Genomic DNA, 56167 nt, shown 5'->3' with positions numbered 1-56167 from the left:
TGCCGCCGGGTGGCGGGAAGATCAACTTGATGCGCTGATCGAGGTACGGTCCGTCGACACCGAAGTCGGCGAGTTCCTCGCCGCCGAGTTCGATCCGAATGAAGTGTGGGGACAGCACCTCGGTACTCACGACGGTTGCCGTTGCCACGACTGTTTCCGGACTGCTCATGGGTTCTCCTTCGATGGTGGGTTGGTGGCCGACCGGGTGTCTCACTCCCGGTGCGGGCGGCCATCGGGCAGGACCAGGGGGGTGCCGGTGACCGGATCCTCGATGACCCGGCAGGGCAGCGAGAACACCGCCTCGACCAGCTCGGCGGTGACCACCTGATGCGGGGTTCCCTCGGCGACGATGGCGCCGTCGCGCATCGCGATGAGGTGGGAGGCGTAGCGGGCGGCGTGGTTGAGGTCGTGCAGGACGGCGACGATGGTGCGGCCCTGTGCGTTGAGATCCCGCAGAAGTTCGAGCAGATCGATTTGGTGGGCGATATCGAGGAAGGTGGTGGGTTCGTCGAGCAGCACGATGGGGGTCTGCTGGGCGAGCGCCATGGCAACCCACACCCGTTGCCGCTGGCCCCCGGAGAGTTCGTCGACGAGTCGTCCCGACAATTCGGTCACCGATGTGGCGGCCATGGCCTCATTCACGGCTGCCTCGTCCTGTCGGGTCCACTGGCGGATCAGCCTCTGGTGTGGGAAACGTCCTCGCGCGACGAGGTCGGCGACGCGGATTCCGTCCGGCGCGATGGACGTCTGTGGCAGCAGGCCGATGCGCCGGGCGGCTTCTTTCGCCGGGTAGGAGCTGATCGCTCTGCCGTCGAGCAGGACACTTCCGCTACTGGGCGTCAGCAGCCGGGACAACGCCCGCAGCAGGGTGGACTTGCCGCATGCGTTCGGGCCGACGATAACGGTGAACGACTGGTCGCGGATCGCCACCGACAAGCGTTCCGAGATGACGTTCTTGTCGTAGCCGATCGTCGCGGCGTCGACACTCAAACGTGAGGTCACAGGTGATTCCCTTCCAATCGGAGCGGATCAGGTGCGGCGGCGCGCCTCGCGGACGATGAGCCAGACCAGGAACGCGCCACCGCCGACGACGGTGACGACCCCGACGGGCATGCCGACGGGCAGCAGGTGCTGCGCCGTCACATCGGCGGTCGCGAGCATGAACGCCCCCATGAAGGCGGCCGGTGCAAGCGTGACGCCCGGGGTGCGGGCGATCCGCCGCGCCAACTGTGGGGCGGCGAGCGAAACGAACAGGATCGGTCCGGCCGCCGCCGTCACCACGGAAGTCAGCCCGACGCCGAGAACGACCGCCGCCAAACGCACCGATTCCGCCCGGGTGCCGGTAGCGCGGGCAGCATCGTCCCCGAGTTCGAGTTGCCGCAAGGAAGGTCCGAGCGCGAACAACGCCGCGAGCAGAACCGCGATGCTGAGGCTGCCCCACCCGGTCTGCTCCCAGTCGGTGCCACTCATCGAGCCGGTCCCCCAGACGGCCGCGCGAACAGCCACCTCCAGGCGAGCGTTGAGCATCAGCCAGGTGTTGACCGAAGCCAACATCGCCGAGACGGCAATGCCGACGACGATCAGCCGAAAGCCCTGCACGCCGCGTCGCCAGGCCAACAGGTAGACCACGATGGCGGTAGCGATGCCGCCGACGAAGGCGCCGCCCACCAACTGCAGGTAAGAGCCCTGAATCACCATGATCACGATGAGCGCCCCGGTGTAGGCGCCGGTGGAGAAGCCGATGATGTCGGGTGCTGCCAGCGGGTTGCGGGTCAGCGACTGGAACACCGCTCCAGACGCACCCAGCGCCGCACCGAACACCACTGCGGCGAGCGCGCGCGGCAGCCGCCACTCCTGCACGACCGTCCGCGCGAAACCGGCCGCGGGGTCGCCGGTCAGTGCCGACCAGACCTCCCCCAGACTCAGCGGGAAGTCACCGAGCATCAGTGCCCAGAGCGTGACGGCGACCGCCAGCACCGCCAGCGCCGTACACACCAGGACGCTGCGCGCACCCCAGCGCAGCGCCACACCGCCACGCCGAAATACCAGCGCCCGGTAGCCGAAGTCCGTCATAGCCCGCTCGCCTTCGCCCGTCGCACCAGCAGGATCAGGACGGGGCCGCCGACGAACGCCGAGACGATGCCGACCGGCAACTCTCCGGGGCGCACCACTATCCGGCCGATGATGTCCGAGCCGAGCACCAGCGCCGGCGCCAGGACGAGCGTGTAAGCCAGAATCCAGCGTTGATCGGGCCCGGTGAACCAGCGCGCGATGTGCGGCACGATCAAGCCGACGAACACGACCGGGCCGGAAATGGCCGTCGCCCCGCCTGCCAGCAACGTCACCGCGACGACGACCAGGACGCGGGTGCGCATCACCTGCGCACCCAACGACCGGGCGAGGTCGTCACCCAGCGCAATCGCATTGAGCGGCCCCACGGCGAGCACCGCCAGCAGCGCGCCGACGCCGAAGAACGGCATCACCGGCAACAGGACGTCCCAGCCCCGGTCGACGATGCTGCCCGCATACCAGCTCCGCATCTGGTCGAAGGTTTCCTGGTCGGCCAGCACCATGCCCGAGACGACGCCCGACAGCACTGCCGACAGTGCGACACCGGCGAGCGTCAACTGCACCGGGTCGACACCGCCACCTCCGGCCGAGCCGATGAGGTACACCAGCACCGTCACCACGAGTGCGCCCGCGAAAGCGAACCAGACGTAGCCACTGATCGACGTCACGCCGAACAGCGCGATTCCGAGGGCGACGAAGAACTCAGCCCCCGCGGCCACACCCAGAATGCCCGGATCGGCCAACGGGTTGCGGGTCAACGCCTGGATCAGTGCCCCCGCGGCGCCCAGAGCCAAGCCGACGCTGAACCCGACGGCCGTGCGCGGAATGCGCAGGTCCCAGATGACGTAGGCGTCACCCTTGCCGGTGCTGTGCAGCAGCGCGTCGATCACCGTGGTCAGTGGAATGACTTTCGAGCCGACGGCAACGCTCAGCAGGAGCACACCGAGCAGTAAGGCGCACGCGAGAACCAGTCCCGCGATGCGCCGTGCCGCCGGCGGCGTCTCGCTATTGGCCACTCTGGTTGAGCGCCGACTTCTCGAGCTGGGGCAGCACTTGACCCAGCCACCACTTGACGCTCGCAGGGGTTGGCTCCTGCACGGCGCCCCACTGTGGGCCGTAGAGGTAGACCAGCGTGCCGTTCTTGGCGGCAGGGAGTTCCGGCACCCGCGGGTCCTTCTTGAGCGAGGCCAGGAATTTGCCGTCGGGGTCCGCGTACTGGTGGGTAACGATGAAGACCACGTCGGCGTTGAGCTTGTCGATGTTCTCCATCGAGTACTTCGGCGCCTTCGCGGCGACGCTGCCATCCTTGCCGCTCGGCTGGCCCTCGCCGAGCCTCAGGCCGAGGCCGGTGATGGGGTCGTTGGCGTACTCGGTGAGCCAGAGCTGCTGGTCTTCGCGGCTCAGCACACCGAGCTGGAACGTCTTGCCCTGGAGCCCGGGCAGTTTGTCGGCCGCAGCCTTCAGAGTGGCCGCGTAGTCCGCTTCCGCGTCGCTGAGGATCTTGGGGTCGTGACCAGTGAGGGCAACGACATCGGCCAAGCTCTCCCGCCAGGTGTTCGCACCGCCCTCGTCCTGGGTGTACCGCCCGACGTAGGTGGGCGCGATCTGCGACAACTGCTTGTACTCTTTCGCGTCGCTGCCCCAGACATTGGTGAGAATCAGGTCGGGCTTCTGTGCCGCGACGGCTTCCACCGAGGTCGAGTAGTCAGCGGTGAAGAGTTTCGCGTCGAACTCGCCCTCATAGGTCAGCCACGGCATGTCGTCGAGGTCGGACGGGGCACCGCCCGTCACGACATTCTTCTCCCCCACCAGTGCGAGGTGGCCCAGAAACTCAGGGACAAGAACCACTATGCGTTGCGGCTTCTTCTCGACCGTCACCTTGCCGTAGGCGGTGTCGACGGTGACGGGAAAGGCAACGCCTTGGTTGGTGCTGCCGGGGTCCGCGGTGGCCGTCGAGGTGGCCGTCGAGCTGGAGCAGCCCGCCAGCGCGAGAGTCAGAGCGAGGAGGAGTGCGACCAGCGACGTCGGTCGCAGCGGCTTGGACATCAGGTATCACCTTTCGAGCGCGGCCGGGCCACCGTCGGGGCCCCACAGCACCTTAAGTTAGGCTTACCTAAGAGATGGCCAAGCAGACTCCCATCTGGTTGTCACCGAGCGAACGGAGTTGGCGACATCATGCTGGTGACCACGCCGTCGCCCATTCCGCGCAGCCGCAAGTACGAGCCGGATGATCTCGATGAGCCGCTGGTGATGTGGGTGCACACCGGGACCATGCAGCTCAGCACTGACGACGGCCGCCAGTTCCGGCTCGACGCCGGTTCGGGAGTATGGCTACCACCACACACACCGCACGACTTCTGGACGGACCCGGGAGCATTGGTCCTGCCGCTGTGGGGGCTTGACGCGCCACAGGGTTCCCCGGACGAGGTCGCAGGGTTCGAGGTTCCGCGGGAAGCAGCTGGGACGTTGATCGACCTCTACCCACGCCATGCCTTCGGGTACCTGCCCGGGATGACCGGCTCGCCGTTGCCACCCGAGCTGGCGAGCCAGGCTCTCGTCCCGTCAGCTCGACCGCCGATGCCGCGAGTCGGCCCAGCCCTCCGAGTGGCGACGCAACTCAGTAGTCGGCCGGGCCTCGACAAGAGTCTGGAGGAATGGGCTGCCTGGGCGTCGTGCAGCCCCAACACGCTCCGGCGGGGTTTCCTCGCCCAGACCGGAATGACCTTCGCCCGTTGGCGGCAGCTGTCCCGATTGGCACACGCAGCCGAACTCCTGGCCGCCGGGGCGCCGACCGGCTTGGCAGCGGCGGCCGTGGGTTTCGCATCACGGTGGGGATTCACCGGAGCCTTCCGCGCCCAGTACGGGCTGACGCCGCGCGAATACTCTGCTCAGCGGCCTGAGACGGTGCCCGGAGTCGGGGAGCCGGACCCGATGTTCGAGCCGACCGGCGAGGTCTGCCAGGAGAACCTGATGCTGTGGGTGCGCGCCGGCGAGCTCCGCGCAGTCTTCGACGACGAGACCTGGGTGGGCTGCGAGGGTGACGTGATCTGGCTGCCGGCGGGAGCCCTCATCGTCCGCGCACCCGAGTCGGCGGTGCCGCTCAGCGTTCTGTGTACCGAGTGTGTGCAGTTGGAGCGGCCGCGGAAGGCACGGTTCTCCCGTGCCTGGACCGACTGGCTGCTATGGGCGTCGGTGAGCACGAACACGCTGGCGCGGCCGGCCCGACATCACGGATTCCGTCCTCGACTCGAACGACCCATGCATGCCCACGTCATCGACGCCTTCGAGGCGCAGGTGGCGGTCGAGCGGGCCCGCCGTGTCCCGATGCCCGATCATGCCGCGGCGCGGGCGGCGGCGACCGCCTTCCTGCGCTCGGTGGGCAGCGCGTCCGAAGTCGAAAGTCACGAGGTGCCGGACGACGTGCGTGAAGTCTTCCGTCGCGACACCGGAATGACCTTCACCGACTGGCGTCACGCCGCTCGCATGCGGATCGCCCGAGGACTCCTGCAAGACGGCCACCCGTCAGGCGGCGTCGCCAGACGGGTCGGCTACACCAGGTCGTCGAACTTCTCCCGCGCCTTCAGCCGCTTCCACGGCATCGGCCCCCGGGAGTTCCAGCTCCTCGAAGGCCCCGAAGACCATCTGCTCGTCGGGTAGCCGGCGGAACCGGGAACTCAGCGCTTCCGGCCGGTCCCCATCATCCCGCGGGCGATCTGACCGCCCACGGTGATCACCTTGTTCCAGAAGGTCGGCGAGCTGAGCACCTTCTCCACCGCGCTCTTGGGGACCTGACGGCTGCTCGTGCCGCGCGACTGCGCCGCGGCGTCCTTCTCACGCTGCTTGGCCTCGGCTGCCGCTGCCTTCTCCTGCTCAGCCCGCTGCGCCTCGGCCGCCGCGGCGGCGGAACCCTGTTGCAGCTTGCGAGTGAGCATCTCGTAGGCGGAATCGCGATTCACCGCCTGCCCGTACTTGCCCATCATTCCCGACTGGGCGACGCCACCGGCCATCATCTGCGCATCCATCGGATCCATGGACGCCTCCGGCGCCCGCATCCGGGTCCAAGCCACCGGAGTGGGGGCGCCGTTCGGGTTCAGCACGGTGACGATCGCCTCGCCGATGCCCAAGCTCTGCAGCACCTCGGCCAGGTCGTAGCCCGAGTTCGGGTAGGTGGCCACCGTCGCCTTCAGCGCCTTGGCGTCGTTGGGGGTGTGCGCCCGCAGCTGGTGCTGCACCCGCGAACCGAGTTGAGCCAGCACGTCCTCGGGGACGTCCTTCGGGGTCTGGGTGACGAAGAAGATGCCGACGCCCTTGGAGCGGATCAGCCGCACCGTCTGGGCGATCGCCTGCAGGAACGCCTTGGACGCGTCCGCGAACAGCAGGTGCGCCTCGTCGAAGAAGAACACCAGCTTGGGCTTGTCCACATCGCCGACCTCGGGCAGGTCGTGGAACAGATCGGCCAGCAGCCACATCAGGAAGGTGGAGAAGATCGCCGGACGGTCGTTCAGATTCGGCAGTTCCAGCAGCGAGATCACGCCCTGGCCGTCCGGGGTGGTGCGCAGCAGGTCGCGGCTGTCGAACTCGGGCTCGCCGAAGAACTCCTCGCCGCCCTGGGTCTGCAGGGTGACCAGCGAGCGCAGGATCACCCCCGCGGTGGCCGACGACACCCCGCCCAGGTTCTTCAGGTCGGCCTTACCCTCCTCGGAGGTCAGGTAGGCCAGCACCGAACGGAGATCCTCCAGGTCGAGCAGCGGCAGGCCCTGGGTGTCGCAGAAGTGGAAGACCAGCCCGAGCGTCGACTCCTGGGTCTCGTTCAAGCCCAGCACCTTGCTGAGCAGGATCGGTCCGAAGGAACTGATCGTGGCCCGCAGCGGCACACCGGTGCCCTGCCCGCCGAGCGCGTAGAACTCGACCGGGCAGCCGTGCGGCTGCCAGTCCTGGCCGATCGCGGCCGTCCGGGCCAGCAGCTTGTCCGACGACTTCCCGGCCAGCGCGAGCCCGGACAGGTCACCCTTGATGTCGGCGGCGAACACCGGGACACCGGCCCGGGCGATCTGCTCGGCCATCAGCTGCAAGGTCTTGGTCTTGCCGGTGCCGGTGGCGCCGGCCACCAGGCCGTGCCGGTTCAGCATGGACAGCGAGATCCGCACCTTCGCGTCCGGAACCGGGTTTCCATCCACCAGGACGCCGAGTTCGATCGCAGGAGTGTCGAAGGTGTAGCCCTTGGCAATCGCGGCTACGTCAGGTGAGGTCGACATGACGTCACTGTAGGGGACGTCTGACGGGCACGACCCTGACGAGGTCGTCGAGGCCGGCAAAGTCGTCCGGGTTGGTCGTATAGAGGGGCAGATCGGCTGCAGCTGCGACGGAGGCGATCATCAGATCGGCGACCCGTCGCCTCGGCGTCCGGCCCACCGCGCGGACCGCGGCACTGATCCGGCCGAACATCCGGGCCTCCTCCGTATCGAACGGAATCGGGTCGAATTCATTCTCTGCCCGCTGCAAAACATCGGCGCGACGCGCACGTTCGGCACGGGCGCCGGCATCGTCGCCCTCAACCAGATGGACGCCCGCGGACAGCTCGGCGAGCGTGACGGCACTGATCGCCGCCTCGTCGGGCAATTCGCTCGGGTCGATATGCCGACGCAGCACCAGGATGTTGGTGTCGAGCAGCCCCCGCGATGCCTCACCTGGCATACGGATCGTCCAGGCCTTGGTCAATCGCGTCCTGATCGGAGCGGAACCGATCAAGATCGATGATGGGAGCCGTCCGGGACAACTCAGCGAAGCTAGCCCGCGAAACGAACCGTCGACGGCGGCGCAGGGGCACCAGTTCGCCGATCTCACGGCCATCGCGGGTCACGGTGAACGCCTGACCATGCTCGACAGCGTCCATGATCTCGCGGGACCTCAGCCGCAAATCCCGCTGGCTGACCTCGGGATGGATACTCATGAACGTCATGATAGCAAGGTGTGCTACAGGGTGCCGCATCTCCTGAAACGTCCACGGTCGAGCCGAGCCGGATAGACTGCGGCGGTGATCTTCAAGCGTGTCGGCGAGGGACGTCCCTATCCTGCGCACGGCTACGTGCAGCGGCAGTGGGCGGCGATCGCCCCGCAGCAGATCCGACTCGACCAGTTGGTGACCACCAAGCGGACGCTCGACCTGGAGCAGTTGCTCGAGGAGGATTCGACCTTCTACGGCGACCTGTTCGCCCACGTCATCCACTGGCAGGGCGAGTACTACCTGGAGGACGGTCTGCACCGCGCCCTGCGCGCCGCCTTGCAGCAGCGGCAGACCATGCACGCTCGGGTTCTGGAACTCAAATAACCTCAAGTACCCTTGGCGGGAGACCGAGCAAGGAGTTGATGGCGCGTGCGGCAGATTGCCGGGATGATCAGGACCCCGTTGACCATGCTCGTGCTCCTCGCCGTCGTGGTGGGCGGCGGCATCTGGGGTTACCAGAACGCGACCGCCCAGATTCCGCCTCGGCCGGCCGACCCGTGCGTGATGACCAACGTCGGCACGACGCTGACCCCCGACCGGGTTGTCCTGCGGGTGCTGAACGCGGGCCTGCAGGGCGGGCTGGCCAAGCGGGTCAGCGTGGCAATGCGCTCGTACGGCTTCAACATCTTGAAGGTGAACAACACCGATCAACGACTGGCCGACACGGTGATCGTGGGCAACGCCGCCGACGCTCCCGAGGTCCGTCTGGTCGCCGGGTTCTTCAAGAAGGTCACCACCCGTGGCGACGGTCGCGTCGACCATGTGGTCGACATCCTTCTCGGCGATGACTACGCCGGACGTGTCACCAAGCCGAAACTCTCGGTGCCGGTGACCAGCCCGGTCTGCCTGGCCGTCGTCCCCGGAACGAGCGCCAGCCCCTCGCCGGTGCCGTCCCCGACCAAGTCCTAGGACGAATCGGGCTGGGTGTCGCGCCAGCGGGAGAGCCGGCCGCCGCGTCCGACCTGTTTGAACCGGGTCTCCACCTGGTATCTGAATCGGGACGGCACCACGACCAGCAATTCGTCGCCGGCCCGGATCACATCGCGCGATCCGGGAGCGAACGGTTTCCCGTCCCGGATGATCAACGACACCACCGTGCTCGGCGGCAGCCGCAACTCGAACACCGTCACCCCATGCAGCTGCGAGCCGGGCGGCACTTTGATCTGCATGAAGTCGGCCTGGATCTTGTCCAGCGGGGCCACCTCGACCTCGATGTCGACGGCGTCGTCGCCGGTCGTCACACCGAGTTTGCGGGCCACCCATTCCAGGGTCGGCGCCTGCAGCGTGGTGTAGACCACGACGAACACGAAGACCAGGTCGAACAGCTCGCGGGCCTGTGTCAGGGGGGACGCCAGCGGCACCGTCGCCATGATGATCGGCACCGCGCCCCGCAGCCCGGCCCAGGACAGGAACGCCTGTTCTCGCCAGGGCATCCGGAACCACACCGAACAGACCGCCACCGACAGCGGCCGGGCGATCACGGTCAGGAACAGGCCAGCGATCACCCCGACGGTCAAGACCTGGGGTGAGAACCGCTCCGGGTGGGCCAGCAGGCCGAGCATCACGAACAGGCCGATCTGGGCGACCCAGCCGACCCCCTCGGCGAACGATTTGGTGGCGTTGCGGTGCGGCAGATCGGAGTTGCCCAGGACCATCGCGCAGATGTAGACGGCGGCAAACCCGGACACGTGCAGGGAGGCGCCGGCGCCGTCCGCCAGTAGGGCCCAGCCCATCGCCCCCAACGGGTAGAGACCGGACGCCGGCAGCGCGATCTTCTTCAAGACCCGCGCCCCGACCCAGCCGATGACCAAACCGACGACCAGGCCGCCGAGCAGTTCGAACGCGACCATCCCGAGGATCTCGACCGGACTCTCGGTGCTCTCACCGAGCGCCCACGCCGTGGCGGCGGTGACCAGCAGCACCACCGGCGCGTCGTTCAGGCCGGACTCGGCTTCGAGGACGGCGCGGAACCGACCCGGGATCGGCACCCGGCGCAGCACCGAGAACACCGCGGCCGAATCGGTGGGTGCGGTGATCGCGCCGAGCAGCAGTGCGGTGGCCAGGTCGAGCCCGAGGACGAAGTGGCTGAAGAGGGTCATCGCGACGATGGACGTCCCGACCCCGACCGTCGCCAGCAGGCCGGCCAGGGTGAGCACCGACCGGATCTCGCGCCATTTGGTGGTGAATCCGCCCTCGGCGAGGATCAGCACCAGGGCCGCGAAGCCCAGATCGTGCGCCATCTGGGCATCGTCGAAATCGACCCAGATACCGACGCCGACACCGAGGAAGAGGAAGAGCAAGAGCGACGGCAGGCCCAGCCAACTCGACAGACGGGCCGCACCGAGCGCGGCGAGCAGCACTGCGGCCCCGGCCAACAGCACCACGTCGAGGCTCAAGGGTCCACCCTTTCGTCAGGGCTACTCTATTGAGCTTCAGCCGTCGACTCGGCCGTTGTCCGGGGCCGCATTCTGAAGTTGCGCCCGCGGTGGGAAATCGGCTAAGCGAAGATCTCCCTGGCTCGTGCCGCCTCGGCGACAGCGTCCAGGTCGCCGCCGATCTGAGCGGTGACGGCGGCGGCGACCGCCCCTTCGACCAGCGGTCCGGGGCAGAACCGGACGTCGTCGCCGTCGACCATCTCCAGGACGGCGTCCACGGTCATGTCGGCCGAGCCCAGGTCGGTCAGCAACGCCACCTGATGCCCGGCCGAGGTCAGTTCCTCGACCGCTGTATAGATGGCGTCGAACGAGGTGCCGATGCCGCCGTCGTCGGTGCCGCCGGCGGCCCGGAACTCGACCTGCTTCGCCATCTGCTGGGCCAACTCGACGACGCCCTCGGCGAGCTTGGCGGAATGCGAGACGATCACGAATGCGATGCTCATCGTCGTGCTCTCAGTTCGCCGCTTCGGCAGCGTCGGCAGCGGCGCCCAACAGGTAGGCCGTGGAGGTTGCGCCCGGATCTTGATGGCCGATGGAGCGCTCACCCAGGTAGGACGCCCGGCCTTTCGTCGCCTGCATCGGGATGGTCTGCTCCGCGCCGGCGGCGGCACCGTCGGCGGCCGCGCGCAACGCCTCGGCCGGACTCTTGCCCGCCTCGGCGGCGGCCTGGGCGGCGGCGATGGCCGGCGTCCAGGCGTCCACCATGGTCTTCTCACCGGTGGTCGCCTTGCCGCGCGCCACGATGCCTTCCAAAGCGGCGGCGTAGACGCTCGCCACCGCGGCAGCGTCCAGATCGCCCTCGGCGGCCTTGGCGGCGCGCATGAATGCGGTGCCGTAGAGCGGGCCGGCGGCCCCGCCGACCTTCGACATCAGGGTCTGGGCGACCAGCTTGAACACCCCCGCCACGTCCTCCGGCGGGTTCTCATCGAGGCGCTGCACCACGAAGCCGAAGCCGCGGGCCATGTTCTCGCCATGGTCACCGTCGCCGATCGCCCGGTCGAGGTCGATCAGCTCCATCCGGCGTTCGGTCAGCAGGGCGGACGCCCGGCGCATCCAGTCCTTGGCCCACGCCACATCCAGTTGCGTCATTCAGACACCCTTCCTGAGTGCGACGGTGTTGACCGGTGCGTCCCACAGTGCGGTGAGTTCGGCGTCGAGTTTCAGCACCGTGACGGAACATCCTTGCATCTCCAGCGAGGTGATGTAGTTGCCCACCAGCGAGCGGGTGACGCTCAGCCCGGCCGCCTCCAGGCGCTCGCGGGCATGCCGGTAGACGATGTACAGCTCCGACTCGGGGGTGCCGCCCATGCCGTTGACGAACAGCAGCACCTGGTCGCCGTCCAGGTGCAGGTCGGCCAGGATCGGATCGATCAACTGATCGGTGATCGCATCGGCGGGCGCCATCGGAATCCGGTGCCGTCCGGGCTCGCCGTGGATGCCGATGCCGATCTCGATCTCGTCCTCGCCCAGGTCGAAGGACGGCTTGCCGGCGTGCGGAACGGTGCAGGCGGTCAGCGCGACACCCATCGACCGCACCTGACCGATCACTTTCTCGGCGACCGCGGTGACGGCGTCCAGGTCGTCGCCGCGCTCGGCGGCGGCACCGGCGATCTTCTCCACCAGGACGGTGCCGGCGACGCCGCGACGTCCGGCCGTCCAGGTGGAGTCCTCGACGGCGACGTCGTCGTTGACCACCACGGCCTTGACGGCGATGTCCTCCAGCTCGGCCAACTCGGCGGCGGTCTCGAAGTTGAGCACGTCGCCGGTGTAGTTCTTCACAATGTGCAGCACGCCGGCGCCGCCGTCGACCGCCTTGGTGGCCTCCAGGATCGGGTCGGGCGTCGGCGAGGTGAACACCGCGCCGGGCACCGCGGCGTCCAGCATGCCCAGGCCGACGAAGCCGGCGTGCAGCGGTTCGTGGCCCGAACCGCCGCCGGAGACCAGGCCGACCTTGCCCTTGACCGGGGCGTCCGCGCGGACCACGTAGTCGGGGTCGAGATGGACGGTGACCAGCTCGGCGTTGGCCGCGGCAAATCCTTTGAGCGTCTCGGCGACGACATCCGCCGGATCGTTGATGAGCTTCTTCATTGAGCACTCCTTGTTCGTGGAGCCCGCGGACCCCCGGCCGCGGCGCAGCGTCGCACCGACGCAGTCACCACTCTGCCCGTTGTCGGCACACCACGAAAGGGAAACCGCTACTTGCCCCAGATCGCCTTGTAGGCCTCCTGGTAGCCGGACGGATCCCAGAAGTTGTCGGCCGAGGTGTTCTCCTTGGTCGAGACGTGGATCTGCGGGACGTAGCCCGACGCATTCTCGCCGGCGAACGCCCGGTTCAGCTCGTCCACGATCTGCCAGCCCTCGGAGCGCAGCGGGGACGGCACGGTCGCGGCCTGGAAGTCGCCGTTGCGGATCCGGGTCAGCGCGGCGGCGTCGCCGTCACCCGCGCCCACATTGAGCGGGGCGGTGGCCGAGGTCCGTCCGGACTGCCGGAAGGCGGCCGTCGCGTTCTCGAAGTAGACGTCGTTGATCGCCACCGAATGGGTCCACTTGTCGCCCTGGCTGCTGAGCAGCGCGCTGGTCTCGGTGGGCATCCGGTTGGCGACGTCGGCGAGCGGGATGTTCGCATACTTGAGCACGTTGATCGACGAGCAGGTCTGCAGCTCCTTCTGGATCATCTGGCTCTTGCCCTCGGCGAACGGGATGGACGAGTCGGTGAAGATCACCACGCCGGCGTTGCCGTTGGAGCGCGCGATGATGTACTGCGCGCTGATCTTGGCGACGTCCTCGACCTTGGTGGTGACGTTCGAGAACAGCTTCGGCTCATCGCTGGGGCCGGGCGTGGCCAGCGCCTGCCAGCCGACCAGCGGGATCTTGGCGGCGTTGGCCTGGCGGACCTGGTCGGCGGTGGTCTTCGGGTCGAAGCCGCCGAGCACGATGCCGTCGGGGTTAAGGGTGAGAGCCTGGTTGAAGGCGCTCAGGATGCCGGACGGGGTGCCCTGGCCGTCGATCGTCTTCAGCGTCCAGCCGATCGCCGCGCTGGCGTCGGTCAGCCCGGCGGCGACACCAGCGACGCCGGGGTTCTGCATCGACTGCGCGACGTAGACGATGGTCTTGCCCGTGGTCGCCTTCGGCCCGGTGGTCGGGCCGTCCCAGGCCTGGTCTTTCGCGGACGCCTTGTCGACGGCGGCGGTGGCGGTGGCGACGACGTCCGGGCAACCCGAGGGTGCGGTGGCGGTGCTCTCGGCGGAGGCACGGGCCGCGTCCGAGCCGCGCTCGCACCCGGTCAGGGCAAGCGCCGCACCGAGGGCGAACGCGCAGCCGGCGACCAGCGGACGGCGGAATGGTGAAGCCATGGTGAGCCTTTCGTGCAGGTGAGCGAATCTGGTCAGGAGGCGGGCGGGACGTCGTCGGAGTCCACCGCGGGTTCGATGTCGGGTGCCGCCGAGGTGTGCGGGCCGACGGTGTCGGCGACCGGTCCGGCGTCCACGGCCTTGTTGGCGGCGATGCCGGCCAGGATCTTGCGACGGGCGCTCCAGCCGGCCAGGCCGACCGCGATCAGCAGCGTGATGCCGTTGAACAGCGGGTTGACCCAGAAGTTGGCGCCCAGCTGACCGATGCCGGCCAGGCCGATCGCCAAGGTGACCACGGCGACGATGGTGCCGCCGGCGTTGGGGCGTCCGGGCTTGATCACGGTCGAGCCGAGCAGCGCGGCGACGAACGCGGGCAGCATGTACTCCGAGCCGACCGACGGGTTGCCGATCTGCTGCTGCGAGGCGAGCAGGACGCCGGCCACGCCGACCAGGAACGAGCAGGACGCGAACGCGTACACCGAGTAGCGCTGGGTGGGCAGGCCGATCAGGTCGGCGGCGCGCTGGTTGGAGCCGAGGACGTAGAAGTAGCGGCCGAGCGGCAGCCGCTCCAGGACGATCCACAGGATCACCGCGATCACGGTGACGTACCAGGCGGCGACCGGAATGCCGATGAACTTGGAGTCGTAGAGGTCGGTGAACCCGTACGGCAGGCCTTCGCCGGTCGGCACCACACGTGCGCCGTTGGTGATGGCGCCAGTGATCGCGTAGAGCACCGAACCGGTGCCCAGGGTGGCGACGAAGGAGTCGATCCGGCCGAGTTCGACCAGCAGCCCGTTGACGACACCGACGACGGTGAGCAGCACCAGCACGATCAGGGCGGCGAGAATCCAGTCCACGCCGTTGACCACCATGGTCATCATCAGCACGTGCGCCAGGCCGAGCGCGTAGCCGATCGAGACGTCGAATTTGCCGGTGGCGATCGGAATCATGGCGCCCAGCGCCAGAATCGCCGGAATCGAGTTGGCCCCCAGGATCGCGTTCAGGTTGGTCCGGGTGAGGAAGGTGCCGGGCATCAGGATGGCGAACACGACGAACAACAGGATCGCCAGGATGAGCAGGCCGTAGGTGCCGATGAACGAGCCTCCGCCGCGGCGGCGTTTGGCCGGGCGAGCGGGCGCGGCTGGTGCTGCTGTGGTCATTGCGGTGGACTCCCTCGTCACTTGTTGGTCAACAGGTTGGCGCCGGAACTGGCGGCGGTGAGTGTGCCGACGGTGAGCTGGTCGCCGGCCAGTTCTTCGGTCATTCGGCCCTGAACGAAGACCAGCGCGCGGTGGGCGACGCTGGCCACCTCCTCGAAGTCGGTACTGACCATGACGACCGCCAGACCTTCGTTCAGGGCGTCTTCGAGCAGTCGGTAGATGTCGGCCTTGGCTCCGACGTCGACGCCGGCGGTGGGCTCTTCCAGCACGATCACTCGGCGGTTGGCCGAGAGCCAGCGGCCGACCATCACCTTCTGCTGGTTGCCGCCGGAGAGGGTGGCGATCGGCGCTTCGGGGTTGTTCGGCAGGACGCCGTAGGTCTCGGTGAGCTGCTCGCCGAGATCGGCGTCCTGCTTCGGGCTGTTCCAGGACAGGATCGACATGCCGCGCGGCCGCAGGTTGGCCAGGAAGTTCTCCCGGACGCTCATCTCGGGCGCCATCCCCTCCTCCATCCGGTTGGAGGTGACGAAGCCGACGCCGCGATCGACGGCCGCGGCCGGGGACGCCGGCGCGTAGGGTTCACCGTCCAGAGTCAGCGTGCCGCCGTGCATCGGGAAGGCGCCGCCGATGGCGCGTCCGAGCTGGACGTGGCCGGCGCCGGTCAGGCCGACCATGCTGACCACCTCACCGGCATGCACCTGGAAGCTGACCGGTCCGGCGGGGCCGGCCAGTACCCGTTCACCGGCCAGCACCACCGGACGGGTGCGGGCGTCGAAGCGGGACTGGTAGCTCTTCGGCTTGCTGCCGACGATGTCGACGATCAGGTCCTGCGGCGTCTTGTCCAAGATGGCGCCCGCGTGGATCAGCCGTCCGTCGCGGAACACCGTCACCGAGTCGGAGATGGCGAACACCTCGTCGAGCCGGTGCGAGACGTAGATCATTCCGCAGCCGCGGTCGCGCAGGTTCTTCAGCACCTCGAACAGCCGCTCCGAGTCGGCGGCGGGCAGCGAGGCGGTCGGCTCGTCGAGGACCAGGATCGGCGCGTCGGCCGACAGCGCGCGGGCGATGGCGACCAGCGAACGGTCGGCCCGGGTGAGGTCGGCGATCAGCGTCTCGGGGTCGACGTCCAACTCCACCAGGGCCAGTGCTGCCTCGGCGCGGCGACGCACCTCGCGCCAGTTGATCAGCCCGCCGCTGCGCGCGTAGGTGGTGCCGAGTGCAACGTTCTCGGCGACGCTCATCGCCTCGACCAGACCGAGATCTTGGTGGATGAACGCCATCGCACGGGTGGCCTCGGGCGAACCGAGCGGATGCCCCTGCACCCGGACGTCGCCCGCGGTCGGCGGATACAGACCGGAGAGCACCTTGATCAGCGTCGACTTGCCCGCACCGTTCTGACCCAGCAGGGCGTGGATGCTGTGCGGTTGCAGGGTGAAGTCGACTCCCTTGAGCGCCTGTGTGGCGCCGAACTGCTTGACGAGGCCCTTGATCTCGATCAGGGGAGCTTCAGTCATTGGATCCTCGACTCTGAGTGAAAACCAACATTCTGGACAGTGACCAAGATTCTGGACCACCTGAGGGCGCGAAGCAACCCCCGATGGGAGGGCGGCGATCAGAAGGCGCGGCCGGCGAGGGGGTTGCGGAAGAGGTCGGCGAGCCGGGCCAGCTCGGCCACGATGTCGGCGGTGGGCAGCTCGAGAGCACGCTCCCGGGTCAGCGTGCAGCTCACCGCCAGGCCGGCGATCTGGTCAGGCGTGCCGGGGACGGCCACCGCGTAGCAGACCTGGCCGAGGTTGGTCTCCTCTTCGTCGATCGCATAGCCCCGCTCGCGGGCGGCGTCCAGGTCGCGGAGCAGATCGGGCAGCGACTGGATGCTGCGCTCGGTGTAGCGGGGCAGCAGCTTGCCGCGGAACCGGTCCTCGACGGCCTCGGCCGGCAAGGTCGCCAGCATCGCCTTGCCGCTTGCCGTGATGGAGGCCGGAAAGCGATCTCCGAGGGTTCCGGTGGTTCGTCGGGGACGGCCGGTGGCCTCGTAGCGGGCCAGGTAGATGACCTCGGTGCCGTCGAGCAGCCCGAGCCGGGCGGCCTCCCGCGACAGGATTGGCAGCCGGCGCACCTCGGCGTAGAACTCCTCGAGATGGTCCACCGAGGCCAGATAGTCGGCCGCCAGAGCCACGAAGCGGCGTCCGAGCCGGTAGCGTCCGTCGTACCGCCGGGCCATGCCCTCGTCTTCCAGCACCGAACACAGCAACGCGGTCGTCGATTTGGCGATGCCGGTGCGGCTGGCGATGTCGGTCACGGTGAGCCCGCCCTGGCCAGCGCCCGCCAAGAGGTCCACAATGGTCATCGCCCGGGTGAGAGCCGGTACCGCACTGCGATCCATCGCAACCCTTCTTGATCATTCTGCTGGATCAGCGCCAGAGTAATGGACTACTGTGATGCTGCCAATACCCAATGAAGCCACTACCCAATGAGGGGAGCACGATGGGGCGACCGTTCCGAATTGGGGTTTCCCGCGATTTCCTCGACGGCGACCGCAATGTCTGGGGCGACATCGGCCTGGACCGGCTCGATCGTCCGGACGTCCGCTGGGAGTATCTGCCGGACGACGTCCCGACCTTCCTGCCCGAGCATCTGGCGCCCTACGACGGCGTCCTGTTCGCCGCCCCGTCGGTGACCGAGGCGTCGTTCGCGGACGGCGTGCCGCGTCCGCTGGTGCTGGCCCGGTTCGGCGTCGGCTACGACACCGTCGACCTGGCCGCCTGCACCCGCAACGCGGTCGCGGCCACCATCACCCCGGACGGCGCCCGGAAGCCGGTGGCCACCGCCACGCTGACCATGCTGCTGGCCGTGCTGCACAACCTGGTCGCCAAGGACGTCCTGGTCCGCGAGCACCGCTGGTCGGAGCGGACGAATCTGATGGGCGCCGGCCTGAACGGCCTGACCATCGGCATGTTCGGGGTGGGCAACACCGGCGGCGAGTTCCTTCGGCTGCTGGCCCCGTTCGACGTCACGCTGATCGGCCATGACCCGTTCTGCCCGCCCGAGCGGGCCGCCGCCCTCGGCGTCCGGCTGGTCGACCGGGACGAGCTGGCCGCCGCCTCGGACGCGGTGATCATCATGGCCGCGCTCACCCCGGACACCTTCCACGCCGTCGATGCCGGCTTCCTGGACGCGATGAAGCCGAGCGCGGTGCTGATCAACGTGGCCCGTGGGCCGATCCTCGACGAGGCGGCACTGATCGATGCGCTCCGTTCCGGGTCGATCCGGGCCGCGGGACTGGACGTGTTCGAGAGCGAGCCGCCGACCTCGGGCATCGAGCAGTTGCCGAACGTCACCCTGGCGCCGCACTCGATCGCCTGGACGTCGGAGATGAGCCTGGGCAATGGCAACAGTTGCGTGGACGCCCTGCTGGCCGTGGCCGCGGGTCAGGCGCCACGATTCGTGGTGAACCGTGATGTGCTGGACAGCCCGGAGTTCCGGGCACGACTGGAGGAGTGGGCATGAAGATCTGTGTGCTGGGACTGGGCAATATGGGCCTGCCGGTGGCGGTCAACCTGGCCCGTGCGGGCCATGACGTGACCGGCGCCAACATCGTCGAGGTGCCGGCCGCGTCCGAGGCGGGTGTCGCGGTGTCGACGGACGCGACGGTCGCACTCCGCGATCGCGAGGTGGTCTTCTGCCTGCTGCCCGACCTGCCCTACTTGGAGCCGATGCTGCCCGCCCTGATCGAGGGCGGGACGACGGACCTGGTGGTGATGAGCACCATCTCGCCGACCAAGGTCCGCGAGCTGGCGGAACAGCTGCGGGGTCAGGTCGACGTGATGGACGCCTGCATGTCCGGCGGCGTCGCCAAGGCCGAGGACGGCACCATGTCGATCATGTGCGGCTCGTCACCGGAGATGTTCGAGCGGCTGCGCCCGCTGCTGGACATCATCGGCGGCACGGTCGAGTTGATGGGCGAGGTCGGTGCCGGCGCGGTCGCCAAGGCCTGCAACCAGATGGTGGTCGCCGGCACCCTGGTCGCGCTCGCCGAGGCAACCATCGTCGCCAAGGACAACGGGTTGGACGCCGGCCACGTCCTGGACGTGCTGGGCGCCGGCCTGGCGGCGTCCGAACTGCTGAATCAGAAGCGCGACAAGCTGGCCGCCGAGGACTTCTCACCCAGCGGCCCGGCGAAATTCCTGGTCAAGGACCTCACCTTCGCCACCGACAGCGCCGCCGGACGCGAGCTGCCCTCGCTGAAGGTCTCGCTGGACCTGTTCACCGGACTGACCGACGCCGGGCTCGGCGACCAGGACAACAGCGTGGTGATGGAGTACCTGCGCCGCATCAGCTGAACACCGTTCAGAGGAACTGCATTGCTACTGCCGAACGACAGTTGATTCCCTACAATGGTCACCATCCACTGATCGGCGAACCCGTCCTCATTGCTTCGCCGGCCCACCCGATCGGGGGTTTAGTCGTGGTCCGTATCCTCCGTTTTCGAGCAGGGGTCACGGAGATCTAGTTGGTTGGCGAGTTGCCGTGCTGACGCGCGGATGCTCGAGCCACCCCTGGTCTCGACCGAGAACCCGGTCGAGCACCTCGCCAGCCAAGAGGACCATGCGGAACGGGTCCACCGCGCTCACACGTAGGCAATTCATTGATACGCACCAGTACACGTTTTCAGAATCCTCGTTGAAAAAGTCCCGCTCACCCTTTCGATCAATCAAACCGTAGGCAAACCCATAGTCCGAACACTTCCAGAATCGGCAACGATAGGCTGACTAACCTCTCTGCAGCTCGACGTGGACTCTCTTCGATAAGAATGCGGCAATAGACGCCGCAGCCACACTCTCCGTTCGAGTTAGCACTCACCACCCTGGATGCGGTGTTCAATAAGGCCACGCATGCTCGACGATACCTGCGGAGAGTAGAGATACTCGTAGAAATTGGCTAGCGAGAAACACTTTCGACTCCAAATTTGCTCAACTCACAAATCCTCGCTCTTCTACCTCTTCCCACCCATACGACTTGGCCAAGGACCGATCTCGAATATATCGAATCAAAACCACGATCCCAAATACCGCAAGAACCGCCAAAATCCACGCAGGCCAGCCCCAAATGGTTTGAAGCCAGCTTATAAAGATGATCACGCCGAGTGAGGTCACCACGATGATCGAACCTATGTAGAACAGTATTATTCGTCGTAAGACACCTCCTGTCTTCGGCGCACTCCGTAGCATTTCCGTACGAAACTTCGGAAGCCCCTCAGTCTCATTCTCGAGCAACACGCCTGCAAGAAAACACGCGTCGAGAAGCTTGTGATAAACCATGATGTCCAAATTCCACAGGAAGTATATACCTGATGAACCAGCGAACGCTACGATCGACATTAGTATTTCCCGAGGGAACGAGATGTACACTTCTTGAGTTGCTATAAATCCGAGCCCGGCGAACGTAGCAAGCAACCATGTCGACGCCAGTGTTCGATAGCGGCTCTCGAGGTCGTTAAAATGTCGCTCCTGAACCCCCAGCTCCACGAGAACCTCCCACGCCTCTGCGCGTCTGCGTTCCGAGGCCACATCCTCCGGATTATCGGACTGCTGACCAACCTGACTCAACCTTCTACTCCTCACTGTGCGCTAGAAAGCGTGTCGCTCCGGCACATCTCTATAAACTCCGTCAAATCCTCGATCACAGACCTTCTCCAGACAGGCGGGATGGGATCGATTCCCAGTTGACGCCGAGCCATCTGGGACAAGACCCAGAGAATCGAACGAATACCCATTTTCAAAGAACACCCCGAGTCAAGATATCGAGATCTGCTAAACACGCCAGATGATCAGAGGGATTCTCGAGTAGCCGTGAACCGAGGACTCGGATCCCCTGAGATACAAGAAGATCGTCAGATGAAAAACCCTCGTGCGTGACGCGGCCCTCCACAATACTGACAAAAGGATGCTCCGAAGGCGTCGCTAACCGTCTCCTTGCTGTATTGAAATCACCGCACAAGACACTCGGCATTTGAGCATACTGCCTCAACCCGTCGCGAACCGTTTGCCACACACGGTCAAACTTCCGATCACCAGGATCGCCATCCATCTTCTGAAACGGATAAAGATGAAGGTTACCGATGTAGAGAACTCCTGCGGGCGTCCGACAATCTACCCACATTAGGCCCTTGTCGTGAGCGATCTCGACCCGCTCACCTAGTCGCACAGTGTGTCCGGAGCCGGAGAATTTCGTCATGCTCAGAATACCGTGTGGAAATCTCGTCAAGACCGCTAATCCAGACACCCCCGACCGATAGCTAGCACGATGCAGCGGAAACACGGTGGCGTGACCAAACCGAAGCGTCACCTGAAGCTCTCCGATCAACGATCCACCCAAAGGAACCTCTTGCAGCACAAGTGCGTCGCAATTTAGGTCCTTGATGAGACCGCTTAGATCATATGGGAGCCCGTCGCTGATCGAAATAGCTTCGCGAATATTCCAACTCAGGATCCTGAACTTCATTTGAGCGTCGATCTCAATGCCTGGCGAAATAGACTGATATCTAGTGGCGTCGGCGGCGTCATCGGCGCAACTCCGAGGCGAACTGGATCCGCTCCCCGCATCACGGCCACATAGGGCTGTAGCGCGGTTGCGGGAGTTGTGACTATCAACGTCAGGGCCGAGGGCGATACAGGTTCAGATGTATGATAGGTGCCGACCGGAACCGTATAGGTTGCACCTGCCTCGTACACCGCTCTCTGAACTTCGGTGACTTCAACATTGTCTGCGATAGGCTCACGAACCGTACCCGAGGCTAACTGTTTCACAGAAAACAAGCCGTGAGCCGCTGAAGAACTCGTCGAGGAAACCCGATATTCCACGCACGCCATTGCACCCTCCAAGACGTAGCTCGTTAGTCCCCATAGGTGAGTATGCGGCTCTTCTGAAAAGCTATTTCCCGCGGGCCAATGATGCAGCCTCAATTCTCGGCCATTTCTAGTCGCCAACCTCGATTGCACAAATCCGAGAATGTGCCGATGCATCAACTCTTGCCGCGTTAGATCCTCGACGGGTACGTGCCTGAGCGCCTCGATGGCCTCATCGAAAGTGCGAGCTTCTATTGAGTCCAGCATAAAGCTCGCTAGCTCTTCAACAGTGTCCACGGGTTCCTCTTTCTACTGATCGCAGCAATGCTGAGGATACTTCCAGCTGCTCTATAAGTCGAGTCCGACGCGCCTACGAGTCGTGGCAAGCCAGCGGAACGACTAGATGATCAATTCGCAGGGTGTTGGTGACCCTCTGGCGGGGGATTTTGTTGGCGGTCCGCCAGATCGCGACGGTCGGCGCGAGGATGCGTTGCGCGGCACGAGCAGCGACCCCGGCCTCGCGCGGCCGCCGCAGGCTTCGAGGTCGAGTTGGCCCTTGGGTGTGATTGAGTGACTCGATGATCTATCGCAACCGTTTGAAGAACTGTTGCCTCGCGGCTCCCCCTCTCGCACTTGCGGGCCGGGCGGAGCAAATCGATCCCAGGACCCATTCAGCCGGTCTCGAAGTCACGACCGCTATCACCCTTATCGACGAGGATGATCTGGCAACGCCTGGTGGACCGGTCCCGCAACGGGCAGTTCCGGCGAGCAGGTAATTCAACACATCGCGTCCGTTGGCTTGGCATCGTTCACGGCCCCAGGCCAGAGCAGCCGCGCCGTGAACGCCAGGTGCAACCTGAGCCCCGCAAGAAGCGGAAACGGGACGCAGTAGCCCAGCTCGGTCCCATCCGCCAAGTCCGAGCGTTCCGCGGTCTTCGTAGGCGCGGGCATAGTCCGCCGCGGAGTCCTCCACCACCACACCATGAGCCGCCGCCGACACATTCCGAGCCAGCACGGCAGCGAGCCAGGCGATGACGCCTTCACTTCCGTGAACGCTGGCTTATAGCGCGACTTGTCGACGACGTTCGAAACTGAACACTTTCGACGGTGAAAGGTGAACACCTGAACCACGACGGAGGACTGGGCACTGGTCAGGAGGTTGGCTGCGGATGGGTGCCGAACGCACGGATCGCGGCGCGGCTAGGGATCTCGCGGACGACGGTGGTTAAGGTGGTCGCATCGGATCCGCCGCCGAAGCATATCCGGAAACGGCAGGAGACGTCGTTTGCGGTGTTCGAGACCCGTGTGCGGGTGTTGCTCATCATGCAAGATAGTTGTGACTCCTTCAGCGGCCCAGCGCACAGATTGAGGCAAATCCAAGCACGTCGCACATGCGATGACCACCACGGAGGTATCTCATGGAACTCGGCGATCGGTGCCTCCGACACAGCCATGCGCTCCTATACCGTGCCCGCCAAGAATAACTAAGACCATGGATCGACGTGCCATGCAACTCGCATGATCGCCTCTTGACTTGTCGAGTCACTTGGCCAGAACACCCCGCTCCCCGAAACACTTGCTCTGACTCAGATAGGGAGAGACGACGCTCGGATGCTTACCGCGCGCTATCTGGTCGTCGCAAAGGTCGACGGGATCATGTTCGTCTCCCCAATGTGGACCCTAGTAGAGTTAGGCCGTAAATCCGGCGACGGTGACCATTCTGCCCGACGCATCTTTGTCACGCCGAGCAGAGTGTAGACGGTTCGACGTATATGTGGACTCGCCACATATGGAAATATTGCTTGCACGCATCCCCCTCTCTTCCAGTTTTGCACGCCCGATTCCCGCGAGGTCCAAGAGCCACTTCCCCGACGGGCTTGGCGCTAATGCTGCACTGAAAAATCCCGTGGTAGACCGGATAGCCTCCGCAACCTCACCTCCCACTTCATAGTCAGCCTGTCCAATGGATGGACCCATCCATACGTGACACCGACCCAATCCGGTTCCCAGTCCTTCAAGTACATCGAGAGAGTTCTCGATCACTCCATGCACCAGGCCTTTCCAGCCCGCATGAATTAGTGCCGTGTTGCGCTCGTAGGGGTCGCAGACCACTATAGGTAGGCAATCGGCAGACGTCAGGGCGAACAGGAGTCCTGGCTGGTCAGTCACGTAGCCGTCCGCTACCTGTGCGGGATCGCCCTTGCGTATCAACTGCGACTGAGCGGTGTGACCGGTCCTCATCCACACGAATGATGCAGGAGTGAACCGACTTTCAAGAAGTGCGCGGGCTTCGTCAGCTCCGTCACCTCGAAAACTCACAACGCGTGACTGACTGTGCGAACTGCTACTAAATGCTCGAAATCCCCAACATCCATCAAATGGCGCAGATATTAGGTCAAGGTCGTCGATATAGTTCATGATTGCAGACTCCGATTCTCTGCGGCTATTCTAGCATAGAACTGCTGCGCACTTTCCGCCTGAGCCTTAGTCAGAGGGCGTGAGCGCACTTGAAAATCGGACGCGTACCTCCACAGGACGCTGTACATCGCCTGAGACCTTCGCCCCTTGCATGACGCGAAGAACTGAGGCATGGCGGAACCGTGATCGGCACGTCCGTAGACAGCAACGGATGCGATGACGCGGCGATCATCAACGAACATGGCACGAAAGATTGGCAGATCGTCCAAGCGTCGAGCCTGGTAAAGTCGCACCTCAATCGAGGCGGAGCTGGCTTGCTTGACTTGGAGGACGCGCCCGATGGAGAACCAGGCCTGCTCTTTATAGAGGTCGGGCCGCGAGCCGCGCGCACGAGCCGCCTCCGCCAGAGCAGCAGAGTCTGGATGGGCAAGTACGAGTGTGATCTTTCCACGATGCTCACGACATGAATTGGCAGCTACTTCAAATTCTGGAAGGGTGCAGAAATTGAAAGCATTCGTACCGAGCATGAACAGCGTTCGTGATACCTGATGCAATGTGCTACTGTATGTGTTCGCAGCGACCTTAGCCTGTACATGAGTGATTCCCGTACGCCAATATGAGTAGAGTTCCAAGAACATCATTGCTATGCAGATAAGGGCAGCAGCAAGTGCTGTGGCGGTGTAGCTCGTCACCTTCCAGGGATCGATAGGAGGTATCATGGCGGCAAGCGCGAATGACAAGATCATAAGCGTGGAAATCATCACTCGGCGATCGACCAGGTAACGGGCAAGGTCGCCCTGATCCAGTCTTCGAGCGGCGAGCTTCCAAAGGAGAGCTAAAATCCACAAAATCACCATCTGCAGAATCCCAGCCGCAATATTTACAATAATGGCGCGACCGTCCTCCAGCGTCCAGTTGAAGATCATTCTTTGCCGCCCGTGAATGTTCGCGAGAACTTGGCATTTCGTCTTGCGATCGTGTCCGATGATGGAACGGCGGCACAGTGACTGCGGCGGACCCTCGATGCTCGCCAAGCGATAGTCGTGGTCACGAGGTGGATCTACCTCCTGCTTGAACTGCGAACATGGAAGCAGCCTAGGACATCGGGGGCATCTTGTGCGGGATTCGGGCAACGTGTCTGACACAGGCCGGGAGATCCAAGCTGCTGGGAGCTGATTGGAGCGTCTGGTGATTCACCTATCCATCGCCGCCACGTGCCACTCCACCGCGCTCTCGTTGCAGTTCCGTTTCATGGTAGGGCACGTATGCTACTGGACATCCTTGTTCATCAGGACGAGGACGCTTATCTCTAGTCCAGACCTGCTCGAAGCCATGTCGGAGGTCGGCCTGGGTGCGCCGCGGCTATCGCATGGTGTCGGTGAAGAGGTGCTAGTGGGCGTCGTCTGAAGCTCGTCGGGGGTCACGCGGCGTTTGGTGGGCATTCTCCCGCGCAGTCGTGTCGGCGCAGGCGGGTTAGGAACTCGTTGAGGTTGGCTCGGGTGTACTTCCAGTCGAACGGTGTCGCGGTGCGGTTGTAGCGCTCCTGGAAGGCCAGGATCCGGGTGGTAAGGCCGTCGAGGTCGTCGAAGTCGACCGGGCTGATCGCTTTGCGCTGGAGGATGGAGAAGTAGATCTCGACCTGGTTGAGCCAGGAGGCGTGCACCGGCAGGTGTGCCAGCGTCGCCAACTCGCTGCAATGCGAATTTCGCCTGAGCACCCGCAAGCGAGAAGTGCCCAGTGGAGGCGACCGGGTCATAGGGCAGACTGTCTCGCTTCGCCGCGAGCACCAGTCCGGCAATGTCGTCGGCCGCCAAGGACGCGCAGCTGGTTCTGCCGCCCGAGGGCAGCGTCGAGCCGGTCGTCACGAACGAACTGGGCCGCGCCGGCGATATCCTTGCCCACATGGGCCGGCAGACTTAGGAGTGGAGATCATGGACGCCGAAATCACGCCGCCGCCGCATCAACAAAGGCTCCTGATCGGGCAGGAGTCCGGAAAGCCAGTCCGCGACGACGCGTCCGCGGTGACGCGACCGGCTGAGTGACAGCGGCACCGTGTTCTCGGGATCGAGGTCCCGGTCGTAGATGATCCGGACACATTTGCTCTGGCCGTCGAGGACGCCAAGATGTTCGGAGTTCAGCAGGATGTGCAGCTTTGTCATCGGGGGCCCCCGGCGGTGTATCGAGCCAGGATCTCCGTGGCAGCCGGCCGCTCGTCCGGCCGATCCGCCGAGCGCCGGGTGATGGTCGGGTCGAGCACCACCTCGAGTTCGAGCGCCTGGAGCACGCGCATCACCATGTTGAACGGGGCGGACAGCTTGCCGCCGGCCTCGAACTCGACCAGCCACTGGCGTCCGATGCGGGCCTCCGCGGCCAGATCAACCTGGGACAACCCTGCCTGCAGGCGTGCGGCGCGTACCGCCGCACCCAGCTCGGCGGCGTTCCGAACGGACACTGTCTCCATATGGCGACAGTGCCAAGTTGTCGCCATATAGCGACAGCGATCCCCCGCCGACTTTAGTAGCATGTAGATGCTACAATAGCCCCATGCGGACCATCACCATGACCGAGTTGAACCAACGGGTTTCCGCGGTCACCCGCGAGGTTGTCGAGACCGGCGAGGCGATCTGCGTGACGAACCGCGGCAAGGTGGTCTTGCGGTTGGTGCCGGAACCCGTCGGCTCGAGTGACCCGCTGGCGGCGCTCGTTTCTGCCGGACGGGCGACGCCGCCGCGGGCTGGTGGATCGCGGCTGACCCGGCGCGAGCCGATCCCGCTCTCCCGTCCGCTCGATGAACTCCTGGCCGACGAGCGGGACGATGACCGGTTCTGAGCCCAACCGGATCTGGTATCTCGACACGTCGGTCGTTCTGCGTATCGCGCTGGGCCATAGCCCGACCGCCACCGATTGGTTCGACCAGGGCCGCGATCGGGGTGACGCCTTCGTGACCTCACGGCTCACCGCGCTCGAGTCGCTCCGGGTGCTTCGACGAGAAGGTCTCGATCTCGGATTGGCCGATGACATTCTCGACCTGGCGACGCTGCTCGCTGTCGACGATGCGCTGCTGGCTGAGGCCGGCGCCATCCAACCGCACGTCAAGACGCTGGACGCCCTGCACCTCGCGTCGGCCGCGCGAGTAGGGGTGTACGCGGGCACGGTCGCGACCCACGATGCGACGATGATCCGCTCGGCCCGCGAGCTGGGCTTCACGGTCCACGACCCGGTGGCGGAATAGCCGAACGACCCCCGGTCTCCTCTGGTCTGAACCGAGGAAACCGGGGGTCGTGCTGGGCGGTGGCGGTGGGATTTGAACCCACGGTGGGCAGGACCCACACACGCTTTCGAGGCGTGCTCCTTAGGCCGCTCGGACACGCCACCGTCGGTGATTCTATCGGGCAGCCGACGCCCGCCGCCAAATCCGTCCGTCCGGCCGGTAGCGCATGCCGCGCAGCACCAGCGTGTAGGCCGCCGTGGCCAGCTTCAGCAACGGGTGCTCGCCGAACCGGTAGAGCCGGGCGGCACGAAGCTCGCCTGCCCGCTCGGGGTGCCGCAGTCGCCAGTAGCGCTCGGCCCGGCGGGCGTGCAGCGGGTCGGAGACGATCCGGACGACGCCGCCGGGCGCGATCAGCGGCGCCGAGTTGCCGATGTTCTCCCAGGTGCTGGTCGCCTCGTTCTCCAGGGTGATCCGGGCCGGGTCGATCCCGTGTCGCGCGATCAGGTCGGCGGCCATCACGCCGGCCTCATTGGCCCCGGTCATCACGAACCGAGTGTCCGGACGGGCGTTGCGGGCGGCCAGATCGACCCGCCAGCGTTGCAGCGGCGAGGGGCGTCCATGCTTGTCGGAGGGGTACCCGAGGACCAGCAGGGTCTCGGCGCCGGAGGTGGTCGGTGCGTCGTAGCGCTCGGCTGCGCGATGCACGGCCTCGGCGGCCAGCCAGAGGGCGAGCAGGGCGCAGGAGAGGTCTCGACACACTCGACCGACAAGACCAACGGGCGTGGTCATCGTTGTCCCTCGAAGAACTCCCGCAGTTGCGCGCCGCAGGCGTCCGCGTCGATGCCGGCGACCACCTCGACGCGATGGTTCAACCGGGGGTCGCGCACCACGTCGAACACGGACGTCACCGCGCCGGCCTTGGCGTCCCAGGCCCCGATCACCACCCGCTCGACGCGGGCCAGCACCAGGGCGCCGGCGCACATCGTGCAGGGCTCCAGGGTGACCACCAGGGTGTGCCCGTCCAGCCGCCATTCCCCTGCTGCGGCCGCCGCCCGGCGCAGCGCCAGCACCTCCGCGTGCGCGGTCGGGTCGCCGGTCAGTTCGCGCTCGTTGTGCGCCTGCGCGACCACGCGTCCCGAAGGATCGAGCAGCACCGCCCCGACCGGCACGTCACCGTGCGCAGGAGCCAGCGCGGCTTCGGCGCGGGCCTGCGCCATCGGCGCGAGCCAGCGGTTCACCTCACAGGCCGAACGCCGCCTGCACCGCCTTGCGGTACTGCGGCAGGAACTTCAGCTTCTTGGCGATCCGCTCGACCAGGGCGTCCGAGTCGTCGTCGGAGTCGCACAGCGCCTCGATCTCGAAATCGGGAATGCCGACATCGGCCAGGATGTCGAGGTCGCCGATCGGGCCGGCGTCCTCGTCGTCCTCGGGAAGTTCCGAGCCGAGGAAGTCGGCGACATCGCGGGCGATCGGCCAGTCAGCGGCCGCCAGCTCGTCCGACAACAGCACCTGCACATGCTTGCCGCGGACCCGGACGACCACGAAGAACTCCGAGGCGATCGACACCAGGCCCACGGCACCGCCGTCACCGGGAATCCGCCGCAGCTGGGTGATCAACTCGTCCAGATCGTTGGCCAACTCCAACCCGAGCGCGACGACCACGGGAAGTCCGTCCTCGCGGTAAAGCGCCACCACGAGGTCGATCTCGTCCTCGGTCGCGTCCTCGGGATAGTCGTCCTCGTCCTCGTCGTCCTCGGGGTCGGGCAGGCCATCGAGGAGTTCCACCACCGGCTCGAGGTCGTCGAGACCGGGACGGTCGTCCCCGCGGTCGGCATACTCCTCGTCGGAGGCGTCGGTGTACCGGCTCATCACCACTCCTTGTCCTGGGCCACCCATCGTTTCATGCCTGCCCGGAAGGCGCCCACTTGTGCAAAGGTTCGGGTGTGGAACTGCGCGCTCTCGACCATCCATTGGTATCGCACAAGGTGACGCTGCTGCGCAGCGTCGAAACCGGCTCTCCGGTCTTCCGCCAGCTGGTGGACGAGCTGGTCACGCTGCTCGCCTACGAGGCGACCCGCGAGGTCCGGGTGGACGACTGCGAGGTGACCACGCCGATCAGGGTCGCTAAGGGCAAGAAGCTGTCCCGGCCCCGGCCTCTGGTGGTGCCGATCCTGCGCGCCGGGCTCGGCATGCTGGATGGCATGATGCGGCTGATGCCGACCGCCGAGGTGGGCTTCGTCGGCATGGTCCGCGACGAGGAGACCCTGGAGCCATTCACCTACGCCGAGCGGCTGCCGAAGGATCTGTCCGGACGCCAGTGCTACGTGCTCGACCCCATGCTGGCCACCGGCGGCTCGCTGGCCGGTTGCGTGAAATTCCTGGTCGATCGGGGTGCCGACCACATCACCTGCATCTGCCTGCTGGCCGCGCCCGAAGGAATCGCGAAGATGCGCGAGCTGGTCGATCCGGTCGGCGTCCCGACCACCCTGGTGGTGGCCGCGGTCGACGAGCGGCTCAACGAACACGGCTACATCGTCCCCGGACTTGGCGACGCCGGCGACCGGCTCTACGGGCTCGCCCAATAGGATTGCTGCCATGTCCGGATCTTGGTTCGTCCTGGTCGCCAATTCGGGCGACGGCACCATCAGTTCATTCCGGTTGATCGACGGCCGGTTGCAGCGGGTCGCCGTCAACGGCGGCGTGCCGGGCTGTTCCACCTTCGTCGTCGACTCTCGCCGCGACCTGCTCTACGCCTCGGTGAAGGGGGACGATCCGGGCATCGCCACGCTGACCCTGGACCGCTCGTCCGGACGACTGACCCCCCGTTCCCACCTGTCGTTGCCCGACGGCGCGATGAACTATCTCTCGCTGACTCGCAACGGGTCGGCGCTGCTGGGAGCCTGCTACGGCGGCGGTTACGGCATCACCTGCGCTCTGCACGACGGCGAGGTGAGCGATCCGATCAGTCGCATCGAATATCCGAACCTGCATTCGGTGCGAGCCAGCGGCGACGGCCGATTCGCCTACTTCGTGTCGCTGGGCGCCGACCTGATCGCCCAGTACTCGATCGATCCGTGGCTCAACCTGCGGCCACTGGCACCGGCCACCGTCGCTGCTCCGGCCGGCTCCGGACCCCGGCATCTGGTGCTGAACGCCGCACAGGACGCGCTCTACGTGCTCACCGAATTCTCCGGCGAGGTGCTGCGCTATCGCCGCGACTCCTACTTCGGCACCCTGACGCCCGACGGCCGGACGACGGCGCACGACAAGTCCAAAGAGCTAGGTCACAGCGAGTTCGGGGCCGATCCGATGGCGAACCACTTCATCTGGGGCGCCGATCTGCACTTCTCCGACCCGGCCCACCTGTGGTGTTCGGAACGGACCGAGAGCACCCTGGGCGCCGTCCGGGTCGCCGCCGACGGTTCGATGACGGCACCGGAGACGTTCGTGGTCACCGAGCCGCAACCGCGCGGGTTCGCGGTCTCGCCCGACGGTCGTTACCTGGTCTGTGCCGGCGAGCGGTCCACCACGGTGTCGCTGTATCGCGTCCGCGGCTCCCAACTGGAACTGCTGGATCACGCAGAGACCGGCGCCAAGGCCAACTGGGTCTGGTTCCTGGCCGCTTGAGCTAGTGGCGCGGTGCTAGCGGGTGACTCCGCGCTGATTCACCGCGGCCGGCCGGTCGCCCCGGATTGATGCGACCATGTCGACCACCCGCCTGGTGGCCCGGACGTCGTGTGCCCGGAAGCAGACCGTGCCCAGCCAGGCCGCCACCGCGGTGGCCGCCAGGGTGCCCTCCAGCCGGTCATCGATGGGCAGGTCGAGGGTCTCGCCGACGAAGTCCTTGCGAGAGAGCGCCTGCAGCACCGGATACCCGAGGCTCGCGATCTGGGCCGTGGCACGCAGCGTGCGCAACGAGTGCCGGGTGGTCTTGCCGAAGTCGAGGGTGGGATCGATCAGGATCGCATTGCGCGGTATCCCGGCTTGTCGGGCGCGCTTCGCCCCCTCGGTCAGCACGGTGAGGACGTCCGCGACCACGTCGTCCGGGTCGTCACGGCCATCGGGGCCGTAGCGGACGCCGTCCGGATCGGTGCGCGGGGAGGCGCCGCCGGTGTGCGAGACGACGTAGCCCGCGCGGAGTTCGGCGGCGACCTGGACGAGGTCGGGATCGGTGCCCTGCCAGGTGTCGTTCACCAGGTCGATGCCGACACCGGCGCAGGCCCGGGCGACCTCGGAGCGCCAGGTGTCCAGGCTGATCAGCAGGTGCGGGTGGACATCGCGGACCGCTTGCAGGAACGGCAGCACCCGCTCGATCTCAGCGTCGGCGTCCACCCAGTCACCCTGCTGTCCAGCTCGGACGCCGCCGACGTCCACGATGTCGACGCCGTCGGCGACCATCGCGGCCACAGCGTTCAGACCCGCCTTGATGGAGGTGTAGCGGGCCGAGGAGTAAAACGAGTCCGGCGTCCGGTTGACGATCCCCATCACCGCGGGGTTGGCAGCGGTGAAGCTGTGTCCGCGCAGGGTCAGCGGGGTCGGAGGGACCAGCGGGACGGGATCGACGGTCGGCACGGGGTCAGACTGCCACTCCCCGTCAACCCCGGCCGTCGCCCTGGCCGGGTTCGTGTTCTCATGTCGAGGCTTGAGCGCATCGCCGTTGATCCGGCCGTGGTGCACGGCCGCCCATTCGTGCGCGGGACCCGCATGCGAGTGGCCGACGTGCTCAGCCTCTTGGCCGCCGGTGCCCCAGAAGCAGAGATTCTTGAGGACTACCCCTACCTGACGTCGGACGATGTCCGGGCCTGCCTGGAGTACGCGGCCGCCCAGGCGGACCACGCCATCCTGATCGCCTCGTAAACACCAACGCGTGGGGACGGTTCTTCCGCGTGCGATCTCGAACGAGAAAGACCCGTCCCTCCAACGTTCGAGCCCGCTCCGTGTCTTCTCATCTTTTTATGACGGATGCAACGCTTGCTCACCAGGTGCTAACACGCTATAATCGAACACATGATCATCACCGCGGCGCCGTTCCAGGGGACGGCTGCGGAGCGCCTGCGGCACTCGGCCGCGCTGCGCCGGCAGGCTGACGTCGAAGAGATGCGGGCACTGGCAGAGTTGGCCGCGGAACACTCGTGGACGACCACCGACGAACTCGATGTGGTCGGCGAACGGGCCGTCCGGATCGGCGCTGACGGGAGCCGGCTGGTGGGTGAGTTCCTGCCGTTGGAGGTCGCGGCGATCAAGGGCATCTCTGTCACCGCGGCGACCTGGCTGATCCGCGATGTGCTCAACCTCGAAGCCCGTCACCCGGCGCTGTGGAAGGCGGTCCGTGCTGGCGGTGTGCCGCCCTACAAGGCGTTCAAACTCGCCCAACTCGCTGCCGGCTACGAGCTCAGCCAGGAGCAGGCGCTGGCCGTCGACGATCGCCTGAAGGGCAAGATCGGCCGTATCGGCTGGGCGCGGGTGATGCGGCTGGCCCGGGGACTCATCGCGCAGGTCGCTACCGACAAGGTCGAGGCCGCCACAGCCAAGGCCCGCGCGGAACGTTTCGTCCGCAACGCCCCCGACCGCGGCCAGCCGACCGTCACCGAACTGTGGGCCCGGCTCGACACCACCGATGCGCAACAGCTGGAAGCGACCATCCAAGCCATCGCGCAATCCTTGAAGATGCTGGGTGACACCGACAGCCTCGATGTGCGCCGGTCCAAAGCCCTCGGGATCCTCGCCACCCCAGCCCGAGCCCAAGCCCTCCTCAACGGTGGGGACGATCAGCGGTACCTGCCCCGCACGAAGGTGTACCTGCACCTGACCCCCGAGATGCTCACCGGTGACACCGTGGCCCGGTGCGAAACCCTCGGGCCCGTGACGAAGTCTCAGCTGGCCGAGTTGTTCGGCACCCACCGGATCACCATCACCCCCGTCCTGCACACCGGCGACACCGAACAGGCCATCGACAGCTACGAAATCCCGAACCGAATCCGCGAAGCGGTCACCCTGCGCGACGTGTGCGAAGTATTCCCGTACTCATCCCGAGCAGCCCGGCGACTCGACCTCGACCACACCCAGCCCTACGCCCCCGGTGCGACAGCACAGACCCGGCCCGACAACCTCGGACCACTCACCAGAAGCGTCCACCGCGCCAAAACCGCCGGCCGCTGGCGACTCCGACAACCCCGAGCCGGCACCTTCTGGTGGACGTCCCCCGCCGGCCAGCGCTACCGGATCAGCCCCAAGGGCACCGACGACCTCCACGACTGGTCACCCCTCGAACGAAAGGTGACCTGGCTACTCGACAACGGCTAAAAGCTGCGGGAACTCCGGACGTCCCGCCACGGGCATGCAACTCCGCGCCGTCTATGGAGCTGCAGATGACCACCAGTTTGTCGATACGGAGAACGTGCCTCTACAACGTCGGAACCGGAGCCTTCCGTCACCTCTCCCAGCACACAGTGGTCTTCCCACCACCGACACGACCCAGCACGCCCGCGAGACCGAGCAGGTAGCCCGACGGCTCGCCGGCGTCGGCCAGTACGGCCTCATTCGGTGTTGGCTCGCCGACCCCAAGTGGGGAGCCCTCGGACCGCGGATTGCGTGGCCGCGGTCGTGACGATCGATCCGACACCCGGCGACGGCCGACGATGGCAGTTGTCGGGAGAACTGGCGTGGGCCGCCCGGCGGTGAACTACGCCGACGGGTGCGTCATATCCCCCGGCACCACCCAGGCGTCGAACTCATCGCCGGTCAGATCACCGGACGCCAGCGCGGCCTCGCGCAGGGTGATGCCCTGCTTGTGCGCCGTCTTCGCCATCGCGGCGGCCTTGTCGTAGCCGATGTGCCGGTTCAGGGCGGTCACCACCATCAGGTTCGAGGCCAGGTTGGCGGAGATCCGCTCCCGGTTCGGCTCGATGCCCTCGGCGCAATGTTCGCGGAAGGAGCGGCAGCCATCGGCGAGCAGCCGGATCGATTCCAGCACCGCGTGCGCCATCACCGGCTTGTAGACGTTGAGCTGGAAGTTGCCCTGACTACCGGCGAAGCCGACCGTCACATCGTTTCCGAAGACCCGTGTCGCGACCATGGTGATCGCCTCGCACTGGGTCGGGTTGACCTTGCCCGGCATGATCGACGAGCCCGGCTCGTTCTCCGGAATGATCAGTTCGCCGATCCCGTTGCGCGGCCCGGACGCGTACCAACGCACGTCGTTGGCGATCTTCATCAGCGCCCCGGCCAGCACCCGCAGCGCCCCGCTCACGCCGACCAGCGCATCGTGCGCCGACAGCGCCGCGAACAGGTTGTCGGCCTGGGTGAACTCGAGCCCGGTCTCGTCCGAGATCCGCTTCGCGGCCAAGGCACCAAAATCGGGATGCGCGTTCAGCCCGGTCCCCACCGCGGTGCCGCCGATCGCCAACCCACGGGCCCGGACGTCCGCCTCGCGCACGCCGTCCAACGCGAAGTCGATCTGCGCCACCCAACTGCCGATCACCTGACCGAGCCGGATCGGGGTGGCGTCCTGCAGGTGGGTCCGGCCGACCATGATCACGTCCTCGAACTGGGACGCCTTCGCCGCCAGCACGTCGCGAAGCTCGGTCACCGGCGCATACAGCCGCTCGTTGAGCTCGCACACCACGGCGATGTGCATCGCGGTCGGGAAGGTGTCGTTCGAGGACTGGCCGCGGTTCACGTGATCGTTGGGGTGCACCGGCTTCTTCGTCCCCATCTCGCCGCCGGCCAGTTCGATCGCGCGGTTCGAGATCACCTCATTGGCGTTCATGTTCGACTGCGTCCCCGAGCCGGTCTGGAACACCACCAGCGGGAAATGATCGTCCAGCGTGCCGGCGATCACCTCGTCGGCTGCCTTCACGATCAGCTCGGCGAGATCGGACGGCAGCTGGTCCAGTTCGGCATTCGCCTCGGCCGCGGCCTTCTTCAGCACACCCAGCGCCCGGATCATCGGACGTCCCCAGACGAAGGTGTCCCGGCCGATGTCGAAGTTGCCCAGGCTGCGCTGCGTCTGCGCCCCCCAGTAGCGGTCGGCGGCGACCTCGATGGTGCCCATGCTGTCGGATTCGATGCGCGTGCTCATGGTGCTGAGAATAGGGTGCCGGCATGCCCGACCGAGCCAAGGGCGGCGAAAGCCACCCGTTCGGGTACGGACGCGAGGCGTACGTCTGGTCGATGTTCGCCGCGTTCGGCCTGTTCACGGTCGGCTCGGTGGTGTCGATCGCCCACGGCGTCCAGCAACTGGGCGCGTCCGACACCGGGCACGAGAGCTACCTGATCGGGTACATCGTGCTCGCCGTGTCGTTCGCGCTGGAGGGCACCTCATTCCTGCAGGCCCTACGGCAGGCCCGCGGCGAAGCCGGACGGGACCGGCTGGAGGCCCACCCGATGATCGAACGTGCCCTGCTGACTCTGCCCGCACCGGGTGCCGAGCCGCTCCGTCCGGAGGCTACGGCGCGAGCCCCGCGACCGCGGGCTTGAAGCCCAGCCGTCGGTTCTCGCAACATCCCGGACGGCACACGTCGTACCACGGCCCCTCGGCGGTGACCGCGCCCCGCTGGGCGGCCGGACGTCCCTCGATCCGCTCGGCGACCAGGTCGGCCAGGGCGTCCACGAAGGCCGGGTGGACGCCGGGGGTCGGCGTCCGACGCACCCACAGGCCGGCTTCGGTGGCGGTCTCGACGGCTTCGGTGTCCAGGTCCCACATCACTTCCATGTGATCGCTGACAAAGCCCAGGGGCACCAGGATCACGCCCCGCCGGCCCTGCAGTTCCTGAATCGCGTCGTTGACGTCCGGCTCCAGCCAGGGCTGACTGGGCGGGCCCGACCGGGACTGGTACACCAGCTGCCAGGCCACCTCGGGTGCCGCCTGCGCCATCACGTAGCCGGCGACCGAACGGTGCTGGGCCGGGTAGGAGCCGCCGACGCCGGAGAGCTCGGCGTCCAGTGTGGGAATCGAATGGGTGCAGAACAGCACCTCGATCTCACTACGGCCGATGCCGTCCGCCTCGGCGGCGGCGATCGCGTCCCGGACGCCTTCGACGAACGGCGCGACGAAGCCCGGATGGTTGAAGAACGGCCGGACCTTGTCGATCGCCACCGTCCCGGCCAGGCCGGAGTCCTCCAGCGCGTCGGCCCAGTCCTCGCGGTACTGCCGGCACGACGAATACGACGAGTAGGCGCTGGTCGGAATCGCCAGCAGCCGGGTGAAGCCGCGCTGGAACGCCTCGGCGATCGCGTCGTTCAGATACGGCGTCCAGTTGCGGTTGCCCCAGATCACCGGCAACGGCAGTCCGCGCTGCGCCAGCCGATCCTCCAGCGCGCTGCGCAACTCACGGTTGTGGTCGTTGATCGGCGACACCCCGCCGAAGTGCCGGTAGTGGTGCGCCACCTCCTCCAGGCGCTCATCGGGAATCCCGCGTCCGCGTGTCACGTTGCGCAGGAACGGAATCACGTCGTCCTGACCCTCGGGACCACCGAACCCCGACAGCAGCACCGCGTCGTAGCGGGTCGGCACCTCTACATGCTCGATGCCGCCGGACGCCTCGGGGGTCGCGCTCGGCACCAGCGCACCAGGATCGAGATGAACGCCGGTGGCCGGCGCCGGCTTCACGCCCAGCGTGCTTCTCATGCCAGCACCTCGGCGACCTCGGCGACGCCGATCCGGCGTCCGGTGAAGAACGGCACCTCTTCGCGGACGTGCAGCCGCGCACGGGTGGCGCGCAGCTCACGCATCATGTCGACCAGGTCGGTCAACTCGTCCGATTCCAGCGGCAACAGCCACTCGTAGTCGTTGAGCGCGAACGCCGACACCGTATTGGCGATCACCGACCGGAAGGCCGCACCCTTGCGGCCGTGCTCGGCCAGCATGGCCTTGCGTTCGTCGTCGGGCAGCACATACCAGTCGTAGGAGCGGACGAACGGGTAGACGCACAGCCAGCCGCGCGGCTCGACGCCACGCAGGAACCCAGGCACGTGCGCCTTGTTGAACTCGGCGTCCCGGTGCACGCCCATCGCCGACCAGGTCAGCGCGAGCGGCGCCAGTTCACGGGTGCGCCGCAACCGGCGGACGGCGGCCTGCAAGCCCTCCGCAGTGGGTCCATGCAGCCAGAGCATCAGGTCGGCGTCGCCGCGCATCGCACTCACGTCGTACAGGCCCCGCACCACGACGTCCCCGGCCTCGACGGCGGCGATCGCGTCCGCCAATGCCTCGGTGCCGGCCGCGCCCTGACCGATCTGGGCCTGCGCGGTCAGCGGATCTCGCCGTAGCACCGTCCAGACAGTGAATCCGGTCGGACCCTGCTCACTCATCACGACTCCTTGTTCCCTTGCATCAACGTTCCCTGCATCAACGTTCCCTGCATCAATCGGACGGCTTCCGCCCGGGCGTGCGGCACGACGCTGGCCAGCCCTACTCCGCTGATTCCGGCCCCGACCATGCCGAGACCGTCGATTCGCTGTTCAGTCAACCATTCTCGCGCCTGTGTCAGGCCCGGTGTTCCAGGAGGCAGGATCGACCATTCCGTACGGCGGACGGCGGACGGCTCGGGCAGCGGTCGCCCCAGCAGCACCTCGGCGTCGCGGCGGGCCAGCCTGGCCAGCGCGCCGGCGTCCAGACCGGACGACGCGGGGGGCTGGCCGCGGCGTCCGTACGACAGCCGCAGGACATCCCGACCACCGGCGGCTTCCCGTAGCCAGGCCCATTTCGCGGTCGAATGGGTGAGCGCCTTAGCGGCCACCCCCGGCACCTTCGCCCCGACCAGGACGCCGGTGCCGCGCGGCTCGTCGCCGGCCAGTCCCGTGGCGTCCAACACCAGGGTGACCACGTCGATCCGGGTGGTCGGCAGCACGACCGGCCCCCCGAGCAGCCGCATCGCCGCGTCGAGCGGCACGGCGAGCACGACGAGGTCGGCGTCCAACTTGCGCCCGGCCGTCGTCACCCGCCAACCGCCCGGACGCCGGCTCAGCCCGGTGACCGGTTCGGCGCAGTCCAGATCGGCGCCGGCGGCCCGCGCGGACGACGCCAGCAGATCAGCCAGGGTGTGCATGCCGCCGCGCAAGCCGTGCACCGCACCCCCCTCGGGTGCTTTGGCGGCGACCTCGGCGACCGCCGTCCGCAGCGGGGTCCCGGACGCCACCGCGGCCGCCAGGCCGGGAGCCAGGTCGGCCAGGGTCACGTCGTCCGGCGCCGCCGAGTAGACGCCGCCGACCAGCGGGGTGACCAGGTCGTCGAGCACCCGTTCGCCGTAGCCGGCCCGGGCCAGGTCGGCCAACGTGCCGGACGCCTCGCGCGCCGCCGGCAGTTCGCCCACCACCGCGCGGACGTCGTCGGCATCCGGATCGGCGGGCAGGCCGAACACCAGCCGCCGGGGAATCGGGTAGGCACCGGACGCGGCCTGCAGCCAGGCCCCGCCCGGACGCGGCGTGGTGATCAGGTCGGCGGCGCCGAGGTCAGTCACCAGCCGCTCCACCGCGCCACCGCGTACCGAATAGCCTTCGGCGCCGACGTCGAGCGCCAGCCCGTCGACGACGACTCGGTCGAGCAGTCCGCCCGGCCGGTCGCCGGCCTCGAGCACGGTGACCTCACACCCGGCCCGGGCCAGCTCCCAGGCCGCCACCAATCCGCCGGCCCCCGCGCCGACCACGACCGCCGACTTCATCGGCTATGCACGTGGTCGACGATGCGGGTGAGCACCTCGGGATCGGTGCCGGGTGGCACCCCGTGCCCGAGGTTGAAGACGTGACCGGGCGCCGACTCGCCGCGCCGCAGCACGTCGTCGACGGCGTCCCGGAGCACCGGCCACGGCGCGCCGAGCAACGCCGGATCGAGATTGCCCTGCACCGACGGCCGGGACGGCATCCGCGACCAGGCCTGATCCAGCGGGGTGCGCCAATCGACGCCGATGCAGTCGACGTCCAGGTCGAGGACGCCGTACAGCTCGCCGGCGCCGACCGCGAAGTGCACCAGCGGCACCCGGCGTCCGGTCTCGTCGACCAGGTCACGGACGGCATCGAAGGTGATCGCGGACGCCGGCGCGACGTGCGCGGCGTAGGTGGCGGCCGGCAGCGACCCGGCCCACGAGTCGAACAGCTGCACCGCCGAGGCGCCGGCCAGCACCTGAGCGCGCAGGAATCGTCCGGACAGGTCGGCGCACCAGCCCAGCAGGCGCGCCCAGGCGTCCGGATGCCGATGGATCATCGCCCGCGCCGCCAGATGGTCCTTGCTGGGACGTCCGGCGACCAGATAGGCGGCCAGCGTGAACGGCGCCCCGGCGAACCCGATCAGCGGATCGCGGGCGCCCTGCAGCAGCCGCAGCCCGGCGACCGTCGTGCGCACGGCGGTCCGGATCGGGTCCAGCGCCTGCTCCAACGCCGCCGCCGGATGACCGGCGATCAGGGCGTCCACCGCCTCCGGTGTGTCGGTCGGCGCCGGGAAGACCGGGCCGACACCGGGCTCGATCTCGACCGGAACCCCGGCGAGTTTCAACGGCACCACGATGTCGGAGAAGAAGATGGCGGCGTCCACCCCGTGCCGGCGCACCGGCTGCAGGGTGATCTCGGCGGCCAGTTCGGGGTTGAGGCAGGCGTCCAACATGCGCCGGCCGACCCGCAGCTCGCGGTATTCGGGCAGCGACCGACCGGCCTGCCGCATGAACCAGACCGGGGTCATCGCGGGTCGCTCGCCGCGGTAAGCGGCCACCAGCCACGAGGACGCCGTATCGGTATTGAGCGGATGGGTCGCCGGCAGCACGGTCGTCGTCACCTTCAGCACCCTATTAGGGTCGGCGGGTCTATGCTGGCGCGGTGCTGTTGTGCCTGACCGCGAGCCACCGCACCCACGATTTCGCCGCATTGGAGCAATTGACCGGGGGTTCGGGACCGGAACTCGTCGAGAGTCTGCTGGCCGCCGACGGGGTCGCCGGCTCCATCGTGCTGAGCACCTGCAACCGCTTCGAGATCTATCTGGACGCCGCCCCGTCCGCCCTGGCCGCGGTCGACCAGCGTCGCGGACCGCTCGTCCTGCTGCGCGGCGAAGAGGCGGCCCGGCATCTGTTCGCGGTGACCACCGGCCTGGAATCGGTGGTGGTCGGGGAACCCGAGATCGCCGGTCAGGTGCGGCGCGCGCTGAACCATGCCGAGAGCACCGGCTCGGCCACCCCGATCCTGCAGCGGGTGTTCGCCGACGCGCTCGCCACCCGGCGGGCGGTGCGCGAGCGCACCGGGCTCGGCTCGGCGCGTCCGTCGCTGATCCGGCTGGCGCTCGACCTCTCCTCGCACCGGATCTCCGACTGGCCGGGCACCAAGGTGCTGCTGGTCGGCACCGGCCGCTATGCGACGTCCTGCCTCGAGGCGCTGCGCGACCGAGGTGTGAGCGCGATCACCGTCTGGTCGCCGTCCGGACGCGGCCAGGACTTCGGACCCCGGCACGGACTGGCCCAGGCCCGCGGCCACGGGGTCGCCGCCGCCGCAAGCCGCGCCGACGTGATCGTCTGCTGCACCACCAGCACCGACCTGGTCGTCGGCCCCGAGCTGCTGCAGGGCGAATGCCCGGTCACCGCCCATGCCGCCGCCCAGTGCCCGATCGGGCATCCGGACGCCGGCGAGCGCCGCCGGGTGATCATCGATCTGGGCCTGCCCCGCAACGTCGACCCGCGCGTCATCGATCTGCCCGGCGTCGAGCTTCTCGACCTAGAGGCGATCAAGCTGCACGCGCCGCTGCAGCACCTCGCGGTGGCCGGCGACGCCGAGGCGTTGGTCCGCCAGGCCGCCGCCGCCCACGCCGAGGACGCCGGACCGATCGGGCCGGCGGTCGCCGCCCTGCGCGCCCATGTCAGCGACGCGCTGGAGGCCGAGTTGGCACGGGTCCGCCGCCGCTACGACGCGGAGGTGGCCGAGAAGACCGAAGCCGCGCTGCGGCATTTCGCCGGCGTGCTGCTGCACGGGCCCTCGGTCCGGGCCCGCGAACTGGCCAGTTCCGGACGCCGCGACGAGTTCCTGGACGGCCTGCACGCCGTGTTCGGAATCGAGCGTCCGGCCTGACGATCAGCGCTGCGGAAGGTTCTTCGTCCAGCCCTTGGTGAGTTCGCGGGCAGCGACCCAGCCGGCGTACAGACCGTCGGCTTCGTCCCGGCTCATCGACGGTTCGAAGACGCGCTCCACTGCCCACATGCCCGACAGCTCCTCGAGTGAGCCGTAGACCCCGGTGGACAGCCCGGCCAGCAGCATGGCGCCGAAGATGGTCGCCTCGTGGTTCTTCGGCCGGATCACCGGAATGCCCAGGATGTCGGCCTGCAGCTGGCACAGCAGGTTGTTCTTCACCGCGCCACCGTCGACGCGCAACTCCGGGATGGCCACCTGACCGCCGCTGGTCGCCGCCTCCACCATGTCGCGGGTCTGGTAGACCATCGACTCGACCGCCGCCCGAATGATGTGCAGCCGGGTGGTGGCGTTGCTGATGCCGATGATCGCGGCCCGCGCATAGGGGTCCCAGGTGGGCGCCGACAGACCGGTGAAGGCCGGCACCAGATAGACGCCGTCGGTGCTCTGCACCTGCCCCGCGTACCACTCTGAGTCGGGCGCGGCGTGGATCAGTTGCAGGTCGTCGCGCAACCACTGCATGGTCTTGCCCTGGGCGAACAACACGCCCTCGATCTCGTAGGCGGTGGTGCCCTGCACCGTCCAGCCGACGCTGGGCGTCAGCCCGGCGATCCGTTGCGGCTCCGTGCCGCAGTTGATGTTGAGCACGCCGGCAGTGCCATAGGTCATCTTGCACTGACCTGGCTCGAACGCCGCCTGGCCGAACAGTCCGGCCTGCTGATCGCCGAGATCGGAACCGATCGGGATGGGTGCGCCGAAGCTCGCCTCCAGATCGCCCAAGTGCGCGTCGCTGGGCAGGATCGTGGCCAGCATGCTGCGCGGAATGCCGTAATGGGCAAGCAGCTCGTCGTCCCAGTCCAGCGTCTTGAGGTTCATCATCATCGTCCGCGAACCATTGGAGACGTCGGTGACGAACGACTCGCGGCCGGTCATATTCCACATCAGCCAGGTGTCGATGGTGCCGGCAAGCAGTTCGCCGCGTTCGGCCCGGCCCTGGGCGCCGGCCACGTGGTCGAGAATCCAGCGGATCTTGGACGCCGAATAATAGGCGTCCGGAATGAGGCCGGTGCGCTCCTCGATGAGGTCGCCGATGCCGTCCGCCACCCACTTCTCCACCACCTCGGTGGTCTGCCGGGACGCCCACACGATGGCGTTGTAGATCGGCTCGCCCGTCGACTTCTCCCACACCAAGGCGGTCTCGCGCTGGTTGGTGATGCCCGCCGCGGCGATGTCGGCCGGGGTCACCTCGGCCGAGCGGAGCGCCGCCCGCATCACCTCGAGCTGGGCGGCGAGAATCTGCTTGGGATCATGTTCGATCCATCCCGGACGCGGATAGTGCTGCGTGAGTTCCTGCTGCCCGAAGCCGACGACGGCACCGGCCTCGTCGATCACGAACGAGCGCACGCTCGTCGTCCCGGAGTCGATCCCGAGGATGTACTTGGTCATGGCTCCCCTTCACATCGGTGTGGTTGGGTTGATGGGTCCCGCTCACCATAGAAAGGGTTCACTGCACAGGTCAACCCTTGAACATACTTGTCTATACCTGTACCCTCCGAGGTCCCATCGGAAGGAGCCCCATGCTGGACCACCTCGATCTGTCCGCCGTCCGAGCCGTGGCAGTCGATGTCGACGGGACGCTGGCCGGCCCTGATTCCCGCGTGTCGGATCGGACCATCCGTGCCCTGCGGGCGGTGAGCGCGCTCGATCTGCCGGTGATCCTGCTCACCGGCCGCACCCGGCGCAACGCGATGGAGATCTCTCGACAAGCGGACCTGCCGCATCTGGCGGTGGCCTGCAACGGGGCGCTGGTCTTCGACCCGGTCACCGACGAGGATCTGCTTGTCACCCCGATGTCGCAGGCCGACAAGCAGACCTTTCGGGAGCTCGCCGAGGACCTCGGAATGGACCTCACCTGGTGGACCAGGAACCAGATGTACGTGGCGTCCGAGGGCCCGATGCGCGACACGATCCGCGTCCTCAACGGCGAGGAGGCTGAGATCGGCGACCTGGCCGACCTCGACGGCACCGTCGTGCTGAAGATGATGGCGTGGGCGTCCAGCGACCGTATGGACGAGGTCACCGGCGAGATCCATCGCCGGCTGCCCGGCAGCCAGCGGTCGATGGACGACATCGTCGAGGCCGTGGACCAGGACTCCACCAAGTGGCATGCCCTGGAATGGGTGCTGCGGCGCTACGACATCGCCCCGGACGACGTGCTCGGCGCGGGCGACGGCGGCAACGACGTCGGCTGGCTGAGCCGGATCGGCTTCCCGGTCGCGATGGGCAACGCCCGGCCCGAGGTGCTTCAGGTGGCCCGCGGGGTGGCGCCGTCCAACGCCGACGACGGCGCCGCACATCTGCTGGAACGACTGGCCGCGGCGCACGGGGCCTGAGATGGCTGCCCGCGCGATCCTGGCCGAGGTGGCCCGCGAAGGCGACTACCTGCTGGCCAGCTACGCCCTGGAGTTGCCCGCCGACGTCGACCCCTGGACGCGGATCGCCCGGTTCGCGGTCGGCCAGACCACCGGCACCTGGGTCGAGGTGCCCGGACTGACCCCTGAACTGCGCGAGCGGCACGAGGGCCGTGTCGTCCAGGTGCTGCCGATGCCGCCCGCCGACACCACCACCCACGCCGACGGCGGCCCGGTCGGCTACCTGGCCACCATCGCCTTCCCGACGATCAACTTCGGTGCCTCGCTGCCGCAGCTGCTGAACGCGCTGATCGGCAACGACGCCTCCACGTCTCTGGAGGCGAAGCTGGTCGACCTGCAACTGCCCGGCGAGCTGGAGCAGGCCTTCGGCGGGCCACGGTTCGGGGTCGCCGGGCTGCGTGAACTCACCGCGGTCGCCGACCGTCCGCTGCTGCTCAACATGCTCAAGCCGTGCACCGGGCTGCCGCCCGAGGTGGCCGCCGAGATCTTCGAAGCCACCGCGCGCGGCGGGATCGACCTGATCAAGGACGACGAGCTGATGGGCAACACCGACTATTCGACGGTGCTGCGCCGGGTGGAGCTGTTCACCGCGGCCGCGGAGCGCGCGTATGCGGCGACCGGGGTGCGGACCATCTACCTGCCGAACATCACCGACCGTCCGGACCGGATGCTGGCCACCGCGAAGCGGGCCGTGGACGCCGGCGCCCGGGCCCTGATGGTGGCCTACACCACCGCCGGGCTGGGTGCGGTGGAGATGCTGGCCGACGAGGTCGGGGTGCCGATCCTGGGTCACTTCGCCGGCGCCGCCCCGCTCTACGAGGGCCCGCGCACCGGGATGAGCGCACCGCTGGCGACCGGCCTGCTCCCGCGGCTGGCCGGCGCCGACCTGGCATTGCTGGTGTCGCCCTACGGCGGTTACCCGATCTCACGGCTGCAGTACCTGCGCACCGCGCAGCAGCTGTCGTTGCCCCGTCCGCACCTCAAGCCGACCTTCCCGGTGGTCGGTGGCGGCGTCCACCCCGGCACCGTGCAGCGCTTCATGGACGAACTCGGCCACGACATCGTCCTCGGCGTCGGTGGCGCCATCCAGGGCCACCCGGACGGCGCCGCCGCCGGCGTCCGAGCCCTCCGGCAAGCCGTCGATGCCGCCCTGGCCGGCATCCCCGCTAGCGAGGCCGCGAACGAGCACAAGGAGCTGGCGACCGCGCTCCAGCTCTGGGGGACGCTGTAGCCCTAGTCCGCCGACCCGGCGATGCGCTCCAGGGAGGCGAGGCCGATCACGCCGCGGTCGTCGCGGACGTCGTCACCGGCCAGGACGGTTGCCGGGGAGCCGGGCTCACCGAGGTTCTCGACGACCACGACGGCGTCCGGGAAGGGGTCGTCGCGGGTGAAGTGGCTGACCGTGACGATGTGCGCGATGCCTGCGGCGGCGGCGGCCTTGGCGCCGCTCTCGGAGTCCTCCACCACCACGGCATCGGCGGCCGAGATGCCGAGCTGGTCGAGGGCGTACAGGTAGATGTCGGGGGCCGGCTTCTTGGCCGGGACGACGTCGCCGCCGAAGATGCCGGCCAGCCGGTCGCGGGTGGCCTGACCGAAGACGGCGACCGCGACGGCCTCGACGCTGGGCACCGCGGAGGTGGACGCGATCGCGACCTGCCAGCCGGCGTCCAGGGCCTCCTCGACCAGCCGCTTGATGCCGGGACGGCCGGGGATCCGGCCGCTGTTGACGATGTCCTGGTAGTCGCCGCTCTTCTGCTTGTGCACCTGGGCGAGCAGGGCATCCAGGTCGTCCGAACCGGGCAGCTCGATCTCAGGATGCTGCGACAGGTAATGCCGCATCCGCTCCTTGCCGCCGCCCACCTTGAGCAGGTCGGCGTACTCGTCCTCGGACCAGCGGAACGGGTAGCCGAGTTCGTCGAAGGTCTGGTTGAAGGCGACCAGGTGGCCGTCCTTCTCGGTGTCGGCCAGGACGCCGTCGCAGTCCAGGATCAATGCGTGCTCGCTCACCGGGAGACGTCCTTGCCGCTCGAGTGGAAGATGTCGGCGAAGCTGACGAACAGCTCCTTGGAGGCGGCGATCATCGGTTCGAAGAGCTTCACCGGCTCCCATTTGTTGCTGGCCTCGCACTGCTTCAGGTACTCCAGCGCGGTCTTCATGTAGGCGTGCTTCAGGGCGGTGGAGATGTTGATCTTGGTCACCCCGGCAGCGATGAACTCGTCGAACTCGGCGTTGCTGAGGCCGGTGCCGCCGTGCAGCACCACCGGAATGTCGTGCAGCGCCAGGATCTGCCGCACCCGCTCGGGCAACAGCACAGGTTGCGCGGTGTACATGCCGTGCGCGGTGCCCAGCTGCGGCGCCATCAGGTCGGTGCCGGTCTCCTTGGCCACCTCGACCAGCTGCTCGACGGTGTAGGAGTGCCGCGACTCGTCCGAGCCGACGCCGTCCTCGACGCCGATGATGTTCTCGATCTCGCTCTCCACAGTGACCCCGGCGGCGTGCGCCTCGGCGACCACCTCGGCGGTCTCTTTGCGGGCCTGCTCCAGGTCACGATCGGACGCGTCGAACAGCACCGACGACCAGCCCTGCCGGATCGCCAGGCTGATCACCTCGCGGTCGGGGCAGTGGTCCAGATGCAGCGAGACGCCGACCGAGGCGTTCTCGGCGGCCTCCTTGGCCGCGAAGTGCAGGACGCCGGCGCCCGCCGACTTCACCGTCTTCACCGAGGTCTGCAGGATGACCGGCGAGCCCACCGAATCGGCCGCCTCGACGACCGCCTTGATGGTCAGCGGGTCGACGATGTTGATCGCGGGAACGGCATAGCCCCTGCCCTTGGCGGCGGTCACCAGGTCCAGCGTGTTGACGAACGGCATGAGGCTTCTCCCATGGACGACTACATGTATGTACAACTATAGACAACTTGGCCCGAGGCTGACCAGCCCTCGGCGCGCCCGATGATTCAGCCGAGTGCCGAGCCGCCCACCTCGAAGACGACCTTGCGACCGCGTCCGACCAGCTCCAGGCCGGTCTCCCACTCCTCCAGCGGAAGCACTTCCGAAATGAACGATTCGGCGTCGACCCGGCCGTCGGCCAGCAGCCGCAGGGCGGTGCGATAGCTCTGTGCGTTCTTGCCTCGTGACCCGATCAGCTCCAGCTCACGGTTGACCAGCAGATCGAAGTCGACGCCGACCTCGCCGTGGTAGAGCGCGACCAGGACCAGCCGTCCGCCGCGCCGCAACAGCGGCTGCAGGTCCCGCGGCCAGCTGTTGGCCGCCGAGCACTCGAAGGCGGCGTCGGCGCCGTAGCCGTCGGTGAGCCCGTTGACGAAGCCGGCCAGGTCGGTGTTGTCGACGTCGACCACGTGACTGGCGATGCCGCGGTCCAGCGCGCCGGCCAGGGCGGCGGCGTGCCGGGAGCGTCCGATCAGCACCGTGGTGGCGCCGACACCGGTGGCGACCGCGCTGGTCAGCGCACCGATCGCGCCTGGACCGGTGACCAGCACCAGCTGCCCGGCCAGCGACGGGCTGCGCTCGATCACCGCATGGACGGCGATCGACAGCGGCTCGGTGAGCGCGGCCGAGAGCAGCGCGACGCCGTCCGGCAGCTTGTGAACGGCCAACTCGGGCATCACCAGGCTGTCGGCCAGGGCGCCGTCGGCGGTGGTGCCGATGCCCTTGCGATAGGGGCAGCGTTGGAACTGCTCGGCCCGGCAGTACAGGCAGGTGCCGCACAGGTAGGCGTCCGTTTCGAAGGTGACCCGGTCGCCGACCGCCAGATCACCACGGAGATCCGGCCCCAGCCCGGCGATCACCCCGGACGCCTCGTGGCCCAAGGTGCGCGGGATCAGTCCGCCGTAGCGCCCGTCGAGTGCGGCCCGGTCGGTGCCGCACACCCCGGCGTAGGCGACGTCGATCAACACCTGTCCGGGGCCGGGCTCGGGACGGGGCACCTCGCGCAACTCGATGTTGCCGGGACCGGGGGCGCATTTCACCAGGGCTCGCACCCGCATTTCGTACCACGGTCCCGCATGCCCGTCCACCGCTAGACATGTCTATACAACCATGGCTAGCATCGATGCCCCATCGGAAGAAGGGACGATGCCGCGCATGACCGACCTCGACGCGTTCGCGCGGCGATGTTCCGCCGGCGCACTGACCCGGCTGGCCACCGGACCGGCCGCCCTGGACGACCTTCCGGCGTTGGCGCGCCGGCTGGCCGCTCCCGGCGAATGGGTGCTGCTCTCCGACGACACCGCCAAGACCGCCGCCGGCGTCGACCTGCTGTCCTGGGTGGCCGGACTGATCGGCGAAGCCCGGCTGGTCACGGTCGGCGACCACGCTCCGGTGACGCTCGACGAGGCCACGGTCGAGGCGGCGGTCGCCGAGGTCGGGACGCCGGGCCTGGTGGTCAGCGTCGGCTCGGGCACGATCACCGACCTGGGCAAGGTGGTGGCGGCGCGTTCCGGCGCGCCGCTGCTCGCGGTGCAGACCGCGGCGTCGGTGAACGGCTACTCCGACCCGCTCAGCGTGCTGGTGATCGGCGGCGCGAAGCGCACCAAGCCGTCCACCTGGCCTACTGCGCTGGTGATCGACGATCGGGCGATCCGCGCCGCCCCGCCGCGACTCACCCGTGCCGGCGTCGGCGATGCGATCGCGATCTGGTCGGCGCCGGCGGACTGGTACCTGGCCTGCCGGCTGGGGCTGGACGGGCCGTTCGACGACGCCGTCGTCCGTCCGGTGCTGGACGCCGTCGAGCAGCTCGCCGACCCCGATCCGGAGGTGGCCCAACGGGCGCTGGTGGACGGCCTCACCCTCGGCGGCTTGGTGATCGGCATCGCCGACTCCACCGCGCCGCTGTCCGGGTCGGAACATCTGGTCAGCCACGTCCTCGACATGACGGCGATGGCGCGCGGCACCGAGCACGATCTGCACGGCGCCCAGGTGGGCGCCGCCACCGTGCTGTGCACCGCGTTGTGGCAGGAGGTGCGGGCCAGCTGCCGGGTGTTCGACCTGCGCTGGTCCGAGCTGAGCTACCCCGACGATCTGGCTGAGCGGGTGCTGGGCACGTGGGCCGAGCTCGACCCGTCCGGACGGCTCGGGCAGGAGTGTCTGAGCGCCGTCCAGGGCAAGGTCGCAGCCTGGGACGCCGCCGACAAGACCGCCTGCGACAAGGGCCGCGGCGAACTGCTGGAGACTCTGTTCGGCTATGTCGGCGACCCGGCCCGTAGCGCGGCAACGCTGCGGCACTGGGGCGCCGCCGTCCGATTCGGCGAGTTGACTCCGGCGGTCGACCGCGAGCAGCTGGCCTGGACGCTGTCGGCGCTGCCCTACATGCGCGACCGGCTCACCCTGCCCGACCTGCTGGTGATGTCGGGCGAATGGACGCCGGAACTGATCGAACGGGTGCTGGACCGGGCTGAGGCTAGCGCTTCCTCGAACCGGTGAGGTCGTAGTCGAATTCCAGCCGGATCCGGTCGCCGCGGAATTTGATCCGGGTGTATTCGAAGAGCCGGTGCGAGGAGTCCCTGATTCGCTGTTCGAGCAGCAGCAGCGGGATGCCGCGGCGCACCCGCAGCGCGCTCAGCTCTGCCGGCGACGGGTTCAGCGACTCCAGGGTCTCGTGCACGTAGGCCATGTCGAGGCCGTAGTCGCGGGCCAGCACCTGGCAGAGCTGCTTTTCGGCGAGGTCATGATCGAGCAGCCCCGGCGCCAGCGGCATCGGCACATACGACTTGTGCAGGCTGATCGGGGTGTCGCCGGCGTAGCGCAGCCGCTCCACCATCGACAGCGGGGTGCCCAACGGAACATCGAGTTCGCGGGCGAGGCGGGCGTCCGCCTCGAGTTCGCCGGAACTGACCATCTCGGTGCGGGTCGAGTAGCCCTGCTGCTCCAGCTGCTCACGGACGCCGTGGTACGACGGCGAGCGGGTGGCGATCTTCGGCTGCGCGACGAAGGTGCCCTTGCCATGCACCCGGAACACCAGGCCCTCGTCGACCAGCTTGCCGAGCACCTGCCGGATGGTCATCCGACTGATCGAATAGATCTGGTTGAGCTCGTTCTCGGACGGGATGCGCTGCTCCGGTTGCCACTCACCACTGAGGATCTTGTTGCGTAGCTCTTCGGTGAGTTGCAGGTAGAGAGGTACGGCCGAGTTCCGGTTCAGGGTGGTGGTCACGCAGCACTCCTCGGGGCATCGGAACGACCATGCAACTTGGCTGTACATGTATGATCATGTCCTGTAGCTTGTCACCTGAGCTTACCTCACCCGTAGTCACCGCATGGATGCGGGCATACGCGTCCCAAGGAGGCAACGAAGCATGCCGACGATCGAGCCCCTGAAACCCTCGGCCGGCTGGTACCAGTTCAGCGCTGTGGAATCCGACTGGGACGCCGTCGACCCAGCCCAGCTGGAGACCATGACGGTGCAGATGCACCTGATCCGGGCCTTCGAGGAGCAGGTGCTCGAGCTGGCCGGCCAGAAGCTGATCAACGGTCCGGCGCACTCCTCGATCGGGCAGGAGGCCGGCGCAGTCGGATCGGCGCTTCCGCTCACCACCGCCGACCAGATCAACGGCTCGCACCGCGGCCACCACCAGTTCCTGGCCAAGGCGCTCAACGCCGTGGCACCCGACGGGTTCCGGCTGGGCGCCGATTGGACGCCGGACGTGGTCACCGTGCTGTACCGGACGCTGGCCGAGATCGCCGGGTTGTCCGACGGCTACTGCCACGGCCGGGGCGGCTCGATGCACCTGCAGTGGAAAGAGATCGGGGCGATGGGCACCAACGCCATCGTCGGCGGCGCCGTCCCGTTCGCCACCGGGTTCGCCAAGGCCCACCAGTTGGCCGGCACCGACGCGGTCGCCGTCACCTACTTCGGCGACGGCGCCAGCAACATCGGCTCCACCTTGGAGGCCTTGAACATCGCCGCCGCCTGGAAGCTGCCGATCGTCTTCTTCATCGAGAACAACCACTATGCGGTCTCCACCACCGATGAGGAGTCCACCGCCGATGCGCGGCTCTCCGTCCGCGGCCTCGGCTTCGGGATTCCCAGCTGGCGGGTCGACGGCCAGGACGCGCTGGCGGTGAAGCTGGTGATGGACGAGGTGCTCGCCCACGTCCGCACCGGCCAGGGCCCGGCCGTGGTCGAGGCCGACACCTACCGCTACTTCCACCAGAACGGCCCCTTCCCGGGCAGCGCCTTCGGCTATCGCAGCAAGGAGGAGGAGGCCAGCTGGCGCGACCGCGACCCGCTGCAAATGGCCGAGCGGCACCTGGAGCGGCTCGACATCGCCGACCGCGAACAACTGGACGCGCTGCGCCGCGCCTGCAAGCAGTTGATGCGTGAGCTGGCCGGCCGGATCGCCGAGCCGGACCCGGCCGGACGGCCTGGGCAGCTGCGGATCCGGCCCGAACTGTGGCCCCCGGCGTCCTTCATCGACGTCGGCATCCGCGGCGACTGGCCGGACGTCGACCCGGCCCGTGTGCGGACCGGACTGGACTTCACCGCCGACGAACTGACCACCGCCCGGTTCGTCGACGTGATCGCCGCGGCGATGCATCGCCGGATGGAGACCGACGACCGGGTGCTGGTGCTCGGCGAAGACGTCCACAAGCTCAACGGCGGCTCCCGCGGCGCGACCAAGGGGCTGCCGCAGGACTTCCCCGGACGGGTGCTGGGCACCCCGATCGCCGAAGCCGGCTTCACCGGGCTGGGCGGTGGCATCGCGCTGGACGGCCGGTTCTACCCGGTGGTCGAGCTGATGTACGCCGATTTCATCTGGGTGGCGGCCGACCAGATCTTCAACCAGATCGGCCGGGCCCGGCACATGTTCGGCGGCGACCACGACATGGCCATGCTGATGCGGCTGAAGATCGGCACCACAACGGGTTACGGCTCGCAGCATTCGATGGATCCAGCCGGCGTGCTGTCCACCTCGGTGGGCTGGCGGATCATCGCGCCGTCCACCGCCGTCGACTACGTCGGCCTGCTGAACGCCGCGATGCTGACCGGCGACCCGGTGGCGGTGCTCGAACACGACGCCGACCTGTACAAGCTGGAAGGGCCGGCCCCGACCGACCTCGACTACGTGCTGCCGTTCGGCAAGGCGGCGGTGCGCCGCGAAGGCTCCGAGGTCACCCTGATCAGCTACCTGTCGATGGTGCAGCGCTGCCTGGACGCCGTCGAACAGTCCGGCGTCGACGGCGAGGTCATCGACTTGCGCTGGCTCGACCGGGCCAGCCTCGACTGGGACACCATCACCGAATCGGTGCGGAAGACCAACCGGGTGGTGATCGTCGAGCAGGGCGCCCAGGGCACTTCGTACGGCGGCTGGCTGGCCGGCGAGATCGGACGCCGCTTGTTCGACTGGCTGGACGCCCCGGTGCTGCGCGTGCAGGGCGGCGAGGCAGCGCCGAGCATCTCCAAGGCGCTGGAGACCGCCGCCAACGCCAACACCGACGACATCGTCGCCACCCTCGACGAACTGAAGGGATGACCATGGCCTCCTTCCTTCGCATGCCCGGTGTCTCGGCCGACGCCGACACCGCACTGCTGGAGAGCTGGTCGGTCGCCGCCGGAGACACCGTGTCTCGCGGCACCGCGCTGGCCACCGTGGAGACCGACAAGGCGTTGGTCGAGATCGAGGCCGAGAACGACGCGGTCGTGCACACCCTGCTGGCCGAGGGCGGCAGCACCGTCGCCGTCGGCGACCCGATCGCGGTGCTCTCCGAGCCCGGCGAGGATCCGGCGGCGGCCGCTGCCCTGGTCGCCCAGCTGGGCGGTGCGATGGCCGGCGACATGCCGGCACCCGAGCCGGAGACTCCGAAGGCTCCGGCTCCGGCTCCGGCCCGGCGCACCGGTGAACGCATCTTCTCCAGTCCGCTCGCCCGCCGACTCGCCAAGGAGTACGGCCTGGAACTGGCCGACATTCCGGGCACCGGCCCCGCCCACCGGATCACCAAGAAAGATGTGGAAGCGGCCCGCGCCGGGGCCGTTCGCCGCTCCACACCGCCCGAACCCACCCCCACAGTCACCACCGCCGAGGTCACCCGGATTCCGCACACCCGACTGCGGCGGACGATCGCCAACCGGCTGCAGGCGTCCAAGCAGACCGCGCCGCACTTCTACCTGACCCGCGAGCTCGATCTCGGCCCGTTGCTGGCGCTGCGCGCCGAGGTGAACGCCGCGGCCGAGCGCCGGGTGTCGGTCAACGACCTGCTGGTGAAGGCGGCCGGACTCGCCCTGCAGCAGGTGCCGGAGGCCAACGTCAGCTGGAGCGACGACGATCTGCTGCAATACGCCGGCAGCGATGTCGCGGTGGCGGTGGCCAGCGAGCGGGGCCTGGTCACCCCGGTGATCCGGGGCGTCGAGAAGCTGGGCATCACCGCGGTCGCGGCGGCGATCGCCGACGCCGCGACCCGTGCCGGCGACGGCCGGCTGCAGCAGCACGAACTCGAGGGCGGGTCGCTGACCGTCAGCAATCTGGGCATGTTCGGCATCGACGACTTCGCCGCGATCCTGAACCCGCCGCAGAGCACCATCCTGGCGATCGGCACAGCCAAGCCCCGGCCGTGGGTGGGCGAGTCGGGTCAACTGACGGTCGCCACCACCTGCCGGATGACCGCGTCCTTCGACCATCGCGCCATCGACGGTGCACTGGGCGCGCGGTATCTGCAGGCCCTGGCCACGCTGATCGCGCACCCGATCCGGCTGTTGCTCTGAGGGCTTAGGGTCCGGCCTGATGCCGGCATCACCGGCCTGGCCGCTGCACATACGGCGTGGGAGCTGACCGCCCTGATGTCGATCGACGACCGACACTAGACTCCCGGATGTGACCGCGCCGACCGTCCCCGAACGCACCGGGACCCCCGACGGCATCCGGATGCTCTACGCCGGAGCTGCCATCGTGGCGTGCCTAGCCGGCGTCTATTTCATCCGCGACGTGATTTCGCCGGTCTTCCTGGCCATGACATTGGTGCTCACCGCCCGTCCGCTGGTGCTCTGGCTGAACGCCCGTCGGGTGCCGAAGTTCGCCAGTGCGCTGATCGGCATGCTCGTCGTGCTGCTGGTGCTGTTCGCGATCCTGTTCGCGGTCGCCGTCGCGCTGGTCCAGTTCGTCGGTGCGATGCCCGCCTACGCCGACCAGTTCAATGCGCTGTACACCCAGGCGTCGGCACAAATGATGGCCTGGGGAGTGAGCCAGGAGACCATCACCCAATGGGTCACCACCTTCGACTACACCCGACTACTTGGCTACGTCTCGGGAGTGATGGGCCAGGTCGGATTCTGGGTGACTTTCCTGGGTTCGCTGATCCTTTTCGTGGCGTTCGTCTCGATCGATCTGACCGACACCACCGAAAGCGGCACGAAACTCGTCCAGGTGCGGCCCCACCTGGCCGCCGCCCTGCTCGACTTCTCCTGGCGAGTGCGCAAGTACTGGATCGTCAACACGATCTTCGGCCTGGGTGTCGCCGTGATCAACATGGGCATCCTGACCTGGCTGCAGATTCCGCTGGTGGTGACCTGGGGAATTCTCGCCTTCGTCACCGCCTATATTCCTAACATCGGCTTCATCATCGGCATGGTGCCACCGGCGCTGATGGCGCTGCTGGCCCGCGATCTGCAGACCATGGTGATCATGGTGATCGCCTATGTGGTGGTGAATTTCATCGCCTCGATGGTGATTCAGCCGAAGGTGACCGGTGACGCGGTCGGTCTGAACATCACCACGACGTTCATCTCGCTGGTGTTCTGGGCGCTCATCATCGGCCCGCTCGGCGCCATTCTTGCCGTGCCGCTGACCCTGTTCTGCAAAGGCATCTTCTTCGATTCCGACCCCCGGTCGCGCTGGCTGTCGATCTTCCTCGGCGGCAAACTGGACGCGATCCCGTCCGTCAGCACGGAGAGTCCGGACCCCGAACCGGAACCTGAACCGGTCGCGGAAGAGCCGGAGCCGCCGCCCGAAGAAGAGCCCGAAACTAGCGGCTGACAAGTATCAACGCCGGGCGGCGGTGCTCTGAATGCTCAAACGCGAGTGTTCGAGACAGGAGCCGCCGTGAGCGACGACACCAACGCGACCCGGACCGCCAAACGGTTCGCCTTCCTGGTCCATCCCCGCGCCGACGTGGCGACCGATATGGGGCGGGTGTGGCGTCCGTTGGGGCAGATCCCGTCGGCCGCCTGGGATTGGGGCCTGCGCAGGCTGCCGGTCCCACCGCAGCTGCTGGCCACCGTCCGCCGTCGCGACACGGAGCCGTCGTCGGGTCCGGAAGGCTGGGTGCTGGTGGTTCCGGTCGGCGCCCGGCAGCTGCTCACCGAAGACCGCCGATGGACGGTGAGCAAGATCGAGCAGGGCATCGACCGGGCGCAGGAGCTCGGCGCCGAGATCGTCGGACTGGGTGCGCTGACCGCACCGGTGACCGGTGCCGGACGCCTGCTGCGGCCGCGTCCGGGCATCACGATGACCACGGGCAACGCGTTCACCGCGCACCTGACCGTGGAGGGATTGCGCCGGCTGCTGCCCGCCGCACCCGGTTCGCACATCGCCATCGTCGGCGCCACCGGCAGCGTCGGTTCGTGCGTCGTCCGGCTGCTGGCCGACGAGCCGCTGGGCTCGACACTGACCTTGATCGCCCGCGGCGAGCAGCGGCTGACCAGCCTGGCCGCGAGCCTGAACGATCGCGGCACCGGCCTCGAGGTGCGCACCTCGACCTCGTTGGACGCCGTCCGCGACGCCGATCTGGTGCTGCTGCTCACCTCGGCCGCGGACGCCGTGATCGGCTCGCAGCACCTCAAGCGCGGCGCGGTGGTGCTGGACGACACCCAGCCCCGCAACACCGATCCGCGGCTGCTGGTCGAGCGTCCCGACGTCCTGGTGATCGACGGCGGGGTGGCGGCCATTCCCGGCATCGACCTGCGCGGTGACATCGGACTGCCGCGCGGCCTGTCCTACGCCTGCCTGTGCGAGACGATGCTGATGGCCTTCGACGGCCAGCACGAGTCGGCGTTGGGCGAGGCCAGCGTCGACTGTCAATGGCCATTGGGACTTCCCTGTGGGCGGTCACGTGATCTCCTTGTGGGTGGTCACGTGATGTCCTTGTTGGTGGCCAGCTGATCTCCCTGCCGGGGTTAGGTCAGGGGCATCACTCCTTTG

Annotated in this window: 58 protein-coding genes and 1 tRNA gene (1 of these 59 cut by a window edge); 21 read left to right on the top strand and 38 right to left on the bottom strand. The window is 67.6% G+C overall.

Translation table 11 applies throughout. The annotated features are described in order from the left end of the window. The 5 genes from QM619_RS10115 to QM619_RS10095 all read right to left on the bottom strand — a co-directional run. Window positions 1-169, bottom strand: partial view of a siderophore-interacting protein gene (locus QM619_RS10115; RefSeq protein ID WP_415107713.1) — the 5' end (the start) only. It extends 755 nt beyond the left edge of the window; the window shows 169 of its 924 coding nt (coding positions 1-169); it begins with the start codon at window positions 167-169; the stop codon falls past the left edge of the window. Between the two features lie 41 nt (window positions 170-210). Then, window positions 211-930: an ABC transporter ATP-binding protein gene (locus QM619_RS10110; protein WP_415107710.1), complete on the bottom strand. Its 720-nt coding sequence runs from the start codon at window positions 928-930 to the stop codon at window positions 211-213. 99 nt (window positions 931-1029) lie between these two features. Continuing rightward, window positions 1030-2073, bottom strand: a complete 1044-nt coding sequence (locus QM619_RS10105; protein ID WP_415107705.1) for a FecCD family ABC transporter permease — start codon at window positions 2071-2073, stop codon at window positions 1030-1032. After that, window positions 2070-3086 (bottom strand): iron chelate uptake ABC transporter family permease subunit, encoded by a 1017-nt coding sequence (locus QM619_RS10100; protein WP_415107702.1) that lies wholly within the window; start codon window positions 3084-3086, stop codon window positions 2070-2072. Before QM619_RS10100 ends, QM619_RS10105 begins: the two co-directional genes overlap by 4 nt. Next, window positions 3076-4116: an ABC transporter substrate-binding protein gene (locus tag QM619_RS10095; protein WP_415107699.1), complete on the bottom strand. Its 1041-nt coding sequence runs from the start codon at window positions 4114-4116 to the stop codon at window positions 3076-3078. Before QM619_RS10095 ends, QM619_RS10100 begins: the two co-directional genes overlap by 11 nt. Before the next feature lie 129 nt (window positions 4117-4245). Between QM619_RS10095 and QM619_RS10090 the strand changes: the two genes are divergently transcribed. Next, window positions 4246-5727 carry a helix-turn-helix domain-containing protein gene (locus QM619_RS10090; protein ID WP_415107696.1) on the top strand — a complete coding sequence of 494 codons (1482 nt, stop codon included), beginning with the start codon at window positions 4246-4248 and terminating at the stop codon, window positions 5725-5727. 17 nt (window positions 5728-5744) lie between these two features. Here the strand turns inward: QM619_RS10090 and QM619_RS10085 are convergent, their stop codons facing one another. The 3 genes from QM619_RS10085 to QM619_RS10075 are packed head-to-tail and all read right to left on the bottom strand — an operon-like array spanning window position 5745 to window position 8020. Continuing rightward, a complete protein-coding gene (locus QM619_RS10085; RefSeq protein WP_415107693.1) occupies window positions 5745-7325 on the bottom strand; it encodes a helicase HerA-like domain-containing protein in 1581 nt (526 codons plus the stop codon). Window positions 7326-7329: 4 nt separating this feature from the next. Continuing rightward, a complete protein-coding gene (locus QM619_RS10080) occupies window positions 7330-7788 on the bottom strand; it encodes a type II toxin-antitoxin system VapC family toxin (RefSeq protein WP_415107690.1) in 459 nt (152 codons plus the stop codon). Then, a complete protein-coding gene (locus tag QM619_RS10075) occupies window positions 7754-8020 on the bottom strand; it encodes a type II toxin-antitoxin system Phd/YefM family antitoxin (protein ID WP_415107687.1) in 267 nt (88 codons plus the stop codon). Before QM619_RS10075 ends, QM619_RS10080 begins: the two co-directional genes overlap by 35 nt. Before the next feature lie 84 nt (window positions 8021-8104). Here QM619_RS10075 and QM619_RS10070 point away from each other — a divergent pair, with 84 nt between their 5' ends. Further along, window positions 8105-8398: a type II toxin-antitoxin system VapB family antitoxin gene (locus tag QM619_RS10070; protein ID WP_415107684.1), complete on the top strand. Its 294-nt coding sequence runs from the start codon at window positions 8105-8107 to the stop codon at window positions 8396-8398. 63 nt (window positions 8399-8461) lie between these two features. Next, entirely contained in the window at window positions 8462-8983 is a 522-nt protein-coding gene (locus QM619_RS10065) for a LytR C-terminal domain-containing protein (protein WP_415107681.1), read from the top strand. Here QM619_RS10065 and QM619_RS10060 read toward each other — a convergent pair. The 8 genes from QM619_RS10060 to QM619_RS10025 form a co-directional block, all read right to left on the bottom strand. Then, window positions 8980-10470 carry a potassium/proton antiporter gene (locus tag QM619_RS10060; protein ID WP_415107678.1) on the bottom strand — a complete coding sequence of 497 codons (1491 nt, stop codon included), beginning with the start codon at window positions 10468-10470 and terminating at the stop codon, window positions 8980-8982. The genes QM619_RS10065 and QM619_RS10060 overlap by 4 nt on opposite strands. 101 nt (window positions 10471-10571) lie before the next feature. Next, the gene (gene dhaM, locus QM619_RS10055) at window positions 10572-10952 is read right to left on the bottom strand and encodes a dihydroxyacetone kinase phosphoryl donor subunit DhaM (RefSeq protein ID WP_415107674.1); all 381 of its coding nucleotides are present in this window, start codon (window positions 10950-10952) and stop codon (window positions 10572-10574) included. Between the two features lie 10 nt (window positions 10953-10962). Continuing rightward, window positions 10963-11598, bottom strand: coding sequence for a dihydroxyacetone kinase subunit DhaL (gene dhaL / locus QM619_RS10050; RefSeq protein ID WP_415107671.1), 636 nt, complete (start codon window positions 11596-11598; stop codon window positions 10963-10965). Continuing rightward, window positions 11599-12597, bottom strand: coding sequence for a dihydroxyacetone kinase subunit DhaK (gene dhaK / locus QM619_RS10045; protein WP_415107668.1), 999 nt, complete (start codon window positions 12595-12597; stop codon window positions 11599-11601). Between the two features lie 107 nt (window positions 12598-12704). Further along, window positions 12705-13862, bottom strand: a complete 1158-nt coding sequence (locus tag QM619_RS10040) for a substrate-binding domain-containing protein (protein WP_415107665.1) — start codon at window positions 13860-13862, stop codon at window positions 12705-12707. 32 nt (window positions 13863-13894) lie between these two features. Next, complete coding sequence (locus QM619_RS10035) at window positions 13895-15019, bottom strand: ABC transporter permease (protein WP_415107662.1); 1125 nt, start codon at window positions 15017-15019, stop codon at window positions 13895-13897. 17 nt (window positions 15020-15036) lie between these two features. After that, the gene (locus tag QM619_RS10030; RefSeq protein ID WP_415107659.1) at window positions 15037-16533 is read right to left on the bottom strand and encodes a sugar ABC transporter ATP-binding protein; all 1497 of its coding nucleotides are present in this window, start codon (window positions 16531-16533) and stop codon (window positions 15037-15039) included. Between the two features lie 98 nt (window positions 16534-16631). Beyond that, on the bottom strand, window positions 16632-17402 hold the full coding sequence (locus QM619_RS10025) for an IclR family transcriptional regulator (protein WP_415107656.1): 771 nt from the start codon (window positions 17400-17402) through the stop codon (window positions 16632-16634). A 101-nt stretch (window positions 17403-17503) separates the two neighbouring features. Between QM619_RS10025 and QM619_RS10020 the strand changes: the two genes are divergently transcribed. Together QM619_RS10020 and QM619_RS10015 are read left to right on the top strand one after the other, a co-directional pair. After that, window positions 17504-18526: a 2-hydroxyacid dehydrogenase gene (locus QM619_RS10020; RefSeq protein ID WP_415107653.1), complete on the top strand. Its 1023-nt coding sequence runs from the start codon at window positions 17504-17506 to the stop codon at window positions 18524-18526. Then, complete coding sequence (locus QM619_RS10015) at window positions 18523-19359, top strand: NAD(P)-dependent oxidoreductase (RefSeq protein WP_415107650.1); 837 nt, start codon at window positions 18523-18525, stop codon at window positions 19357-19359. Before QM619_RS10020 ends, QM619_RS10015 begins: the two co-directional genes overlap by 4 nt. A gap of 630 nt (window positions 19360-19989) precedes the next feature. Here QM619_RS10015 and QM619_RS10010 read toward each other — a convergent pair. From QM619_RS10010 to QM619_RS09990, 5 genes are all read right to left on the bottom strand, one after another. After that, entirely contained in the window at window positions 19990-20625 is a 636-nt protein-coding gene (locus QM619_RS10010; protein ID WP_415107647.1) for a hypothetical protein, read from the bottom strand. 169 nt (window positions 20626-20794) lie between these two features. Then, the gene (locus tag QM619_RS10005; protein ID WP_415107645.1) at window positions 20795-21520 is read right to left on the bottom strand and encodes an endonuclease/exonuclease/phosphatase family protein; all 726 of its coding nucleotides are present in this window, start codon (window positions 21518-21520) and stop codon (window positions 20795-20797) included. 2033 nt (window positions 21521-23553) lie between these two features. Then, a complete protein-coding gene (locus tag QM619_RS10000; RefSeq protein ID WP_415107642.1) occupies window positions 23554-24282 on the bottom strand; it encodes a polyphenol oxidase family protein in 729 nt (242 codons plus the stop codon). After that, entirely contained in the window at window positions 24279-25316 is a 1038-nt protein-coding gene (locus QM619_RS09995; protein WP_415107639.1) for a hypothetical protein, read from the bottom strand. Before QM619_RS09995 ends, QM619_RS10000 begins: the two co-directional genes overlap by 4 nt. Before the next feature lie 386 nt (window positions 25317-25702). Continuing rightward, entirely contained in the window at window positions 25703-25969 is a 267-nt protein-coding gene (locus tag QM619_RS09990) for a hypothetical protein (RefSeq protein ID WP_415107636.1), read from the bottom strand. Window positions 25970-26079: 110 nt separating this feature from the next. On the opposite strand from QM619_RS09990, the gene QM619_RS09985 reads away from it, so the two are divergent. Beyond that, window positions 26080-26202, top strand: coding sequence for a hypothetical protein (locus QM619_RS09985; protein WP_415107633.1), 123 nt, complete (start codon window positions 26080-26082; stop codon window positions 26200-26202). On the opposite strand, the gene QM619_RS09980 is transcribed toward QM619_RS09985, so the two are convergent. Both QM619_RS09980 and QM619_RS09975 read right to left on the bottom strand, forming a co-directional pair. After that, window positions 26199-26441, bottom strand: coding sequence for a hypothetical protein (locus QM619_RS09980; RefSeq protein WP_415107630.1), 243 nt, complete (start codon window positions 26439-26441; stop codon window positions 26199-26201). The two genes, QM619_RS09985 and QM619_RS09980, sit on opposite strands and share 4 nt — an antisense overlap. Continuing rightward, complete coding sequence (locus tag QM619_RS09975) at window positions 26438-26743, bottom strand: helix-turn-helix domain-containing protein (protein ID WP_415107627.1); 306 nt, start codon at window positions 26741-26743, stop codon at window positions 26438-26440. Before QM619_RS09975 ends, QM619_RS09980 begins: the two co-directional genes overlap by 4 nt. Window positions 26744-26826: 83 nt before the next feature. Here QM619_RS09975 and QM619_RS09970 point away from each other — a divergent pair, with 83 nt between their 5' ends. Further along, a complete protein-coding gene (locus QM619_RS09970; RefSeq protein WP_415107624.1) occupies window positions 26827-27111 on the top strand; it encodes a type II toxin-antitoxin system Phd/YefM family antitoxin in 285 nt (94 codons plus the stop codon). Then, window positions 27098-27514, top strand: a complete 417-nt coding sequence (locus QM619_RS09965; protein ID WP_415107621.1) for a type II toxin-antitoxin system VapC family toxin — start codon at window positions 27098-27100, stop codon at window positions 27512-27514. The genes QM619_RS09970 and QM619_RS09965 overlap by 14 nt, the downstream gene beginning before the upstream one ends. Window positions 27515-27571: 57 nt before the next feature. Here the strand turns inward: QM619_RS09965 and QM619_RS09960 are convergent. The 4 genes from QM619_RS09960 to QM619_RS09945 form a co-directional block, all read right to left on the bottom strand. Continuing rightward, window positions 27572-27657, bottom strand: a tRNA-Ser gene (locus tag QM619_RS09960). A 10-nt stretch (window positions 27658-27667) separates the two neighbouring features. Continuing rightward, window positions 27668-28282 (bottom strand): YdcF family protein, encoded by a 615-nt coding sequence (locus QM619_RS09955; RefSeq protein WP_415107618.1) that lies wholly within the window; start codon window positions 28280-28282, stop codon window positions 27668-27670. Beyond that, complete coding sequence (locus QM619_RS09950) at window positions 28279-28731, bottom strand: nucleoside deaminase (protein ID WP_415107616.1); 453 nt, start codon at window positions 28729-28731, stop codon at window positions 28279-28281. The genes QM619_RS09955 and QM619_RS09950 overlap by 4 nt, the downstream gene beginning before the upstream one ends. A gap of 1 nt (window position 28732) precedes the next feature. Continuing rightward, complete coding sequence (locus QM619_RS09945) at window positions 28733-29362, bottom strand: tRNA adenosine deaminase-associated protein (RefSeq protein ID WP_415107613.1); 630 nt, start codon at window positions 29360-29362, stop codon at window positions 28733-28735. 74 nt (window positions 29363-29436) lie between these two features. Here QM619_RS09945 and upp point away from each other — a divergent pair, with 74 nt between their 5' ends. Then, complete coding sequence (upp, locus tag QM619_RS09940; RefSeq protein WP_415107610.1) at window positions 29437-30078, top strand: uracil phosphoribosyltransferase; 642 nt, start codon at window positions 29437-29439, stop codon at window positions 30076-30078. A gap of 10 nt (window positions 30079-30088) precedes the next feature. Further along, window positions 30089-31120, top strand: a complete 1032-nt coding sequence (locus QM619_RS09935) for a lactonase family protein (RefSeq protein WP_415107607.1) — start codon at window positions 30089-30091, stop codon at window positions 31118-31120. 15 nt (window positions 31121-31135) lie between these two features. Here the strand turns inward: QM619_RS09935 and folP are convergent, their stop codons facing one another. Further along, window positions 31136-32065 carry a dihydropteroate synthase gene (gene folP / locus QM619_RS09930; protein ID WP_415107604.1) on the bottom strand — a complete coding sequence of 310 codons (930 nt, stop codon included), beginning with the start codon at window positions 32063-32065 and terminating at the stop codon, window positions 31136-31138. Between the two features lie 60 nt (window positions 32066-32125). Between folP and QM619_RS09925 the strand changes: the two genes are divergently transcribed. Both QM619_RS09925 and QM619_RS09920 read left to right on the top strand, forming a co-directional pair. Next, window positions 32126-32350 carry a DUF433 domain-containing protein gene (locus QM619_RS09925; RefSeq protein ID WP_415107601.1) on the top strand — a complete coding sequence of 75 codons (225 nt, stop codon included), beginning with the start codon at window positions 32126-32128 and terminating at the stop codon, window positions 32348-32350. A 150-nt stretch (window positions 32351-32500) separates the two neighbouring features. Further along, window positions 32501-33796 (top strand): hypothetical protein, encoded by a 1296-nt coding sequence (locus tag QM619_RS09920; protein ID WP_415107598.1) that lies wholly within the window; start codon window positions 32501-32503, stop codon window positions 33794-33796. Window positions 33797-34175: 379 nt separating this feature from the next. Here the strand turns inward: QM619_RS09920 and fumC are convergent, their stop codons facing one another. After that, window positions 34176-35573, bottom strand: a complete 1398-nt coding sequence (gene fumC, locus QM619_RS09915; RefSeq protein ID WP_415107595.1) for a class II fumarate hydratase — start codon at window positions 35571-35573, stop codon at window positions 34176-34178. 23 nt (window positions 35574-35596) lie between these two features. On the opposite strand from fumC, the gene QM619_RS09910 reads away from it, so the two are divergent. Further along, on the top strand, window positions 35597-35971 hold the full coding sequence (locus QM619_RS09910) for a cation transporter (protein WP_415107592.1): 375 nt from the start codon (window positions 35597-35599) through the stop codon (window positions 35969-35971). Here the strand turns inward: QM619_RS09910 and QM619_RS09905 are convergent. Genes QM619_RS09905 through hemE form a run of 4 tightly spaced genes read right to left on the bottom strand, consistent with a single transcriptional unit; the run spans window position 35940 to window position 40253 of the window. After that, window positions 35940-37121 carry a ferrochelatase gene (locus QM619_RS09905; RefSeq protein WP_415107589.1) on the bottom strand — a complete coding sequence of 394 codons (1182 nt, stop codon included), beginning with the start codon at window positions 37119-37121 and terminating at the stop codon, window positions 35940-35942. The two genes, QM619_RS09910 and QM619_RS09905, sit on opposite strands and share 32 nt — an antisense overlap. Then, window positions 37118-37801 carry a hydrogen peroxide-dependent heme synthase gene (gene hemQ / locus QM619_RS09900; protein WP_415107586.1) on the bottom strand — a complete coding sequence of 228 codons (684 nt, stop codon included), beginning with the start codon at window positions 37799-37801 and terminating at the stop codon, window positions 37118-37120. The genes QM619_RS09905 and hemQ overlap by 4 nt, the downstream gene beginning before the upstream one ends. Beyond that, on the bottom strand, window positions 37801-39150 hold the full coding sequence (locus tag QM619_RS09895; protein ID WP_415107583.1) for a protoporphyrinogen/coproporphyrinogen oxidase: 1350 nt from the start codon (window positions 39148-39150) through the stop codon (window positions 37801-37803). Before QM619_RS09895 ends, hemQ begins: the two co-directional genes overlap by 1 nt. Further along, window positions 39147-40253, bottom strand: a complete 1107-nt coding sequence (hemE, locus tag QM619_RS09890) for a uroporphyrinogen decarboxylase (RefSeq protein WP_415107580.1) — start codon at window positions 40251-40253, stop codon at window positions 39147-39149. Before hemE ends, QM619_RS09895 begins: the two co-directional genes overlap by 4 nt. A gap of 41 nt (window positions 40254-40294) precedes the next feature. Between hemE and QM619_RS09885 the strand changes: the two genes are divergently transcribed. Further along, window positions 40295-41530, top strand: coding sequence for a glutamyl-tRNA reductase (locus tag QM619_RS09885; RefSeq protein ID WP_415107577.1), 1236 nt, complete (start codon window positions 40295-40297; stop codon window positions 41528-41530). 3 nt (window positions 41531-41533) lie between these two features. Here the strand turns inward: QM619_RS09885 and QM619_RS09880 are convergent, their stop codons facing one another. Then, window positions 41534-43033 carry an FGGY family carbohydrate kinase gene (locus QM619_RS09880; RefSeq protein WP_415107574.1) on the bottom strand — a complete coding sequence of 500 codons (1500 nt, stop codon included), beginning with the start codon at window positions 43031-43033 and terminating at the stop codon, window positions 41534-41536. 131 nt (window positions 43034-43164) lie between these two features. On the opposite strand from QM619_RS09880, the gene QM619_RS09875 reads away from it, so the two are divergent. Both QM619_RS09875 and QM619_RS09870 read left to right on the top strand, forming a co-directional pair. Next, on the top strand, window positions 43165-43980 hold the full coding sequence (locus QM619_RS09875; RefSeq protein ID WP_415107571.1) for an HAD family hydrolase: 816 nt from the start codon (window positions 43165-43167) through the stop codon (window positions 43978-43980). Window position 43981: 1 nt separating this feature from the next. After that, window positions 43982-45250 carry a RuBisCO large subunit C-terminal-like domain-containing protein gene (locus tag QM619_RS09870; RefSeq protein ID WP_415107568.1) on the top strand — a complete coding sequence of 423 codons (1269 nt, stop codon included), beginning with the start codon at window positions 43982-43984 and terminating at the stop codon, window positions 45248-45250. A gap of 2 nt (window positions 45251-45252) precedes the next feature. Here the strand turns inward: QM619_RS09870 and QM619_RS09865 are convergent, their stop codons facing one another. From QM619_RS09865 to QM619_RS09855, 3 genes are all read right to left on the bottom strand, one after another. Further along, entirely contained in the window at window positions 45253-46026 is a 774-nt protein-coding gene (locus QM619_RS09865) for an HAD-IA family hydrolase (protein ID WP_415107565.1), read from the bottom strand. Continuing rightward, window positions 46023-46889: a class II fructose-bisphosphate aldolase gene (locus QM619_RS09860; RefSeq protein ID WP_415107563.1), complete on the bottom strand. Its 867-nt coding sequence runs from the start codon at window positions 46887-46889 to the stop codon at window positions 46023-46025. The genes QM619_RS09865 and QM619_RS09860 overlap by 4 nt, the downstream gene beginning before the upstream one ends. Before the next feature lie 86 nt (window positions 46890-46975). Further along, window positions 46976-48019, bottom strand: coding sequence for a zinc-binding dehydrogenase (locus QM619_RS09855; protein WP_415107560.1), 1044 nt, complete (start codon window positions 48017-48019; stop codon window positions 46976-46978). A gap of 103 nt (window positions 48020-48122) precedes the next feature. Between QM619_RS09855 and QM619_RS09850 the strand changes: the two genes are divergently transcribed. Further along, on the top strand, window positions 48123-49460 hold the full coding sequence (locus QM619_RS09850; protein WP_415107557.1) for an iron-containing alcohol dehydrogenase: 1338 nt from the start codon (window positions 48123-48125) through the stop codon (window positions 49458-49460). Here the strand turns inward: QM619_RS09850 and QM619_RS09845 are convergent. After that, the gene (locus QM619_RS09845; protein ID WP_415107554.1) at window positions 49438-50190 is read right to left on the bottom strand and encodes a GntR family transcriptional regulator; all 753 of its coding nucleotides are present in this window, start codon (window positions 50188-50190) and stop codon (window positions 49438-49440) included. The genes QM619_RS09850 and QM619_RS09845 overlap by 23 nt on opposite strands. Window positions 50191-50332: 142 nt before the next feature. Here QM619_RS09845 and QM619_RS09840 point away from each other — a divergent pair, with 142 nt between their 5' ends. From QM619_RS09840 to QM619_RS09825, 4 genes are all read left to right on the top strand, one after another. Further along, on the top strand, window positions 50333-52510 hold the full coding sequence (locus tag QM619_RS09840) for a thiamine pyrophosphate-dependent enzyme (protein ID WP_415107551.1): 2178 nt from the start codon (window positions 50333-50335) through the stop codon (window positions 52508-52510). A 2-nt stretch (window positions 52511-52512) separates the two neighbouring features. Beyond that, window positions 52513-53736 carry a dihydrolipoamide acetyltransferase family protein gene (locus tag QM619_RS09835; protein WP_415107548.1) on the top strand — a complete coding sequence of 408 codons (1224 nt, stop codon included), beginning with the start codon at window positions 52513-52515 and terminating at the stop codon, window positions 53734-53736. A 109-nt stretch (window positions 53737-53845) separates the two neighbouring features. Next, the gene (locus QM619_RS09830; protein ID WP_415107545.1) at window positions 53846-55003 is read left to right on the top strand and encodes an AI-2E family transporter; all 1158 of its coding nucleotides are present in this window, start codon (window positions 53846-53848) and stop codon (window positions 55001-55003) included. 66 nt (window positions 55004-55069) lie between these two features. Beyond that, a complete protein-coding gene (locus QM619_RS09825) occupies window positions 55070-56128 on the top strand; it encodes a hypothetical protein (RefSeq protein ID WP_415107542.1) in 1059 nt (352 codons plus the stop codon). Window positions 56129-56167 lie beyond the last annotated feature (39 nt).

Origin of the sequence: Micropruina sp. (assembly GCF_047606665.1) — a bacterium.
Classification (GTDB): domain Bacteria; phylum Actinomycetota; class Actinomycetes; order Propionibacteriales; family Propionibacteriaceae; genus Micropruina.
The sequence above is the reverse complement of the archived record's forward strand: the minus strand, read 5'-3'. Positions and strand labels throughout refer to the sequence as shown.

What these genes read in the sequence shown, in the direction of transcription:
- QM619_RS10105 (WP_415107705.1), bottom strand. Translation starts at nt 2,073, where the DNA reads ATGACGGACTTCGGCTACCGGGCGCTGGTATTTCGGCGTGGCGGTGTG.
- QM619_RS10095 (WP_415107699.1), bottom strand. Translation starts at nt 4,116, where the DNA reads ATGTCCAAGCCGCTGCGACCGACGTCGCTGGTCGCACTCCTCCTCGCT.
- QM619_RS10090 (WP_415107696.1), top strand. Translation starts at nt 4,246, where the DNA reads ATGCTGGTGACCACGCCGTCGCCCATTCCGCGCAGCCGCAAGTACGAG.
- QM619_RS10085 (WP_415107693.1), bottom strand. Translation starts at nt 7,325, where the DNA reads ATGTCGACCTCACCTGACGTAGCCGCGATTGCCAAGGGCTACACCTTC.
- QM619_RS10075 (WP_415107687.1), bottom strand. Translation starts at nt 8,020, where the DNA reads ATGAGTATCCATCCCGAGGTCAGCCAGCGGGATTTGCGGCTGAGGTCC.
- QM619_RS10065 (WP_415107681.1), top strand. Translation starts at nt 8,462, where the DNA reads ATGATCAGGACCCCGTTGACCATGCTCGTGCTCCTCGCCGTCGTGGTG.
- dhaM (WP_415107674.1), bottom strand. Translation starts at nt 10,952, where the DNA reads ATGAGCATCGCATTCGTGATCGTCTCGCATTCCGCCAAGCTCGCCGAG.
- dhaL (WP_415107671.1), bottom strand. Translation starts at nt 11,598, where the DNA reads ATGACGCAACTGGATGTGGCGTGGGCCAAGGACTGGATGCGCCGGGCG.
- dhaK (WP_415107668.1), bottom strand. Translation starts at nt 12,597, where the DNA reads ATGAAGAAGCTCATCAACGATCCGGCGGATGTCGTCGCCGAGACGCTC.
- QM619_RS10040 (WP_415107665.1), bottom strand. Translation starts at nt 13,862, where the DNA reads ATGGCTTCACCATTCCGCCGTCCGCTGGTCGCCGGCTGCGCGTTCGCC.
- QM619_RS10035 (WP_415107662.1), bottom strand. Translation starts at nt 15,019, where the DNA reads ATGACCACAGCAGCACCAGCCGCGCCCGCTCGCCCGGCCAAACGCCGC.
- QM619_RS10030 (WP_415107659.1), bottom strand. Translation starts at nt 16,533, where the DNA reads ATGACTGAAGCTCCCCTGATCGAGATCAAGGGCCTCGTCAAGCAGTTC.
- QM619_RS10025 (WP_415107656.1), bottom strand. Translation starts at nt 17,402, where the DNA reads ATGGATCGCAGTGCGGTACCGGCTCTCACCCGGGCGATGACCATTGTG.
- QM619_RS10020 (WP_415107653.1), top strand. Translation starts at nt 17,504, where the DNA reads ATGGGGCGACCGTTCCGAATTGGGGTTTCCCGCGATTTCCTCGACGGC.
- QM619_RS10015 (WP_415107650.1), top strand. Translation starts at nt 18,523, where the DNA reads ATGAAGATCTGTGTGCTGGGACTGGGCAATATGGGCCTGCCGGTGGCG.
- QM619_RS10005 (WP_415107645.1), bottom strand. Translation starts at nt 21,520, where the DNA reads ATGAAGTTCAGGATCCTGAGTTGGAATATTCGCGAAGCTATTTCGATC.
- QM619_RS10000 (WP_415107642.1), bottom strand. Translation starts at nt 24,282, where the DNA reads ATGAACTATATCGACGACCTTGACCTAATATCTGCGCCATTTGATGGA.
- QM619_RS09985 (WP_415107633.1), top strand. Translation starts at nt 26,080, where the DNA reads ATGTCGTCGGCCGCCAAGGACGCGCAGCTGGTTCTGCCGCCCGAGGGC.
- QM619_RS09980 (WP_415107630.1), bottom strand. Translation starts at nt 26,441, where the DNA reads ATGACAAAGCTGCACATCCTGCTGAACTCCGAACATCTTGGCGTCCTC.
- QM619_RS09975 (WP_415107627.1), bottom strand. Translation starts at nt 26,743, where the DNA reads ATGGAGACAGTGTCCGTTCGGAACGCCGCCGAGCTGGGTGCGGCGGTA.
- QM619_RS09970 (WP_415107624.1), top strand. Translation starts at nt 26,827, where the DNA reads ATGCGGACCATCACCATGACCGAGTTGAACCAACGGGTTTCCGCGGTC.
- QM619_RS09965 (WP_415107621.1), top strand. Translation starts at nt 27,098, where the DNA reads ATGACCGGTTCTGAGCCCAACCGGATCTGGTATCTCGACACGTCGGTC.
- QM619_RS09955 (WP_415107618.1), bottom strand. Translation starts at nt 28,282, where the DNA reads ATGACCACGCCCGTTGGTCTTGTCGGTCGAGTGTGTCGAGACCTCTCC.
- QM619_RS09945 (WP_415107613.1), bottom strand. Translation starts at nt 29,362, where the DNA reads ATGAGCCGGTACACCGACGCCTCCGACGAGGAGTATGCCGACCGCGGG.
- QM619_RS09935 (WP_415107607.1), top strand. Translation starts at nt 30,089, where the DNA reads ATGTCCGGATCTTGGTTCGTCCTGGTCGCCAATTCGGGCGACGGCACC.
- QM619_RS09925 (WP_415107601.1), top strand. Translation starts at nt 32,126, where the DNA reads ATGTCGAGGCTTGAGCGCATCGCCGTTGATCCGGCCGTGGTGCACGGC.
- QM619_RS09920 (WP_415107598.1), top strand. Translation starts at nt 32,501, where the DNA reads ATGATCATCACCGCGGCGCCGTTCCAGGGGACGGCTGCGGAGCGCCTG.
- fumC (WP_415107595.1), bottom strand. Translation starts at nt 35,573, where the DNA reads ATGAGCACGCGCATCGAATCCGACAGCATGGGCACCATCGAGGTCGCC.
- QM619_RS09910 (WP_415107592.1), top strand. Translation starts at nt 35,597, where the DNA reads ATGCCCGACCGAGCCAAGGGCGGCGAAAGCCACCCGTTCGGGTACGGA.
- QM619_RS09905 (WP_415107589.1), bottom strand. Translation starts at nt 37,121, where the DNA reads ATGAGAAGCACGCTGGGCGTGAAGCCGGCGCCGGCCACCGGCGTTCAT.
- hemQ (WP_415107586.1), bottom strand. Translation starts at nt 37,801, where the DNA reads ATGAGTGAGCAGGGTCCGACCGGATTCACTGTCTGGACGGTGCTACGG.
- QM619_RS09895 (WP_415107583.1), bottom strand. Translation starts at nt 39,150, where the DNA reads ATGAAGTCGGCGGTCGTGGTCGGCGCGGGGGCCGGCGGATTGGTGGCG.
- QM619_RS09880 (WP_415107574.1), bottom strand. Translation starts at nt 43,033, where the DNA reads ATGACCAAGTACATCCTCGGGATCGACTCCGGGACGACGAGCGTGCGC.
- QM619_RS09875 (WP_415107571.1), top strand. Translation starts at nt 43,165, where the DNA reads ATGCTGGACCACCTCGATCTGTCCGCCGTCCGAGCCGTGGCAGTCGAT.
- QM619_RS09870 (WP_415107568.1), top strand. Translation starts at nt 43,982, where the DNA reads ATGGCTGCCCGCGCGATCCTGGCCGAGGTGGCCCGCGAAGGCGACTAC.
- QM619_RS09860 (WP_415107563.1), bottom strand. Translation starts at nt 46,889, where the DNA reads ATGCCGTTCGTCAACACGCTGGACCTGGTGACCGCCGCCAAGGGCAGG.
- QM619_RS09850 (WP_415107557.1), top strand. Translation starts at nt 48,123, where the DNA reads ATGACCGACCTCGACGCGTTCGCGCGGCGATGTTCCGCCGGCGCACTG.
- QM619_RS09840 (WP_415107551.1), top strand. Translation starts at nt 50,333, where the DNA reads ATGCCGACGATCGAGCCCCTGAAACCCTCGGCCGGCTGGTACCAGTTC.
- QM619_RS09835 (WP_415107548.1), top strand. Translation starts at nt 52,513, where the DNA reads ATGGCCTCCTTCCTTCGCATGCCCGGTGTCTCGGCCGACGCCGACACC.